Below are 52,165 nucleotides of genomic sequence, written 5' to 3' on the forward strand. Positions count from 1 at the left end.
ATCCTCTTTAAGATCATAAGATAGAAAAATAGGATAGGAGTTATTATCATTAAGTAATTGAGAAATTAATTCTCCCTGTTCATTTAATTCTATGGGGCCTAGATTATTTTCTTGCGTTTTTTGACTGCAACCACTTATGATGAATAATACTGCTGTCATAATGCCTATTATTAGTTTTTTCATAACAATCCCTCCTTGTTATGTTTCTACTTCTATATTAACATAAATATTCTATTATTCGATAAGATCAGGAAAAATAAGTAAAATTATTGTTTGACATTCAAAGTAATAAGCGGTATACTGGAAACCGTTATTACGGAGGTAAAGAAAATGAAAACAAAAGAATTGACACTTTGTGCGTTTTTCACGATATTATTTGTGATTGGAAGTAAAATCGTTATTCCTGCAGGTATTATTCCACTTACATTACAAACGATGGTTGTGATTATCGCAGGTATGTTGTTAAAGCCAAAATATATATGGGTATCTTATGGATTATTCTTCTTAATGGGATTATTAGGATTTCCTGTGTTTGCAAATGGTGGAGGTATTGCTTATGTATTACAGCCATCTTTCGGATTCCTGTTAAGCTTTCCAATTGCCGCAAGTTTTATTTCCATTATGCGCAATAAACTTCATACAACATCATTCCTTGCGAATTTTATCATTTGTATGATTGGTTTATTCATCATATACACCATTGGATGTATCTACATGTATGGCATTTTAAATTTCTACATGGGAGCAGCAAAAAACATGTCCTCAGTTATTGCAATGGGAGCCATTCCATTTATGATATCTGATACATGCAGTATCGCGGTAGGATGTTTCTGTGCACTTCGTTTAGCACATATCCCTGCCATCAAACAAACATTGTGTCCAACAAAGTAAAAATATTATCGTAAAACGCAAAAGGTAGAAGTCTTTCATAATAGGACTTCTACCTTTTTTTTCATCAACTGATATTTGCGTCTAATGCATAATCACAAACTATTTCTGTATCAATTTTTTCTTCCTGGCCTTCTAAATTTGTGGCAGTTCCCGTATACTTCAAAATTGCTTTATGATCTTTCAACTCTACATGTAATTTGATATCCCCAGCTTTATAATTATTCAAAAAATATTCATTCATATGATTATATTGTATCCAAAGCTTACGTTCATTTAATTCCACAAAAGATGGCATCATACGTGTTCTTGGAGCGACCACCACCGAAATCGTCTGGACTTTCAAATCTTTACCTCTTCCTCCATCCACAACCTGAATATCTACAATAGGATGATAGCTGCACCAAATATAATATCCACCGATTCCACAAAGCAACATAAGTAGGATGATACTGATACATAAATACTTTTTCTTGATTTTAAATTCAATATACTGATTTTTCATATCTCCCTCACCTCTTGTAACTTAATAATAACAAATTTGTCATATATATCAAGTACTTCCTTATACAAAAAGAAAACAGTACATCTGTACTGTCATTTATTCTATCCCTCTTGAATATCTTCTTCTCTTTCATATGGAAGAAAATCCACAAGAAATCCATTATTTTTTAAAGATTCTTCGATTTCATCTAAAATCTCCACGGTATCAGCTGCCACATGATGAAAGTGATATCCGGATGTCAGATTTAATAAGGCTGTGGATTTCCCTGTTTTTAAATTATTTAAAAGGGTCTGGATATCCCTTCTGCTTTTGATTTGTAAAGGAGCGCTCATTTTCCCATAGGCACGATGATTTACCATGACATCCTGTACACTGCCGCCTAAATCAATGATGATATTCAATTCATCTTCAATCTGTTCATTGCTGTGGTGTACTTTGAATAAACGAATCGCTTTATAGCTTTCATTGATGATATACCCACGAGCAGTTGCGACAATTGGATAGCCCTGTGTACGAAGTAATGCGATATCCTGTACAACCACCTGACGACTGACACCGGTTTCTTTTCCCAGTGCACCACCAGATAATGGTTCTTTGGCATCACGCATCAGTTCTAGAATCTTTTTACGTCTTTGTGATCCTGTCATGACTGTTTTCATACCTGTGACTTACTCCTTTCCTGTTTGTGAAACAACACGATTAATCCATCACTTTCAGGTGTTTTAAACTGATATCCAAAATCGGCGCAGAGTGTGTTAAAGCACCACTGGATACATACGTCACACCCAGTTCTTTGATCAACGCGATATTTTCTTTCGTGATATTGCCAGAACATTCTGTTTCTGCACGACCATCAATATATGCAATCGCTTCACGCATCTGATCTGGTGTCATATTATCCAGCATGATAATATCAGCACCTGCTTCTACTGCCTCTTTTACCATATCCAGATTTTCTGTTTCTACTTCTATTTTACGTACAAAAGGTGCATAAGCTTTTGCGGCAAGTACTGCTTCTTTAACACCACCAGCAGCATCAATATGATTATCCTTCAACAATACACCATCAGATAAGTTATAACGGTGATTTCCACCTCCACCAACTTTTACGGCATATTTTTCAAAGATACGCATACAAGGTGTTGTTTTTCTAGTATCTACAAGACGTGTATGACTACCTTCTAATAAGGCTGCTACACTTCTTGTGTATGTTGCGATACCGCTCATTCTTTGAAGATAGTTTAATGCAGTACGCTCTCCACTTAACAATACGCGAATATCCCCTTTGACAACTGCCAATAAATCCTGATTTTTTACCTGATCTCCATCCTTTACAAAGAATGTAATTTCAGTGGCAGGATCCAATAATGTAAATACACGTGCAAAAATATCAAGACCGGCAATCACACCATCTTCTTTACAAATCAAATTAACTTCTCCAAGCTTATATTCTGGCATAACTGCATTCGTTGTGACATCTTCACTATGAATATCTTCTTGTAGAGCCATACGGATATATTGATCAGCAACAAGCTGCATTGTTATTGTATTCATTTTCTTATCTCTCTTTCTCGGCACGCATCATATTTTCAGCCGCTTCTTTCGCAAATACTAAGCTTTCCAGCAAACTGTTGCTGGCAAGCCGATTTTTCCCATGTACCCCATTACAGCTGGTTTCTCCAATTGCATATAAACAAGGCATGGTCGTTTCTGAATGATGATCCACATGTACGCCTCCCATGAAATAATGCTGGGCAGGAACAACCGGAATCGGTTGTTTTGTGATATCATAACCTTCTTCTAAACAGGTTTTATATATATTAGGAAAATGTGATAAAATAGTAGCTTTTGGTACCGCCGCAAAATCCAGCCATACATGTTCACTGCCTTCTTTTTCCATTTCTTTTAAAATCGCCTGTGTCACTTTATCTCTTGGTAATAATTCATCCACAAAGCGCTCATGTTTCCCATTTAATAATACTGCCCCATCACCTCTTGCGGATTCACTGATCAAAAAGCTTCTGCCTTTTTTTCGTGTAAATAAAGAGGTTGGATGAATTTGTACATAATCTAAATGATCCAGCTGAATCCCATGTTTTCTACAAATATCCAGCGCATCCCCAGTTAGGGAAGGATAATTGGTAGAATGTTCATACAAGCCACCAATACCACCGGTTGCCATTACGGTATATAATGCATGAATGTGTAAGGTTTCTCCATCTTTGCTCTTAGCAATCATCCCGACACATTTTCCATCTTCTTCTATAATATCGCACATACAGGTATGCTCCATGATGGTTACATTTGGCATTGCTTTTACCTTATGCTGTAACACCGTGGTAATTTCTTTTCCAGTGACATCTTCATGAAAACAGATTCTTGGTTTTCCATGTCCGCCTTCTCTAGTATAGCGAAGTTCCCCATTTTCATCTTTTTCAAATTCTACACCCAAACGCATCAGATGATTGATGATATCACGACTGTTTCGAATCATCAAATCAACGCTTTCCTTATTGTTTTCATAATGTCCGGCACGCATTGTATCTTCAAAGTATTCATCATAATCATCTTCATCTCGCTGTACACAAATACCACCCTGTGCCAGCATGGAATCACAACTTTCTAAATCCTCTTTACATATCATTAAAATCTTTTTTTCATGTCCTAAATTTAATGCCGTATACATACCGGCAACACCACAGCCTGCGATGACAACATCGTAGTATAAATCCCCTTGCATCATTGATTCTCCTTTCAGGCATATGTTTATTTTGCCAGTTCCAGCATTCTTGTTAGAGTTGCTTTCGCTGGTTCTACATGTGCTTTTACGACATCCGCCGCATTTTCTCCTGTTTTTAATACTTCTATAATTTTATCTAATGTAATCTTTTTCATATCTGTACATACAGGTAATGTTTCTGGAAAATAGAACTGTTTATCAGGGTTTTGTACCTGCAGTTCATAACGTACACCCACTTCTGTAGCAATGATAAATGCATTTGCGTCACTTTCTTTTGCCTTATTTAAAATACCAGAGGTAGATCCAATATAATCAGCCATCTCTAATACCTGTGCATTACATTCCGGATGTGCCAATACAAGTGCTTTTGGATATTTCTGTTTTAATACTTTGATTTCCTCTGGTTTGATAAATTCATGAATTGGACAATATCCTTTAACAAGCATTACATTTTTTTCAGGCACCTGTTGTTTAACATAACGGCCTAAGTTTTTATCCGGTATGAATAAAATATTTTTATTTGGCAGATTTCTTACGATTTTCACTGCATTAGCCGATGTTACACATACATCTGCCCATGTTTTAACTTCTGCTGTTGAGTTGATATAACATACAACAGCTAAATCATCATATTTACTTCTTGCCTCATCTATTTCTGCTTTACTAACCATATGTGCCATAGGACAATCTGCACTGGCATCCGGCATCAATACTGTTTTTTCCGGACTCAGCAGTTTTCCGCTTTCTCCCATAAAGGATACACCGCAAAATACCAGTGTACGATTGTTTAAGCTTGAAGCAATCTTACTTAAATAGAAAGAATCTCCTACATAATCTGCGATTTTCTGTACTTCTTCATCCACATAATAATGTGCCAGAAGCACCGCGTCTTTTTCCTGTTTTAATTGTCTAATTTCTTCCTGTTTATTCATATACCTTTGATCTAAGTATCTTTTTACAGACACCTTTCTACTCCTTTTCCCATACTTTTTTGTAAAAGTATCTGCATCAGTATATCACATATCCTAACAGGTGACAAGACACATATCTATACAAACAGTATTTTCTTACAAAATTATTTTACAATCCTTTATTCATTGCTATTTCTTACATCTTCTTTTCTTTTTCCATATTAATAAAATACATTAGGGAACTTTATGGTCTTATTATGATTTCTTATATGGTTAGAAATCAGTTTATTTTCAATTTGTGAGGGTTTACAATAAGATTGGTTGTAAATAGCATAAATTGCACAATTGAACAATACACTTCATTGAGTAACGTTATGTTTTAGAAGGAGGACAAAGGAATGTCATATGAAGTATCTTACCAGGAACTGAATCAGATTTTTGATTCACTCCGACTGCACTACAAGATTTATGCGCCTAAGCGTCTACATAATGTAGGCAGATATTGCAATACGGATATGATTCGTTATGAAGAAATCCGCAGCGCAGAAGAAATTGAATTAAAAGAACGTAGTGTTTATTCCCCTAAGGAAGTATTTTATCCAGTCAACCAGACGCTGTTTCACTATACAGAGTATGGATATCTGGAAAGTCAGATTTTTGATAAAGATTTATTGATCTTCGCCAGAAGCTGCGATATTCACGGTATCAAACGTCTGGACAAAGTCTTTTTAGAAAATGGAACTACGCAGGATCCTTATTATAAGAGAATGCGTGATAAAGTTCATTTTGTATTATTAGAATGCGGTGAAGGATGGGAATCCTGTGCATGCTGCTCTATGCATACAAATAAAACAGATGACTATGATCTGGCTATGCGTTTTCTGCCAGAAGAAAATAAAGTATTGGTAGAATGTAAGACTGACTTATTCAAGGAAAGCTTCTTACAAAAACCAGCAGTTGATTTCAAACCAGAATTCGTAGAAAAGAATAAAAGTGAAATTCGTGTACCTGAGATCACAGAAGATATGCTGCCACAAATCTATCAGCTGGATATGTGGAAAGAATATAACAGCCGCTGTATCGGATGTGGTGCATGTAACTCCGTATGTATTACATGCTCATGCTTCAATACCGTTGATACACCATATACAGAAAATGGCAAGAGTGGAGAACGCAGACGTACCTGGACTGGCTGTATGAATGATGATTTCACAACCGTCAATGGTGGTCATGCTTTCCGTGATGCTTATGCAGATCGTATGCGTTTTAAAACCTTGCATAAAGTATATGATTTCAAAAAACGTTTCAACACAGAAGATCATATGTGTGTAGGTTGTGGTCGTTGTGATGATGTATGTCCAAACAATATTTCTTTCTCACATATCGTCAACCGCTTATATGATGAAGTTGAAAAGATCAAGGAGGAAAAGAAATGATGAACCCATGGCTGCCAGAGAAGCATAAAATTTTAGATATCATAAAAGAAACGGATATGGAATCCACATTCGTTGTAGAATATGATCATCCATCTATCCAGCATGGGCAGTTCTTCCAGCTGTCTTTGCCAAAAATCGGAGAAGCTCCAATTTCTGTATCAAGTTTTGATGATCACTGTGTCTGCTTTACCATCCGTCGTGTTGGAAAACTGACCAATGTGATTTTTGATTTACAGCCAGGTGATGATTTATTTATCCGTGGCCCATATGGAAAAGGTTTCCCATTAGATGAATTTAAAGGAAAACACATTATTGTCATCGCAGGTGGTACGGGTGTATCTCCTGTTAGAAGTACCCTGCATCATTACTTAAGCCATCCTGAAGAATGCAAAGATGTTTATGCGATTGCAGGATTTAGAGATGCAGAACATGTATTATTCACAAAAGATTTAGAAGCATTTGAAAGTGCTGATCATTTCCATACCACATGGACACTTGATCGTGGCGAAAAAGAAGGCTTCAAACAGGGCTTTGCGATGAATTTCGTAAAAGATATTCCAATCAAAGAATGGAATGATAATGACTATGCAGTGATTATCGTTGGACCTCCAATCATGATGAGTACAACTGCTAAAGAATGTATGAATCAGGGTGTGAAAGAAGAAAATATCTATGTATCATTTGAACGTAAAATGTCTTGCGCTTTAGGTAAATGTGGTCATTGTAAAATCAATGAAACCTATGTATGTCTGGAAGGTCCTGTCTTCCCTTACACCAAAGCAAAGACATTGATGGATTAGGAGGGTAACAATATGTCACAAGATATGAATGTCGGTAAATTACGTACCAACTGTTTCCGTCAATCTAAAGTAAAAGGCGAATTCATGCTACAGATGCGTGTACCAGGTGGTCTGATTGAAGCAAAATATTTAAGCTTTGTGCAACATCTGGCACAGGACTATGGCGATGGCACATTCCATTTCGGTTCTCGTCAGTGCTTTGAAATTCCTGGTATCAAATATGAAAATATTGATAAAGTAAATGCTGAATTAAAAGATTATTTAGATGAAGTAGAAGTAGAAATGTGTAATGTTGATATGGATACATCTGCTGGATATCCTACCATTGGTGCTCGTAATATTATGGCATGTATTGGTGGTATTCACTGTATCAAAGCCAATATCAATACTCAGGAAATGGCAAAAAAGATTGAAAAAGAAGTATTCCCTAGCCACTACCACATTAAAGTAGCTGTTGCTGGATGCCCAAATGACTGTGCAAAAGGTCACTTTAATGACTTTGGTATCGTTGGTCTAACAAAACCAGTTTATCATCCTGATCTGTGTATCGGTTGTGGAAGTTGTGTCAAAGCATGTGAATCACACGCAACACGTGTATTAAGCCTTGTCAATGGTCGTATTGATAAAGATGCCTGCTGTTGTGTAGGCTGTGGTGAATGTACATTGGTATGTCCAACAGGTGCTATGCAGCGTAGTGCTAAACCTTTCTATCGTATCCTGATTGGTGGTAGAACTGGTAAACAATACCCTCGTATGGGTAAAACATTTGCGGACTTCCTAACAGAAGAAGTCGTAATCGCAATCATTCACAACTGGCAGGATTTCTCTAAAGAAGTCTTAAAAGGTGAGCCACGTTATCTGCATGGTGGTCATTTAATTGATATGGCTGGTTATGAAAAATTTAAAGAATTAATGCTGAAAGATGTTAAATTAAATCCAGAAGCAAGAATTGCAGAGAACCTATACTTTGCAGAAACTGAATATCGTGGAAGAATCCATGTAAAACCAGTAGAATAAAAAATCTCTTACTTAAACTTTCCTAAAATATAAATAAAAGTCGCAGCTAAGATACATTACAAAGCTGCGACTTTTATATTTCACAAAAAGCTAAATATCAAAAGGAAGTTTTTCCTTTTGGATTTTTTCAATAATACTAGCAATATTAGAAGTTATACATGTTAAGCATTTTTCTAGTTTTTGATTTATTTCTTTTTCTTGCTTGATTGCAATTTCTATATCTGTAGCTAAATTTCCAATAGAAGCATTTGTTTTACTATTCATATTTGTCACCTCACGTAAGTAATACTGACAAGGTCGTTGATTTCCAATCTTTTCATTATTCATGATTTTATCATAATTAGGATATATCAATTCATGAACAGAATTTTCTATATGAAGTAAAAGGAATAATTCGAATGCTGGATAGGTTAATCCAAACCATAGATGATCGTCTTGTTCATCTAATAATGATGTTAAATGACTTACTTTTTTCTTAAATATATCCAAATCAAATGTCACAATCATAACATCTTGTTCACTATCAAATAATCCTTCTTTTATTGAATAGTTTCTTTTCTCTTTAGCAAAATCTACAAGCTTTTTAGGATAGCTTAGATTACGATCTTCACCTGTTTTCTCAATCAAAATTAAATCAATGGAAGAATGTATTCCTACTTGTTTTTTTATATCTATTAATTTTTTAAAATAAAAAGATTCTGTATTTGCTCCTTCACAAATGAAAAAGAATTTTTTTAATGGATTTATTTTATCTTCAAAATCAGATGGTCTTTCATTCCATTTTGTATAAAAGGTGATTGGAGGCATTAGCGTAATTCTCCTATGTTGAAATCTGTAAAAACCGGTATTGCACCATAACGACCTTCGAGATAAGCCTTGTTGATTTTCTTATCATAGCGTTCATTAAAACGATCTAAAGGATAAAGATTAGAATTATTATTCTTATCTCTTGCGACAAACCATATTTGATCCCTTCTAAACAACTCCTGTGACATAATTGTTGCTTCGTGTGTTGTAAAAATTAATTGGATATCATTCTTTTTATGAAACTCATTTAATAAAACGATAAATCTTTTTGTAAGTGCCGGATGAAGACTTCTTTCCATTTCATCAATAACATAAACACTATTCTTGTTTTTTGTTAATAAAACATCCAGTAAATCAAATATTCTTCTCGTACCATCCGATTCTTCATCAAAATCAAAATTACATGTAGAACTTCCGTGTTTGAAAGATAAAGTCGTGATTTCTGGTTCTTCTTCATTATCGTGAATAAAAAAATTAAAAAACTCATCTTTTGAACGCATAGATAATTTAAAATCTTTATGATTTTCTTTAATCATTCGGTATTGAATTGTTTCCATAATATTTTCATAGACATTCTTATTCAATTTACTTTTTAATTCATCAAGTGTTATTTTTTTGATTATAATGTCACTAATTCCTGTATCAAAGGTTCTAATAATTTTTTTAACAATGTTAAGTGATTCTACATCATAATAATATTCAAAATTTGTAACAGGCGTTTCTGGCAAAAATATATTCAAATCATTTAAGAACCACCCATAGATATCTTTGAAAAAAGATAACTTGGAATCAGATGTGATTCTTTTATTTCTATTCATTTCAGATAAAAATAATACAGATGTATTTTCCGCAAGATCATCAGCGTAAACATTGAATTTCGCCATATCCATATCATCAAGTTGTAATGATTTATCTAGTTCAAAATGTTTCTTTTCCCTTTTGAATAAAATTTTGGGTTCTATCGCATCAGTGAATTCCATGATCCACTCATTTTCTATCATCTGATCCTTCAGTAATACATCAAAGCCGTAAGCATAACATCTATCATTTACACTTAATCTTACTTCTACTGTAGTAATCTTGTTTTCGTTATCTTTTCTATTTTTACAATATAAATATCTTGATTTCACAGGTATTCCATCAGTTGAAAGAACACATTCCCTGATAAAGCGAAATGCTTCAACAAGATTAGATTTTCCAGATGCATTTGCACCATAAATAACAGCTGATTTTAAAATGGAAATACCATTTTTGTATCCTATCCGTTCTTTATTATTCCTTAATTTATTGGACGCTATCATATTAAAAGTCGTGAGTTTATGAAAAGATTTAAAATTTTCTAAAGATATCGATATCAGCATGAAATTACCTCCTTGTTTCTTCGTTATAGCTTCATTATATGCTTTTTTTCTTAAAACATCCATAGAAATTTATAATAAATAGAGAATTTTTCTCTTTAATACCTAATTTTAAGTTTATATTTTTCAAAATCTTGAGATAATTTAACAATGATAGAGATTATATCGTTTTAAATAGAAAATAATATTTATTTTATCATATCTGTGATATCATAAATGAGTATGCACATCCTAAGTAGTAAAGGAGAATTTTATGGAAAATGTTGTGATTGTATTTGCAGATAAAGAATTAATGGAAGAAGAACAGCAGGAGTTTGTAGAACTGATCAAAGCTTGTGATATGGATATCCAACAGGAGTTTATACAAACATTAAGAGAAATCAACTTTCGTACATATATTGGAAAAGGCAAATGTGAAGAAATACGTGATTATTTAATCGATAAAGAGATCGCACATGTTGTATTTGATCATGATTTAACACCTCTGCAGATAAGAAATTTAGAGGAATACTTTCAAGTACCTGTGATGGATCGTACAGAACTTATCTTAGCGATATTTGAAAAACGTGCAGTATCTAGAGTCGCCCGCTTACAGGTGGAACAAGCCAGTTTATCGAAGTTGTTACCTCGCTTGATTGGTGCCAATACACAGTTAGGCAGACAAAGCGGTAGTGGTAAAAATAAAGGTGCTGGTGAAAAGCAATTGGAATTAGATCGAAGAAGAATCAAATCCAGAATATCAGAAGTCAATCGTGAATTAAAAAAAGTAGAATTAGAACGTATGACCCAGCGAAAAGCACGCCAAAAATCGGATTTACCACTTGTTTCTCTGGTAGGGTACACCAATGCTGGGAAGTCAACAATCCTCAATCGTATGCTTGATCAATGCGATGGTAAAGAAGAAAAGAAAGTATTAGAAAAAGATATGTTGTTTGCGACATTGGATACATCTATTCGTCAGATAAAAACCAAAGATGGTGATGAATTTTTATTAAGCGATACCGTTGGATTTGTAAGTGAACTGCCACATAGTCTAATCAAAGCCTTTCACTCTACTCTTGAAGAAGTAAAGTACGCTTCCCTGTTACTACAGATTGTGGATGCCAGTTCTTCTCAACACATGAAACAGATGGAAATCACGCAGGAAACACTGCAAGAAATCGGTGCATCCCATATACCTATGATTACTGTTTATAACAAATGTGATCAATGTGACTTTCGTTATCCCCAGGTATCAGGCAATGATATCTATATGAGTGCTAAAGAAGGTATTGGCTTTGATGAATTATATCAAAAGATCCATCAAATGCTTTATCCTAATGAGATGAAGGTACATATGCTGTTGCCATATGATCAATCAAAATGTATGGCTGAATTAATACGCAAGGGACACATTTTATCGAGAGAAGATGACATGCATGGCATTTCCCTGGAAATTTTGTTAAATGAGGATTTATTAAAGAAATATGATATGTATATCAAAAAATAAGACGCACGGTTATATTCGTACGTCTTTTTCTATTCTATTTGTCTTCAGCAAGTGTTTTTTCGATATCTTCCAGATCTGCTTCTAATTCTTTGATGAATTCTTCTTTTTCTGCGATTTCTTCTTCTGTTTCTTTGATTGCACGTTCCCCAATCAAACCAACGATATCATTCTGTAAACGTTTGATCTGACGTCTTTGATTCTGAATCATATCCTGTTTACGATTACGTGCATCAATCATCTTTTGTTTCCACTGCTGGTGTTTTTGTTCATTCCATTCTTTCAGTCCTTCAAAGTATGCATCCATGATTGAACGGAATTCTTTCCAGATTTCATCTTCTTTGTCTTTTCCACAGTTTCCGATTGTTTTCCAGTCAGCACCCAGCTTTTTCATTGCGGCAGTGTTTTCTCTTGTATATTCTTTTTTGTCCGCAATCTCTTTTGCCTGATCACTCAATGCTTTTTTTGCATTGTAGTTTTCATCCTGTTTACCATGCAGTTCTTCATAGTAAGCATTTCTTCTATCATAGAATTTCTGTCTTACTTCGTTGAACTCATCCCATAGTTTGTTTTCATGCTGTTTACCAGCACTTCCAACTGCTTTCCACTTATCCATCAATTCTCTGAATTTAGCACTGGTTTTCGCAAAATCTTCAGAATCAACAAGCGTTTTCGCTTCTTCTATCAATTCTTTTTTCACCTGTTTTGCATTGTCAAACTTACTCTGTAAATTTTCCCAATAGTCATGTTTCTTATCGAAGAATTTCTGGCGTGCAGCATTAAATGCTTCCCACAATGCATCATCTGTTTCTTTACCAGCAGAACCACTGGCTTTCCATTGTGCCATTAACTCATTCATTTCTTCTGTAGCCTGATTTAAGTTATCAGATTTCAGAATTTCATTTGCTCTGTCAATCAATTCCTGTTTGATTGCCTTATTGCTTTCATAGCCTTCTCTACGTTTCTGATAGAACACATCAATATAGCTGTCAAATTCTTCTGCCAGCTGATCTTCATAATCAGATTCCCAATATTGAATCCGTTTCCATTTTTTCTTTAGGTCAGATATTTGACGAAATACATCATTCCATTTCGCATCAGTAGGAATACTTTTTGCTTCCTCAATCAGTTCCTGTCTGCGTTTGATATCTTCATCAAAATCTTCTACTTCATACATTTCATCATTTTCGTTATACATATTATTCCTCCAGTTATCGTGATATCCCTAAATATGATCACTGTTACCAATATAAATTTTATCTCATTATACGCAAAAAGTCATGCTTTTTCGCATAATTTAGTTAAAAGATTTTTGATTTTACATTTCAATTTCATTTCTATACGATTTTATCAAAATATTTTATATATTTTGCTTTATTTTTTCAATTTTTCTAATGTTGATTGATCTTCTTGACCATCATAAAATTTGTCTAAAACTTTTTGAAACACAGGCTCCTTACTAACGATTGAAAATAAAGTCATGGAAGATTGCAATTTCAGATTATCTGGGTACCCCATTACACGCACAGGATCATTACAATCTAGTGATAATAATGCTTGTGAGATTTCTAAAAGGCGTTCACGCAATACTGGATGATTCATATAATCTATAGCTTCTTCTTTATCTTTGATTCCATAATATTGTGACATTGAGCTGAATCCTAAACCTTGCAGTTGTGGAAAAATATACCAGATCCAATGACTTTGTTTATGACCATTTTCAATTTCGTTTAATGCCGTTTCATAATCATTTTCCTGCGCCTTTATAAAACGATCCAAGTTGCTCATAATTTTTCTCCTCTTTGACATGATTTAGAAAAAACTGCTCAGGCAATCCTAAGCAGTTTCATTATTGATTTATTCTTGTTCAAGTGCAAGTGTTTTTGTAGTGATATCACAAACTTCTGCTGGTCCATAGTACTGGATAGCTCCTGGATATACATAACAAGTTTCAACAGCCCATTCTTCTCTGTTTGCTTCAAAGAATTTGAATGGTTTGCCATCAAGTTCAACAAGTGCTTTCTTGATAACTGGTTTGTCTTCTCCATGTCTTCTTTCGATGTTCATCATCTTTGTGATTGGCATACCACCTGCAACCCATTCGTTTGCTGGTTTAGAAAGGTTAGAAACTTTTGATAAGTAACCAGTATATCCGTATTGGATCAACATAAATGCGTTGTATCCTAAAGAATAGCAATAGTCAGAATCAAAGTTAGATGGGAATGCGCATCTTCCTTCATAACCTAAGAAGTGGTGTAATGCATTGAATTTACCGTTATATGTACCAGCTTTTCTTCTTTCTTCTAATTTGTCTTTTACTAAAGCAGAGAATAATTTTTCTGATTCAATCAAAGATACCTGAACGTTACCGTGTGGATCTCTTTCTAAGAATAACTGCTGCTGGATTCCTTCTGGAAGAATAGCAAATACGCTCATAGATTCTTTTGATAATCCTTTTTCAATGAATTCATATTTTTCTTTCCAAGTTGGAAGAGCATTGAAGTCTGCTGCTTTGCTACCTGCTAACAATTCATTGATTTCTGAAATCAATGTAGAGAATTCAGGAACGAATTCAACAACACCTTCAGGAATAATTGCAACACCAAAGTTCATGCCTTTAGCAGCTCTTTTTTCTACTGAATCAGCGATGTAATCAGCAATCTGAGATAAAGACATCTTTTTCTCAGCAACTTCTTCAGATACCAAGCAAATGTTTGGCTGAGTTTCAAGAGCACATTCTAATGCAACGTGTGATGCAGAACGTCCCATAACTTTGATGAAGTGCCAGTATTTTTTAGCAGAGTTAGCATCTCTTTCAATGTTACCGATCATTTCACTATAAGTTTTTGTTGCAGTATCGAATCCAAATGAACATTCGATATCTTCGTTTTTCAAGTCACCATCGATTGTTTTTGGACATCCGATTACCTGAACACCAGTATTGTTAGCTGCAAAATATTCAGCCAATACAGCGGCATTTGTATTTGAATCATCTCCACCGATAATCACGATTGCAGTAATTCCATGTTTTTTACAAACTTCTGCAGCAATTGCAAACTGTTCGTTAGTTTCTAATTTTGTTCTACCTGAACCAATGATGTCAAATCCACCAGTGTTTCTATATTGGTTAATATAGTCATCATCAAATGTCAAGAAATCATCTTCGATTAATCCGCTTGGACCATTTTTGAAACCTAAAAGTTCATTTTCTGCATTTGTTGCTTTTAAAGCATCATACAGACCACAAATAACATTGTGTCCACCAGGTGCCTGTCCACCAGAAAGGATTACGCCGACAACTTGTTTTTTAGCTTCTGAAGTGTTTTGTCCTTTTGCAAAAGTAATTTCCTTTTTACCATAAGTGTTAGGGAAAAGAGCTTTAATCTTTTCTTGATCAGCTACACTCTGAGTTTCTTCACCTTCATTTACACAAATTTCTGAAATACCGTTTCTCAGCATTCCTGGAAGTTTTGGTGTATACTCATATCTAGCTTTTTGTAATGATGAAATTGTCATAATTTTATCTCCTTTTCGTATATAAACATACCTTCTAAATTATAAGACATTCACTGATTTTTTTCAATATATCCTTTCCAATTCATGTAATAAAAAAGATGTAAGTTTAAAAAAATTCATAAAAATGCGTTTTTTCATTACCAGTGAACAAATTACTTTCTCTATATAAAAACATTTACACTTTTGATATTTATAAAAAAAGACTAATTTCATAAGATATCGAAAATATGAAATTAGTCATCATTTAATCCATTTGTAAATTCATTTGTTTTAAACGCATTTGATTTTTCTTATAATATACTCCCATTAATATACTTGAGAAAAATGCAATAATAGCCAATAATATATATCCAGCAGCCATTCCATGTGATGAAACAACACTTCCCGTAAATATTGGAAAGATTGTCATTCCAATTGCATAAACAGCTTGAAAAAATCCCATTGCAGTAGATTTCTTCTCTGGTGGTATATCTTTCATAGCTTCTGAAGTAGCATAAGTCAATAACAATCCGGTTGACATTCCAGGCAATATCTGCAGAAATAGTAAACATGGAATATAGTGCGTGAAAGCGACTGATACACAATATACAGCGATGATGGATAATACTAATGGTATCCAAACTTTTGGTCCTTTTTGTTCAATCCATTTTGTGGATGCTAATCCAGCAAAGCCTACTGCTGAAATCATGTAGATGATAGAGGATAAACCAACAATGGTGTTGCTTGCGCCACAATCTCTCATAATCTGATTGGTAAAAGACATCGTGGTAGTTAATTGAATGCCTTGTTGAATTAATGCAACAAAGGAAAATATAATTAATCGTTTATTCATACAAACACAGCATAGTGACTTTATAGATAAATGCTCTTTTGTCTTTTTTGGTTCTTTTAAAAACAAGGCTAGTATACAAGCAAAAATACCTGCTAATACACTTGATAAACACAGATACTTCATCCCTAGGATTGAATAACATAATGTACTAGTAATAAATCCTAATAACATTCCCAGATTATTAAACATAATCACTTTACTGGTTGCCATTTGTTGTTGGTTATTAGAATATTGTCCTGTATAATAAACCATAAAGGATATCCATGTTGCACTTGCTACTCCGGATAAAAGATTAGCAATCAGAAAACCTGTTCCATCACAACAATACACACGTACAATAGAAGCAAGTCCTGATAATAACGCTCCAACGATAATCAATACTTTATGTTTTCCAATACAATCTGCATAAATTCCAACAGGCAGACGCAATAACATCTGTGTTATCCCATATGCGCCAATAATAATGCCTACCATGCTACTGATAGTACCGATAGATATCAAATAAGTTGACTGAAATGGAATATAAACATATTGTGCAAACCAGAATAAAGTAACAATGATATAAAAAAGTATATGCTGATTCATCCTTATGCGCATGCAACAGCTCCCATTTTACGATCGATATTATCAATCAGACGATGGATATGTAAAACCAGATACATTTCTTCCTGATTGGTGATATCTGTATGGAATTTCTTCTTAATATAAATGTTTATTTTTTTCACACATTCGCTTTCTGCCTGACAAGTCATCATGATATGGCGATACAAAAACTCATTTTTCTCATCCGGCAGCATTTCTTTCTTTATCAAACGCTGTACAAATAGTTGAAGATGTGTGACTGCACGTATATAATCAATACTTTCCTTATCATAAATGATACTAAAATGATATTGTATAATATTTAGTATGTTATTAACTACTTTACTGATTAACTCCCGTTGCTCCTTATAAGGATCATTAGGCTGGGCGTTCACAAAATGCAATGCAATTGTTGCTGCTTCATCATCAGATAATTGTATATGAAATTTTTCATTCACTAGTTTTAATGCGAATTTTCCTATTTCAAATTCATTTGGATTAAATTTTTTGATTTCATTTGGGCAATAACTATCTAGCTGAATTCCCTCTTTTGCCCGTTGTACTGCATAAGAAATATGATCTGTTAAGGCAAGGTAGATATAATCGGAAAGCTGCATATGATACATTTCAATCGCATGGTCTATAATTTGTTTTGTGATATCAAAATAAACCTCATCTGTACTTGCCGCAAGCTGTATGATATTTTTTGCGATATTTTCTTCTTTCAATATAAATACTTTTTCTATATCCTGTTTTTCAATAACACTTCCAGTTGATAAATGATAACCAATCCCTTTTCCCATCAGAATTACTTCTTTACCCTGATCATCTAAAGCGAAAATCAGAGAGTTATTCAATACTTTTTTTACGATCATATCAACCTAATCCTTTCTTTATGTGTTTATTTTATCTGAATAAACACTTTGTTATGCTTTATAAATTATATATTTTCCCCATTTGTTTTTATTACATCTTGATACCAGTAATAACTGTCTTTTTTAATACGTTTTAAATCTTTCATGTCCATATCTTCACGATTGACATATACAAATCCATAACGTTTTCTAAATCCCTGATGAGAACTTAATAAATCCATAAATGACCATGGAGAATATCCCATCAACTCTACACCATCTTCTATTGCCAAATGGCATGCTTTTAAGTGCTTAGCAATGTAATCAATTCGATAATCATCATGCACTTTACCATCTTCGCTTACAACATCTGGTGTACCTAATCCGTTTTCCGTAATAATCAATGGTACATGATATCTTGCATAGTAATCATTTAATACAATACGTAATCCCATAGGATCTATATTGGCTCCATATTCACTAGCTGTCAGATGCTCATTTTTTTCATCTCTGCAATATCCATATTGATCAAAATCCACTTCATTTCCTCTGAACACACGACTTCCAATAGGGTGTGCTTCATCTGCTGGCAGATAACTTGCACACAAGGTACGATAATAATTCAAAGCGATATAATCTGGCTTTCCATATTTTAATATTTCTTCATCACCATCTAACATTACAGGTACGATATCCCGTTCTTTTAGATAACGCATATAGTATCCTGGATATTTCCCATAGAAATGCATATCTAGACAATATACTGTTTTCATGGCATCATTCATTTTCGCTGCCCATACATCTTCAGGTTTATTTGTTAATGGATATGTACAAGTAGATGAAATGGCTGGCCCAATCTTTCCATCTTTAATTATTTCATGACATGCCTTTGTTGCAAGGGCATGTGCCAAAAACATATGGTAATCCATTTGTGCACGTATTTTATCAGCTTTCCAAGGATCTGGTTCATTGATATTCATACGTTCATCTACACGAATCATTAGATTTTGTTCGTTGATAACCTGCCAGTATTTTACTTTATCCCCATATTCTTTAAAACATACTTTTGCATATCTTTCAAAAGCATTGACGCATTCTCTGTTTTCCCATCCATTGTATTTTTCAACCAAAGCATAAGGCAAATCAAAGTGATATAATGTCACAAACGGCTGAATTCCATTTTCTAAAAGGCAATCAATGACATTGTGATAGAAATCTATTCCTGCTTGATTGACTTTTCCATCACCATCAGGGATGATTCTGGCCCATGATAAAGAGAAACGATAAATTTTCATACCAAGTTCCTTCATCAAGGCGATATCTTCTTTGTAGTGATGATAAAAATCACTTGCTACTTTGCTGTCAGCCTGTTTATCAGAACGTTTGAATGAATTGTAATCAGCAACACTCATTCCTTTTCCATCTTCATCCCATCCTCCTTCAATCTGGAAAGCGGATGAAGATGCGCCCCATAAAAAATTTTTAGGAAATTTTGTTTTCATATTATATCATCCTTTCTATATTAAATTGAAATACCGATAACTGATGTATCTGCATTTGCATTTGATATTTTCAATCCTTCTACAGACGCATATTCTGGTGTATTGCTAACAATAACCATAACGGTTGGATCATATCCTTCTGCTTTGATTTTATCAATATCAAAGGATACAATGCAAGTACCTTTTTCCACATGTGTCCCTGCTTCTACATTCTGTGTAAAATAGTTACCATTTAATTCTACTGTATTGATACCGATATGGATTAATAATTCTACACCATTATCAAATGTCAGCCCAATCGCATGTTTTGTTGGATAAACAAAAGTAACTGTACAATCTTCTGGTGCAATAACTTCACCCTTTTCAGGATAAATAGCGATTCCTTTTCCTAATGCTTCTGAAGCAAAAGCTTCATCATTTACTTCACTCATTTGAACAACCTCACCTAATACAGGTGCTTTTACTTCATAACTGTTTGTCACTGCTTTTACAGTTGATTTTTTTTCTTCTACATCTTCAAATCCCATCACATATGTTAAAGCAGCGGCTCCAAAGAATGCAACCAGACATCCAATAATGTAGAATGCAAATTTTGTCATTCCACCTGCTGCATATGTGAAGATAGTTAACACACCATTATTAGCAAAGGCGTCACCATAAACACCGCCTAATCCCATGATGCCACCACCGATAGCACCACAGATGATTGCGGCAATCATAGGTTTTTTCAAACGAAGGTTACATCCATAAATCGCAGGTTCTGTAATACCCACAACTGCGGCAGATATTGTTGCAGCTGCTGCTACACCCTTCATATCCTGGCTCTTTGTTTTTAACATAACACCCAAAGCAGCACCACCTTGTGAGAAGTTAGCTGCTCCTGCAAACGCTAATAGATTTTGTTTTCCGCTCACTGCGATATCATTTAAACCAATCGGTAATAATGCTCGATGTGCTCCGAATATAACGAATACACCCCATAAGCCACCAATAACTGCTCCACCAAGAATTGCGTTAAAGTCCATCAATACTGTATACATTGTCTGAATCACATTACCAACCCATACACCTACAGGACCTAATAAGCTCAAAGTCAGAGGAACCATAACAATCAAAGAAACACCAGGTACCAAGATGATCTGAAGTATCTGAGGAACAAATTTCTTTAATACACGTTCTAAATAAACAAGAACAAATACTGCTAATAAAATAGGTATAACTGAACCTGTATAACTGAATGCTTTTGTAGCTTCTCCAATTGTCCATGCACCTTTAATTACAGGAAGTCCAAAGATACTAGTCGCTGTGGAAGCATCCTGAATGATGGCATCAATTTGTGGATAACATAAGAAACCACCAATTGTCATCGCAATAAACTCGTTGCATTTTAATGCTTTCGCTGCTGTATATCCTAAGAATATAGGCATAAAGTAGAAAATAATCTGACTTGCTGCATAAAGTAATATGTAGGTATCATTTGTAGAAATATCTGTACCATTTTGTGCTGCCAGTAATTTTACTGCTGTCAAAGCTCCAGAAATCAAACCAGAAGCCGCAATTGCAGGAATCAATGGTGTAAACATTTTTGAAACGACCTGTAATACACGATTAAACAGATTTCCTTTTTCCTCTGATTCGCCTCTTGCATTTTCATCCAAATCAACCATTGGCAATAATGCATCATAAACTTTTGTTACTTTAGAGCCTAATACTACCTGAAATTGTCCTCCAGATACTACAACTTGAATAACACCCTCTAAATGATTGATGATATCTTTTTCCGCTTTTGATTCATCTTTTAAAACAAAACGTAATCTTGTAAAACAATGTGTAACGTCTTTAATGTTATTTTTACCACCGACATTTTCTAAAATCTCTTTTGTTAATTTGTTCGTATCCATAAGTTTCTCCTTTTTTGTTATCATTTTTTACGCACATTTACCGGCCAGTAAATATTGTTGACATTAAAACACATCACATACCGACAGACCACAAAAAAAGACCAAAGTTCAACAGTATATAGAAATCCCATTTGCTTCTATTCTGTCAACCTTCGATCTTGCCTGCCTTACCAGTAACACGTCGAGTGTTTCCTTATCAACTTGACTATAGTTTAACATATATCATTTGATTGTCAACACGATTTTTTAATCGTTCATAAAATTTAAAAAACGAACAAATAATACGATTAAAATGATATGTAATCCCTTTCTCGATATATTTTTGTGATATTGTTCATTCTTTATGATTTCTTTTCCAACGCCCTTGTATAACCAAAACACTCCCGAAACAATTTTCTGCCTATATAATCATGAAACAGATAACAGGTAGAACGATAATATTCATTCCAATAACTTGTCATCCTTTGATAGCTATAAACAAAAGTTTTTTGATTCAACAAACAGAATGATTTCCATTTTGTACAATCTTTTGTGTGTAAATTTTGATAAACAAGCTCTAATATTTTCATTACATATTCATTACATACTTTTAAAATATACGGATAAACCCATTCTGGTGGTTCATTTTCAATTAATGCCTTCACATGTCTTTCTCTAATATATCCATTATCATTTCTTGTATAAATACAATGATATATTATAACTTGTATATCATTTAGTGATGTTGGGAAAAGGATATCTGTTTCATACATGCGATAAGGTATTTTTATAATTTCTCCATTGCTTAATTTCCATTCACTGTATTCTTGAAAAACATCATGTTTTGTATGCGCATGCATTTGTATCCATTCACATACATATTCTACATCAGCCGCTAACTCCTTAGGAAAGCCATTTATAAAACAAGACAAACGATTCATTCTATCGTAAAATCCTCAGAATGAAAATTACTATAATATCTTCCCTTGATGGCAGTAAATTTTAAAACACAATAGTCTGGATCATCAACGCCTAATGGATAATACATAGTATCTCCTTCCAGCCAGATCTGTCTTTTTGATTCCTGATCTTCTAATACTTCTACTGTTCCAATTAGGCTGACACCACGAAAGAAACGTTTATCCACAAAATAGATACTTGCTTTAGGATTTTCACGGAAGAATTTCACTTTGTTTGAAGAGGTATTGGTGGTGAACCAAAATTCTTTGATATCTTTTCGATCTCTTGGCTTCAACATTGCTTTTGTGATTGGATAACCTTCTCCATCGATATATGCGATAAAAGCCTGGGTAGATTTTTCAATCAGATTTCCAATCGTCTGTTGTGGATTTCTCATCATATTATTTTCACCTTTTCCTATGTTAAGGACGCAAACCAAAGATTCGCAAAGGCCTGCTGTTTTTCTGTATCTGGAAAATCATGGATATCTGCTTCATCAAACAGATTGACAATATCTTTTTGTAAAGCCTGTTTGCCAGATGTCACAAGATATACTTTATCCACAAAAGACATCATCGCAGATTGTATGGCATTGATATAGGAACCATTGCATTTTAAGCCATAACCATCTTCTAATAGTTGATCCCGAAGGCTTTGATAAGCACTAAAATAACTGCTGCCTGTGGCTTTATATGTCTGATTAAGATAATGCAAATACATAATGATATCATCATTTTCATCATCCACATAAAGTGTTAGATATTCTACTGCTTGATGATCCAATTGCATGATTGGTACCTGATATTCTTCCATGATTGTTCTCCTTTTACATATATCTTTATTTTATCATAGAAGATGTTTATTTTATTGAAAAAAAAGCGACAACATTATGTCATCGCTGAATGCAAAATGCCTTGTATGATTCTATTACTCTATCTTATCGCCATCACATACACCTGACAGGGATTGTGTTTATCCCAAAGGGTAGGAAATACTTCAAATTCTTTAAAGCCTAAACTTAGGTAAAACTTGTTTGTTTGATCATATTCTTCATAATGTCCCATTGCAACTGTCTTTACCTGTAAGAAAGATATACCTTGCTGCTTTGCATATTGTTTTGCGGCCATAAATAATTGTTTTCCTATGCCTGCACGCTGATATTCTTTTTTTACTCCCATGACAGCTATTTCACATGTATCTTTGCCTGTGCCTTTTAGACAAAGAAATCCTATAGGAATATCATTTTCTACTGCCGCAATGAAATATTGATGACGACTTTCTTCGATATATTCTTCACGTGCCGCTTCTATACCAAACCATTCTGGTAATGCTTCTAATATATATCGTGCAATATTGCTTTTTTCTTCTTGGTTTTCTATAATTTTAATCATTTTTTCTCCTTCAACTATTGTTCAATATGCGTGATTACTTAGCATACTCTAAATAATCACACGCTTCTCCATGTACATTTGCTTCCAAAGTTGCTTTCCTTGTGTACCATGTATCCTCATATTCTAAGATAATGATCGGAATCCTTCTTCCAGCCTTTTTCAAGAAGTAATCTTCCTTCTGGATTCTTTTTGCGACTTGTGTCACCTCTTGCAGTAATTCATAACAACCCACTGGCCCTTTGCCAATATAATTCATATGTTCATCATAACAATCATCATCTTCAAATCCTATATTTTCAATTCCCTCCTGTTTATACCATTTTATCAACATTTCATAATTTTCGTCATTTATAATTGGTGTTTCGTCTTGACTCATATATGCATAATTCCATCTAATTTCACTAAAACGCCCATTTTCACGTGTGTCCATATTATCATCTTCGCCTCTATATGTTTTCATATAATCTTCGTACTCTCTTTTGAAATATTGCTCAGTGTTGTTAGAAACAGAAAATTCAGATAGATTTTGATAATTTTCATATTCAAAACATTCATTAGAATAAACGAAAAATATAATCGTGTAAATATCATCATAATCGTATGCATTTAAAACGTTTAATACTTTGTGGTATAAAAAATCTTTTAAGTTAATTTTTTCTTCATCCATATTTTTCTCTCCTTGTGCTTTTTTTATTTAACTTCATCCTGCAATTCATTTAAAACAGCATCTCTTTGTGATTCCAGAATTTTAGAACTCTGGATTTTAAACAAATGATTCTTTTGATATTCTTCTTTTCCTCTATATGATGGCACGAATAAACATTATGATGATCAATAACCAGATACAAAGGACTGGTATTGCATAATACCATTTCTTTGGTTTTCCATCCTTCCACATGTCATGTGCTACTTTTCTACTTCTTTCCCATACATCTTTTGGAATGAAATGGATGGTCAGCGCAATCATTATTGGCAACAAAATCACATCATCCAAATATCCTAATACGGGCACAAAGTCTGGAATAAGATCAATGGGAGATAATGCATATCCAATCGTGATACCCGCCATAAGCTTTGCGAAACCAGGTGTTTCTTTATCTTTTAATACCAGATAGATCGCTGGAATATCCGTTTTCAGCTGCCTGGCTTTTTGTTTAAGATTCATATGGAGCTTCTACGACTTGTACTTTCGGTTAAAAACATTGGAAAATGGTTTATAACTTGTAAGCTCATATACCAATACTTCATGTAAGCCTTGTTTTAAGGATACTACTTCCATAAACTTGTTTTCTAAGTGATCGTTTTCATATAAAGCATCTTCTATAATACAGGGTATCTTGTAGCGCTCTTTAATTTCAAAAATGATTGTTTTTATCATTACTTTACCTCTTTTCTTATGGTAAGCATTTGTTTTTGTTATCTTTACTATATCATAAGATTTCAAAATACAACAGGCTATCAAAGAAAAAGTCCATCAAATTATGATGGACAAATCAAACATCGGCTTTCATGCTTTTATGATATGCCAAGTAAAACCATATGATCAATAACAAAGCAGTAAAGACAAGAATCAGACTAGATAAAAAATTTATTTGATGAAGATTGTTCATCATTATGCTGACTTGTTTAGAGTACAGGATATTTGAAATATTATCCAAATGTTCATTGAAATTCGCAAGCATAGGCACAAACGAAAATAACATAGCAAATGGCATAACGACAGCATTTGAGGAAGATAAAGAAGATGTTGACAAGGCAATACATCCACCTAGTAAAATACTTAGGATGACACCCGTGAATACCGCTGTCAAAAATGGTATTACATCTAGTGAAAAACCAGGAAATACAAGAAATAAACAAGCTGTGAAGCATGTTAGAAAACATACAAGTACACCATGTACCAACAAATATAAACTGGATGGTACACCTGCATATGCCAGATTACGGATAATTTTTTGTTCCTTTTGTTCCGCAAGTATGGTAGACATTGTCATCATAGGTGTAAAAACAACATGCATGGTCGCAAATACTGAAATAAAAAATGAGGATTGATCCTGCATACTACTGCTCATGACAAAGCCAATCACAGGAAAAACAAAGAATAATAAACATACTTGAAGATTTTTCAAGATGTCTTTCAACTGTATTTGAAACAACGCTAGAGCTTTCATTAGGACAACCCCCTTCCAGTTACTTCTCTGAATATTTGTTCAAGATTTGCTTCTGATGAATGGATGGTTTCAATATTGTTCCTACGTAGAACATCAAATAACTGTTGAGCTGAATCAGCTGTATTGGGTAGTTCTATTTTTTGATGATCTTTTGTTTGAATGGTAATGGTTTTTAAATGGTCATATTGACAACATAATGCTTTAGGATTTCCATATAAAACAATATGTCCTTCATTTAATAATGCCACATGATCACAAAGTTTTTCTGCTTCTTCCATGTTGTGAGTAGTCAAAAAAATGGTGGTTCCCTGTTCATTCAAATGTTTGATCATATCATGAAGTTCTTTCATAGTATTGGGATCAAGTCCATTTGTTGGCTCATCAAGAAATATCAAAGATGGCTCATGTAAGATTGCATTTGCGAAGGATAATCGCTGTTTCATACCTTTTGATAAATTACATATTGCGCTGTTTCGCTCATCATATAAAGATAATTGTCGCAAGACATCGATCACACGCTGCTTACTCACACCTCGAAGCTTCGCAAACATACACAGATTATCCCATATGCTCAATCGACGATAAAAGCCAAATTCATCCATAGACATCCCTATCGTTTTTAACCATGCATCTGTATGATTTTTACACTCCTGTTGATCGATCCACACACTTCCCTGATAAGACAATTGCCCACTTAATATTTTTACGATTGTTGTTTTCCCAGCACCACTTGGTCCAAGTAATCCAAAGATTTCTCCCTCTTGAATTTCAAGATTAATGGAAGAAAGAACACATGTCTGTCCAAAAGATTTTGATACATGTTTCATGATGATCTTATTCATATGGTTTCTCCTTCTGCATTTCTTTTAAGCATGCATTATATCGCTGTTCTTCTTTTTTATATTTGTAAAGCATTCCTGCTGTTGCGACAATAAAACAGATGAGAAAGGATAAAATAAAACCGATCCATCCTTTCATTGATGTGATGGGAAACCAGCCAAATACAGCAATAAAGACTGCGGTTGTCAAACCGGATATGAAAAACATCGCAATGACTTTGTGTAGAAAAAGCTGTTCATTTAAAAAATTTGATTCAAATAAGATATGGGTATAGATTGCGATCAAAAAACTCAATATCGCAATCTGCATGATCACCCTATAGGACAAACCTAATTTCCCCAAGGAAAATAATGTAGACATATCTTTTACCATATCGCCTAATAAATATCCCAGAGCTGAAATCACAAGTATACTTGCCGCAAATGTGATTAGATAATTTATGATAAATCCTTGTCTTTTCATTTTAAGACCCCCAAACGTTTTTTTAGAATTGGCGCATATTGCCTGGACACAAATAATTTTTTATCGTTTTTCATTGTTACCTGAATTCTTCCATCCAGATCAGGGCGTAAAGATTGAATCTTTTGAAAATTGATGATGGTGGACTTACTTGCCCTGAGAAAATCATATTCTATGCATCGTTCTTCGATTTCATATAACCGTAAATCCGATGTATAAATCGTTGTCTGGGTATACAGATATACCTGTTTATCAATGGTTTCTATATAAAAAATATCATCAAGTGTTACCATATAATCTTCCCCACGATATCTTCCTATGAGTTTATGGTCCTGCATTTGCAGGATGGATACCAGAGTTTTTATTTTTTCATCTTTTTTCCTGCAGCGTATCGTGATGATTGTTTCTTCGATTGTATCATCTTCCATAATTTTTACTTGCATGTCGTATCTCCCCTTGTTGGTTTTTAGTTTATCAGATATTTTTTCCTATGTCATGAAATATATACTAAGATGCTGATTTTACTTACTCACTTGTAGAAAAACATAAGAAAAGCCTGATAAAATCAGGCAAATATTTTCATTAAATTCTTTCTATCAACGTCACACATTCTACACCATTGGTTTGTGAAAACATATCTACTGGTTGAACCAGCTTGATTTCATAATTGCTTTTTTTGATAATGCCAAGATCACGTGCCATTGTGGCAGGATCACAGGATACATAAACAATGCGTTCTGGCTGCATTTTTATAATACTGTTTAATGTTATCTGATCCAATCCTTTTCTTGGCGGATCCACGACAATGACATCCGGACGCATATTTTCTTCACTTAGTTTATTTGCATAGCTGGCAGCATCACTACAGATAAATTCAATATTATCAATGTTATTCATTTTCGCATTTTCTTTTGCGTCTTGAATGGCCTGTGGAACGATTTCAATTCCGATAACCTTTTTCGCTTTTTGCGCTAAGAACATAGAAATCGTACCGACACCACAATATAAATCAATAACTGTTTCTTTCCCGCTCAGCTGCGCTAATTCTAATGCTTTGCCATATAGCACATTGGTCTGCACAGGATTAACCTGATAAAATGATTTGCTGGAGATATGGAATTTTAGGTTATGAATGGCATCTGTGATATAAGAATCTCCATACAGGGTATATTCTTTTTCTCCAAGAATCACATTATCCGTTCTGGTGTTTACATTGACGATTACACTTTTGATATAAGGAAGCCTTTGAACGATATCTTCTGCCATTTCTTTCATAGATGAGAAAGGATATTCTCGCACGATCCATACCAGCATGACCTCCCCTGTTGTGAATGCATGTTTGATCAAAAGATGGCGAAATACAGAGGCATTGCCATATGTTTGAAGCAATTCTTTCATATGGGATAATACTTCATTAATGGTTTCACTTTGAATCGCACAGGCGTTTGTATCAATGATGGTATTGGAATGGATACGATAAAAGCCTGTGACAACTTTATTTTGATCCACACCTACAGGTATTTGGCATTTATTACGATAGTACCATGGATTTTCCATCCCTAATACATCTTCAACTTTCATATCCAGTTTTGCGATACGATCAATGACATCCTGTACTTTTTGTTTCTTAAAGCGCAGCTGTTCTGTATAAGTCATATGCTGTAGCTGACATCCTCCACATTGTTTTGCGACAGGACATTTTAATTCACATCGCTGATTTGATGGTTCTTTGATAGATAGGACTTTTGCATATCCATATGTTTTTTTCACTAATGTAACGACCATTTCTGCTGTTTCATTCTGTAAGATTCCCTTTACAAATAAAGGAAAGCCATCAATTTTCACAACGCCCAGGCCTTCTTTGGTATAGCCACTACATGTTCCAACAATTTTATCATTCTTTTTCATTTTACACCTCAAAAAAGGGCAATCGCCCTTTTTATTTCTTATTCGCTTCTTCCTGTTGTTTCAATAATTCTTTTGCTTCTTTTTCGTTTTTTGGGGTTGTAATGTTATCTACAACCTTCTTTTTATTGGCAGCATTCTTGACCAGTTCTAAATAGATTTGATCATCTTCCTTATGTGAATCATCTGGAATAAAGTTATATGCATGAATATCTAAATCATACATTTTGGTTTTATCTTTATTCGTGAAATATGTTTTCACTGGAAGGATATCATTTACTTTGTCATATGCTGCATTCAACAGGTTTTCTAATGTATCTTGATCGATGTCATCTGCCGCATCCATCGTAATACGAAGTGTTGCACTTGTCAAATTGACTTCGACCTTTTCTACTCCATCAAAATTTAAAGCTTTTTTCACCTTATCCATTTGTTCTTGTGTAATAGCAGGGTCAAGTGAATTTTCAAAGCGGGACCCCGTGACTGGTTTGCCACTGTTTTCTTTCGCTCCAAAATATATATAGCCTAACAGAAGCAATGGAATTAACAATACAATGATTGCGACAGTAATTAAAACCTTACTGGACTTTCTTGTATTTCTCTTCTGTTTTTGGTTTTTCATGTTTTTCTGTTTACTCATATTATTCACCTCAACACCTCTATTGTACTAGAAAATGTAACAGAATGCTATCTTTTTTTCAGTTCTTCCTGAATCATCTTATTTGTCATTGCAGGATTTGCCTGTCCTTTGCTGGCCTTCATAACCTGGCCAACCAAGAATCCTACAGCACGATCCTTACCATTTTTGAAGTCCTCAATAGATTGTGGATTGTTATCTAAGACCGTTGTGATCATCGCTAATAATTCAGATGTATCACTCATTTGTTTCATGCCTTTTTCTTCTACAACCTTTTTAGGATCTTTTCCTTTCATGATTTCTTCAAATACGACTTTTGCTTGTTTACCACTGATTTCTCCATCGTTTACCATATTGATCATGGTACCTAAATGAGCTGGATTACATGGGTTTTCTGATAGTTTTAACGTTGCTTTGTTTAAAGCCGCAACCATTTCCACAATGACCCAGTTGGCAGCCTTTTTGTAATCTTTGGTGTGTTCACATACCAGTTCAAAGAAATCCGCAAGATCACGATTGTTTACCAATACGCCTGCATCATATTCTTTAAGGCCTAATTCATCCATATAACGCTGTTTTCTTGCATCTGGAAGTTCTTCCATATGTTCTTGGATATCTTTGATCCATGCTTCATCTAAACGAATTGGGAAAATATTTGGTTCTGGGAAATATTTATAATCCACACTTCCCTCTTTCTTACGCATCATTACTGTTGTTTTCTGTGTTTCATCATAACGTCTAGTTGCCTGAACAACCTGACCGCCACTTTCGATGACTTCTTTTTGACGGGCAACTTCCGCATCTATGGCTTTTTGAACATTACTGATAGAGTTCAGGTTTTTGATTTCTGTTCTTGTGCCAAATGTATCACTGCCTTCTTCACGAATAGATACATTGACATCACAACGCATGCTTCCTTCTTCCATCTTTACATCAGATACACCAAGATAGAATAATAAAGTTCTTAGTTTTTCAACATAAGCAGCTGCTTCTTCTCCATTACGGATATCTGGTTCACTTACGATTTCCACAAGTGGTGTTCCTGCACGGTTAAAATCAATTAATGTACCAGCATCAGAGTGGAATTGTTTTGCGGTATCTTCCTCCATATGAATACGGTTGATTCTGATTTCTTTCTTGCCATTTTTGGTATCAATAGAAATGCTGCCGTTACGTCCAATTGGGTGGAATTGCTGTGTAATCTGGAATCCTTTAGGAAGATCAGAATAATAATAGTTTTTACGATCAAATTTTACTAATGGATCAATGGTACAGTTTAATGCAGTTGCAGCTTTGATTGCAAGACGTACTGCTTCTTTATTGACACATGGCAATGTACCAGGATGACCTAAATCTATTTCATTCACACAAGTGTTTGCTGTTTCTCCAAAGGAAACAGGTGCACTGGAGAACATTTTTGTCTTTGTTTTTAATTCGCAGTGGATTTCAATCCCGATTACTGTTTCATAATTCATTTTGACACCTCCACATCGTTTCCTTTTAATCCTGTGATTTCTTCAATTGCTTTTCCAATATTGAATAATGTTTGTTCATCAAATGCTTTCGCAGTCATATTGATTCCGATTGGAAGGCCTTTTACAAAACCTGTAGGCATTGTCATACTTGGATATCCTGAGAAGTTTCCAATCGCCATATAGTTTTCTGCGACAAGCGCATCATTATCTAAATGTTCTTCACGGCTTTCTTCAGATAACGGCGCAACATCACTACTTGCATTCGCAATGACAACATCATAATCTTTTAAACAATTTGCTAATTCTTCAACAATTAAACGACGTACTTTCTGTGCTTTACGGAAAATCTTTTCCTGATTTTCTTCAAACAAAGAGTAGCTTCCTACCACAAAACGTCTGCGCACATAGGAACAAAGGCCTTTTGTACGGGAATTAATCATTACTTCTTCTACACTTTCCCCATCTTCACGCATACCAAAACGGATACCATCTAAATTTGAGTGATTTGCGGTTGCTTCCGCATTTGCGATAATGTAATAAACAGGTAAAATAGCTTTCATCAGTTTATCATCAAAGTGTACACGTTCTACGATCGCACCTTTACTTTCTAAAGCTTTCATTAATGCATCAAAATTTTCTTTTACATCAATATTGCTTACGCCCTGTTGTACATTTTCTAGTACCGCAATACGTTTTCCTTTGATATCAGAATTGATATTTGAAGCATATGCTTCTACTTCTTTGTAAGAAGAAGTCATATCACGATCATCTCTTCCAGCTAAAACTTCCAATGCTTTTGCGGCATCTTCAATAGCTGTAGTAAAGTATCCTACATGATCCAAAGAGGATGCATAAGGAATGATACCATAACGTGAAATTCTTCCATAAGTTGGTTTCATACCAATAATACCGTTATAAGCAGCTGGTTTTCTTACACTGTCACCAGTATCCGTACCAATCGCAAAAGGCACAACACCACTTGCGACAAGCACTGCACTACCCCCAGAGCTTCCTCCAGAAATTCGATTTGTATCCCATGGATTGTTTACTTTTCCGGTATATGCATTTTTGTTAGTACCACCCATACCTAATTCATCCATGCTCGCTTTTGCGATTACAACCGCTCCGGCTGCTTTCAATTTATCAACAATTGCGGCATTATATACTGGAACATAGTTATCCAGAATACGAGAACTTGCAGTCGTACGAACACCCTTTGTATTAACGTTGTCTTTTAATACGATTGGCAAACCATATAATGGCGCATGTTCATCTACATTTTTTAATTCATCCAGCTGTTCTTCCACATCGCAGAATGTCACAACTGCATTTAGTTTTTCCTGTAAATCTCTTGCTTTTTCAAGTGCTTCTACAACACGTGTTTCCACGTCTTTTTCTCTTGTCTTTTCAAAATCCATCTTACTTCACCACCTTTGGAACATGTACATGACCAGCACGTACGCTCGCTGCATTTGCTAATGCATCTTCCTGCGAAATTACATTTTCCACAACATCTTCTCTTAAGAATGCTGTGTCTGCTTCAAATGGGTAGATCATTTCTTCTACACCCTCCGTATTGATTTCATCCAATACTTCGATCTGTTCCAGTAATACTTTGAATTCTTCTTGAAGTTTCTTTACTTCTTCTTCGTTGACATCAAACATGATATCATGTGCAAGCTTTTTAAAATACGCTTCATCAAAAGTTTCCATGTTTTCCTCCTTCTATCTATCAGCTTCTTATTTAAAATAAGATCGTTGTTACTTTACTACTGTTCTTTTCACGTTCAATGGCAGCATAATGATTGTTATCACAACTGACATCTACAGTGATGCGATAGGATGTCGCAAACTCATCTAGATTTTCTACAAGCAGCTGGGCAATAGCATTCATTTCCATACCGGTTTTCGCATGTGCCACAACGGATATTTTCAATTCATTCAAACTATCATTTTCAAAATAGCCTTTTCCTATTATGGAAGTATCATCTCCCAAATCCAGTTCAGCTAATGCTTTTTTATAATTCACAAAAGCTGTATTTGTGGTCGCATCCTTTTTATCACTTTCATCCGTTGGAAATAATACCCAGTTGGCATTGATATCTGAAAAATCAATGGATGTGGCATCGCCTTTTACATATCCTTCCCGTTTAAAGGTTCCAGGTATGCCCTCCTGATCTCCTGCGATATCATATACAGTAACATAAATCGGAAGTTTTTTCATCTGTGGATAGGTATCACGCATATATTGCAGCAAACGCTGACCATATACACTTTCATATTTTTTCATATCACTTTCTTTAATCGTATATTTCTGATTTTTTTCATCAACATCCTGACTGTTGACTACCATGGCTAGTGATAAACCACTTAATTCTTCCCCTTTATACCAGTCAATCTCAAATATATCAACCAGAATAACAGGATCTTTTATGGTTCCTTTATCTGTCTGAAAGGCAGTGCCATTTTCTGGATTTAAACCAATAGGATTTTCTTCGCTTTTTCTACCCAATAATCCATTTTTATCCGCAGATGCATCTAAGGTATTGTAATCTAAGAACTGGCTTTCCCGATACGTATATGTATCTGGTGAAAAGTGCTGTTTACTATATTTCATCAAACCATTGGCGATTTCCAATGTATCATTTAGATTGGTTACCATGGTCATGTGTTTTAAACGGGCATCACTGACATCAAAAGGTAATAATGCGGTATAATCTCCCTCACGTATCGCAACGGTTTCTTTTCCATCATTTTTATCCTTTTTCTTATCATCAGAGTTGTTACAGCCGCTTAATAATAGTACGCCGGATAATGCAATTAACCCCAAATCTTTTAATTTCACATCAGCTCACCTCTTTCATAAAGGTTTCTTCATCCATGGTCGCAACGCCTAAATCATTGGCCTTGGTTAGTTTACTGCCTGCTGCTTCTCCATAAATGACATAATCTGTTTTCTTTGATACAGAACCGCTGACATTTGCCCCCAGTCCTTCTAAGATTGCCTTTGCTTCATTTCTGGTTAGCTGTGTTAAAGTACCTGTTAAAACTACCGTTTTTCCTGTAAAGATACTTTCTTTGATTTCTTCTTTTTCTGTATCCATACGTAAGCCATATGCTTTTAAATGATTGATCAGTTCTATATTTTTGGGTTCATGGAAGAATGCCACAATACTTTGCGCTGTGATATCTCCAATATCTTTGATCATCGTTAATTCATCATGGCTTGCCTGCATTAAGGCATCCATAGTAAGGAAACGTTTCGCAAGTATCTTTGCGGCCTTTTTTCCAACCTGACGAATACCAAGTCCAAAGATTAAATCTTCCAATGGATTTTGTTTACTCACTTCAATCGCATCAATCATATTCTGATAGCTTTTTTCTTTAAATCCTTCAAAAGCTAAGATTTCTTCTTTATGTTCCACCAAACGATAAATATCTTCTATGGTATTTAATAATCCTTTATCATGGAAGAATTCTACTTTCTTTTCTCCCAATGTATCAATATTCATGGCATCTCTGCTGGCGAAGTGAATCATACTTTCCACTACACGTGCTGGACAGTCCTGATTGATACAATAATGGGCAGCCTCATCAGGTAAACGAACAAGTTCACTGCCACATACTGGACACACATTTGGGAACTGATAAACAGCCTGTGTACCATCTCTTCTTTCATCGATTGCTCTTACGACTTCTGGAATGATATCTCCAGCTTTTCGTATGACAACATCATCGTTGATACGTACATCTTTTTCTTTGATCATATCTTCATTATGAAGCGTAGCTGCACTTACAGTTGTTCCAGCGACTCTGACTGGTTCTAATACAGCATTTGGTGTAATTTTTCCTGTTCTTCCTACTGTCAATACGATATCTAAAAGCTTTGTGACAACTTCTTCAGCTGGGAATTTATAAGCAATTGCCCATTTTGGTGCCCTTATGGTATTTCCTAAATGCGCCTGTGCCGCAAAGGAATCTACCTTGATGACCATACCATCAATGGCATATGGCAAATGAGGTCGCTGTTCCCCAATTTCCTGAATAAATGCCCATACTTCATCCATATTCGCACAGATACGGCGAAGCGGATTGACACGCAAATGCATTTCTTCCATCTTTTCAAGTGCTTCTTCCTGACTTTGAATACCAAATTCTGAAGAATTTACGAAATAGTACCAGAAAGCATCTAATTTACGACTTGCGGCAATTTTTGAATCCAGCTGGCGGATAGAACCTGCGGCAGCATTTCTTGGATTCGCAAATAATTCTTCACCTTTTTCTTCTCGTTGTTTATTCAACATTTCAAAGGATGCATTTGGCATATATACTTCACCACGCACCTCCACTTCTTCTGTATATGGAATATGCATAGGAATACTTTGAATCGTACGAACATTATGAGTAACATCTTCTCCAACGATACCATTGCCTCGTGTAACCGCCTGAACAAATGTACCATTACGATAAATCAAAGACATTGCCAGACCATCGATTTTTAATTCTGCGACATAGCGGGCATTGGGCTCCACTTCACGCACCTTTCGATCAAAGTCCTGTAATTCTTCTAAATTGAACACATCATCCAAAGATAACATAGCACGACTATGTTCTACTTTCGTGAATGCATCTAATACCACACCGCCAACTCTTTGTGTGATAGAGTTAGGATCAGCATATTCTGGAAACTGTTGTTCCAAAGATTCCAGCTCCTGATAATATCGATCATATTCCTGATCCGATACACTTGGCTTGTCCAATACATAATATTCATAAGAAAGCCGATCTAAGATACGGCGTAATTCCAATATTCGTTGTTGACTCATAGAAACCTCCTATTTTTTTGTAAGGGATGGGTGTGTTACCATGATTTTTCTGATACCGAATTTCTGGTCAAAAGCAATCACAGCTAAATCACCTTCCATTTTTATGACCACACCATCTCCAAATGAAGCATGGTTCACGAGATCACCTTTTCTTATCTTACCCTTTTTCTTCGGTTTTTCTACTATTTTTGAAGAATTATCCACAAAATCCTGTGGAGCATGCTGAATCATATCATCCTGATGGCGTTCTCCTGTTGAAAAAGAACGTGATCTTTGATTCATGGATAAGAAATCAGCACCACTGAATGTATCCACATCACCAGCAAAACTGTTTCGTGGTTTTGCGCCAACATCCTCTAAATATTCTTCTGGTATCTCACTAATAAATCTTGAGGTTGTTTTAATTTTATCCAGTATGTAACTATAGCCATAGGAATCACTTAAAAACAACTGCTTCTTTGCTCTGGTAAAGGCAACATAGGCAAGACGACGTTCTTCTTCCAATGCCTCCTGTCCACCTTCTCCAACACTTTTTTCATTTGGAAAAATACCTTCACAAAGACTGTATACAAACACATTATCAAACTCAAGGCCTTTAGCTGCATGAATCGTCATCAACTGCACAAAGTCCCCCTGCTGTGTCTGTTCTTTATCTGTATATAAGGAAATCTCCTGTAAATAATCCTGTAGACTGCCATCTGGATTACTTTCCACATAATCTGCGATATCATTGATCAATTCCTTGATATTTTCTTTACGCTCTATTTCTTTTTCTTCATCCAGCATTGCCAGATAGCCACTTTCCTCCATAATACGTTCCATTAATTGATCGATACTGATGGTATCCACCAAAGCACGGCATTCTTCAATAACACGCACAAACTCCTGAATACTTGCTCTGGCTTTGCCTTTTCCAATTTCATAATGCTTTAATACATCATACATATTGGTTTGATCATGTCCAGCCTGCGTTTCAATCAGTTCTAATGTTTTTGCGCCTATTCCACGTTTTGGAGAATTAATGACACGTTTTACCGCTAGATTTTTAAATAATTCTTTTGGGTCATCTTCACTTTTTGGCGCTAATAGTCGTAAATAACTTAATGCATCTTTAATTTCTGCACGATCATAGAATCGTACGCCACCATAAATACGATAGGGAATATGTGCATCCAACAAGGCTTTTTCAAGTCCTCGTGATAAATAGTTACTACGATATAATATTGCGATATCTTTATAATTTATGCCCGCATGATGTAATGTCTTGATCTTACCTGCAACCCAGACAGGTTCATTATCCCCATCCATGGCAGTAAAGTGAACAATTTTACTGTCCCCTTCAATTTCTGTAAATAAATCTTTATCAATACGATTGCGGTTATTCTTGATAAGTGCATTCGCACCATTTAATATTTGCTGGGTACTACGATAATTTTGATTTAAAATAACGGTTTTCGCATTTGGAAAATCTTTATCAAAATTCATAATAATATCTACCTGTGCACCACGCCATGTATAAATTGTCTGATCTGGATCCCCTACTACACATAAATAAGAATCTTCTTTGACCAGCATTTTAATGATGGCATATTGTAGATTATCCACATCCTGAAACTCATCTACATGAATATATTTAAAACGTCGTTGCCATTTTCTTCTGACTTCTTCATAATCTCTCAATATATGATGCGCAAATATCAATAAATCATCAAAATCCAGCGCAAACATTTCCTGTAAACGTTTTTGATAGAATGCATAAACATCCGCTTTGATCTGTTCTCCTGCCCATGGTCCAGCATTCATCTTTGCCACATTGGGATCAATAAAATTGGTTTTATTGCCGCTGATATAGGACAGCATAGAACCATAGCTATAGGATTTCACATCAATTTTCATCTGTTTATAAGCATCTTTTAAGATACTTTTCTGATCATCACTATCTAATATTGTAAAGTTTCTAGGATATCCGATTTCTAAAATATCCTCTCTTAATAATCGCACACAAAAGGAGTGAATTGTAGAAATCTGTACAGCGGATGCTACATCCCCTAATATATTTTCCACTCGCTCCTTCATTTCTTTTGCGGCTTTATTCGTAAACGTAATCGCTAAGATTTTATTGGGATATACGTGTAATTCATCGATCAGATATGCGATTCTGGTCGTCACAACTCTTGTCTTGCCACTACCTGCACCTGCAATGATTCTCAAATGATGATCCACACAACTTGCGGCTTCTGCCTGTTTATCATTTAACTGTTCTAATAACGACACAAAATCACCTCCGTAATAGTATATCATAAACGTTTTAAAATCTCTATGCATATAGCGTATTGTAAGGTAATTTTAAGGTGATTTTTTTCGATTGAATTTTTTATCTAAAGCTTTGTATTCATTCTGCTTTTTTGATAGTATCTTATATCACATATTTCATATTTACGCATCTTTTCTGCAAATGCTGATATCAAATCTTCCTTATATATGACATATGATACATTTCTTACGAAATATTCACAAAATATCCATAGTAATTTTGCTTATTTTATACTATAATTTAAAAATGTTGAGGTGTATAAAATATGTCAAAGAAAGATAGTAATAAAAAGGGAAAACGCAACTACAGCAGGACAATTGACCTAGTATTTCTTCTGATTCTGATGATCATTATGGTCATGGCGTTTTACATAGCATTTACCTTTGGAATTCTACCACAAAAATGGATTATGATCGCTGCGGCTGTCTTTGCCGTGATATTTGCGATTTTGTTCATTCTATCCTTAAAGAAACTGCCAAAATGGGCGGTATACACAAAGCGTGTATTCATCCTATTGTTATGTGCATTGCTAGCAACTGGTGGCTATTTCTTAGATAAGACACGTTCTACATTGCGTAAGGTGTCATCCAGCTCTGTAAGCAGTGAATCCAATGTGGAAAAGCTGATGGTCATCGTACCAAAGGATTCCAACATTTCCAGCATTAAAGATTTAGAAAATGCGACAATTGGATTTCAAAACAGTACAGATAAAGATAATGCAGAATATGTAAAACAGCAATTATCTGGTAAAGTTACAAATTATACTGCAGTTGATGCCTTAGATTATACGCAGTTGATTACGGATTTATTGGATTTAAAGACATTACAGGCGCTTGCAATCTCTGAAACATACTACAATATGTCTGCGGCGAATATTGATGCTTTTAAAGATAATGTCAAAACAATTGAAACCTATGAAACTACAAAGAAAACAAAACCAACGACACGCAATATCGATATCACAAAAGATACATTTACAGTTTATCTAAGTGGTATTGATAATATGGGTTCTCCTGATCAACAGACCAGAACGGATACCAACCTGATTTTGATTGTCAATCCAATCGCAAAACATATTGATATGGTATCTTTGCCACGTGATGGATATATACCAAATCCAGCATTGAATAATATGAATGATAAATTAACACATACAGGAAATGATGGAATCGAAAACAGTGTGGCAGCGATTGAAAACTTCTTCCAGATTCCCATTGATTATTATGCACGTATTGGATTTAATTCTTTGATTCAGATTATAGATGCGATTGGTGGTATCGATGTAGATGTAGAAATTGATTTCAGTGAACAAGATGAAAACCGGAGTTTCAAAGAAGAGGATAAGATTTATCTAAAAAAAGGAAAACAACATTTAAATGGTAAACAGGCACTGGCTTATGCAAGACATAGAAAAACAATAGGCTATGATAATGCAGGTCGTGAACGTGCACAACAAAGAATCATCAAGGCGATGATCAATAAAATGATTTCTCCTTCTGCCATCGGTTATTTAAACAAATTATTAGATATTATACCAAGTTATGTGATTACCAATGTGCCTAGTGATAAAATCACAGATTTTGTGTCAAATGAATTAAACGATCTTTCTCCATGGACCATAAGTTCAATCAAAAGTGATACCGGCTGTTATGATGATCAAGTAGCCGCAAGTACTTCCACTTTAGGAATTAGTGATTGTTACTTATTCAGTCGTGATGAAGTACATGCCTTATTAAATGCATTTGAAGGCGCAAGCAATCAATTAAAGATGAATGAATTCCATTTTGATTTACAGGATTTATATAAGGATACTCCACAGATCAATCAGGATCCAACACTGGTTTGGTCTGATATGGCCGTACGCCCACATTAAGAAAAGAGAAATCTCTTTTCTTTTTTTATAGGCATTGTACGTACAAAAATGGGTAGAATATGTTATAATTAGCCGGTGCGAAAGGAAGGTAAAAGAAAATGGAAATTATGAAAAAGTTCATAAGTTATTATAAGCCGTATAAAAAAGTATTTTTTCTGGATATGCTGTGTGCATTGATTATCAGTATCGTTGACCTGGCATTTCCACAGATTTTAAATTATTTAAACAATACGTTTTATGTTCAGCCAAAAGAAATGATCATGGACAGCCTGTTTATTTTGGCCATTGGCCTGTTGATCATGTATATCGTAAGAGCATTATGTCGTTACTATGTCACTGCCCAGGGGCATATCATGGGCGCAAAGATGGAAAGTGATATGCGTCAGGATCTGTTTGATCAATTTGAACGTTTATCATTCTCTTATTATGATCAAAACAATACAGGCGAAATGATGAGTAAACTGGTATCCGATTTATTTGATATTTCTGAATTATCTCACCATGGACCTGAAAACGTGTTTATCTCATTATTAAAGATTTTTGGTTCTTTCATATTATTGTTATATATCCATGTGCCATTAACACTGATTCTGATTGCTGTTACTATCGTCATGCTGGTGTTCTCTTTATTTCAAAACAAGAAAATGCAGGCTACCTTCATGGATAATCGACGTAAGATTGCAGGCGTCAATGCTAGTTTACAGGATTCCTTAGCTGGCATTCGTGTTGTGAAATCATTTGCGAATGAAGATATTGAACGTGATAAATTCGCCCACAGTAATCAGATGTTCTTACAATCTAAAACAAATAACTATTATCGTATGGGATTGTTTCATGCAGGAAATAATTTCTTTCAGGGTATGTTGTATCTGACAATTCTAGTAGCTGGAGGTTTCTTTATCGCTAAAGGTACCTTAGATCCAATTTCACTGGCTACCTATGCTTTATATATCAATATCTTTGTAGCGCCAATTGAAGTCCTTGTGGAATTCACAGAAATGTTTCAAAAAGGGTTCTCTGGTTTTAAACGTTTCTTAGAAGTCATTGAAACAAAACCAGATATCGTAGATGCAGAAAACGCAAAAGATATCGAAGAAGTATCTGGTGTCATCGATTATGAAGATGTATGCTTCAGTTACAATGAAGAAGAAACTGTATTAGATCATATCAACTTTCATATTGACGCAGGAAAATCCATTGCCTTGGTTGGTCCAAGCGGCGGTGGAAAAACAACCATTTGTTCCTTGCTTCCAAGATTTTATGATGTAAACAGTGGAAGCATTAAAGTAGATGGTAAAGATGTACGTGAGTTGACACTGGAAAGTTTACGTAAAGCCATCGGCATCGTTCAACAGGATGTCTATTTATTTACTGGTAGTATCAAAGAAAATATTGCATATGGCCGCCCAGGTGCTAGTGATGATGAAATCATTGATGCAGCAAAGAAAGCCAACATCCATGAATTCATTATGAGCTTACCTGATGGATATGATACTTTTGTAGGAGAGCGTGGTACACGATTAAGTGGTGGACAGAAACAGCGTATCTCTATCGCCCGTGTATTTCTGAAAAATCCTAAAATTTTAATTCTGGATGAAGCAACCAGTGCTTTAGATAATGAAAGTGAACGTCACATTCAAAAAAGTCTGGAAGAATTATCAAAAAATCGAACATGTATCACCATTGCCCATCGTTTATCTACTATCCGTAATGCGGATGAAATTATCGTTATTAGTGAAAACGGTATGGAAGAACGTGGCAGTCATGAGGAATTAATGGAGAAAAATGGTGTTTATGCGAAATATTATAACCTTCAGTTTGAAGGTCTGGATTACGATGAACAGACCAAAGAAGTGATACATACAAAATAAAGAAAGAAAAACTAATGACGTGCATTAGTTTTTCTTTTTATCTTCTTCATTTACTTTTGTATGTTCTACCATTGTTAACCATTCACGCAAGGTTTCCACATCTTCCTGATCACGAATGATGCATTCCATTAACATGGTTTCCTGTCCCGAAATATATTGCGCAGAAATACGGTAGTATTCCTCTGTTTCTTCAATAAAACCTTTTCCTTTGAAATTCTGATTATCAATATCAAAAGCTTCTTCACATAAAAATGCCTGCGCAAATTCTAAATTTTCTTCAAATATATAGGCATTTGCCTTGATCAGCCATTTCCATCCATCTTCACTTTGTTTGTAAGGTGCCATGAAATGCAAGGTCTGACTTTTTTCATCATAGCCATTTTCACTGCAGCCAGGAACAGGAATACGCCAGTTGCCAAAAGGATAAGACACCATATAGCGACGATATCCTACATCTTCAAGATGCATATCAATGCCATGACGGATGATATCTTCTCTATGGATGGCTTCACATAATTCATGATATTCTTTCATAGGAAGTGGCAATGTATCATCTTTTTCATAAGCAGCTTCAATATAATCTATGATCATATTTGCCATCTTATCGCTGTATTCATTCATACTGCTATATTCAAAGAAGCATTCTTTCCATAGCAAGGATAATGCACAATTACGATAATATCCTGCATGAAAATCCAAATCATTCCAAATAAAGAAACGCTGTGCTAACTCTTCGATATCCAAATTCGTGAAATCTTCTACAGAAATATATCCCATTGGTGTTACCACATAACCATCTTTTCCAATTGGCTGATAGTAATCCATTGTCCAGCTGATCATCAGATTGTTTAATTCCTGATGATTATCCTTTACATATCCTGCGATATCCTTTAACCATTGATAGAAGTATTTATATTTTAAATTTTCAAAGTTTCTTTCTTCATAATATTTTGTTGGATCACTTACTTCAAAAGCAATTGGACTATTCATGATGACTTCATCAAAGAATGAACATACAAATGCATGAAATCCAGGTCCCGCTACATTTGTCTGTGCTACAATACTAACAAAAGTTCCTTCATAGCTGCATTCAATATATCCTTCTGGACAAATATCCATCATTAAGGTTGCATCATAATCTTCGATATGTACTTTCTTTTTTACACATACATCTTTTAAATACTGAGAAAACTGTTCTCTGTCCTTTTCTTTTTCAAGTGCACCTTCTAATACTACTTCAATTGACATTCATCTTACCTCCTCTAAAAAGGGACTGTATGTTCAGTCCCTTTAATCTAGTGCTAATACACGATAACCTTGTTTTGGCTGCGCTGATTCTGCATAATTGCCACTATAATCTGTTTCTGGATTATAGTCATAATCATACATACGAATCAGTGTTACCTTCATGCTGGTTTTAAGTTTATCTACTGGAATCTTTCCTTCCTTATAGGTTACTTTTAAATCAACATAATAACCTTCTACAGGCTGTGCATTATATTGTAAACCTTGTGCTTCTTCAAAACCACTGATCTGCACATCACTTACTTCAGGTAAACTGTCCTTACCATATTCATTTACGATTGTAGGATAATTTCCATAATAATAAGCAGTCGCAAAATCTTTAAACTTATTGATATAGGCTGTAGGAATAAATTCTAAACCACCTAAATCACTTTGATCTTTTTTATTGGACAATGTAAAGAAATCAAAAGCAAAGCTGACAGCTACCTGTTTTGCTTCTTCTTGTGTATCCTGATTCTCCAGTGCTGCGCTCAGCTTGTTGTATGCCGTGATTTGTGCATTCGTAGGATTGACTGGTTCCACATAGACATCATTTGCGACCATGGAAACCACAGGCTCTTTTTTATCTTCTTCTTTTTTGCTTTCCTTGTCTGATCCCCCGCTACAGCCGCTGACTGTAAATACCATCGCAAGAAGCGTTAGTGCAATCAAGCTTTTTCTGATTTTCATAAATACCTCCAACTGCAATTAGAATTTCATTTGTTTGACATATTCTAAAACATTTTCTTTATACAGGCCGCCGCCTTGTTTCAGTTCTTTGTTGCCGCCACCTTTTAAGTGGTATTCATCCGCAATCTTTTCAAAGACCTTTTCCACATCAAAGTCAACCTCAGGATGACTTGCGACAACCACTTGCATATTATCGTATATTTTTGCGATAAATACAACTGCTTTTTTATCTTCTTTTGTTATATATTGAGCTAAATTCGCCAAAGACTTCTGGTCGATATCATCGAAGAACTCCACAATCACATCTTCTTCTTTTGCGGCAAGTTCTTTCGCAAGCATTTTATAGTATTTATGCTTCCATACAACTACATCTCTGTTTAACTGTTTTACTTCATTAATCAAACGATTAACGCCAGTATTGACATAGATATGGGAAACTGCCAATGAGTTGCTGGCTTCATCCAAGACTTTATAACGTTTCTTAACGCTGTCTAACATCTGATCTCCTACAGTATAGCGAATCTTATAGCCTTTACTTGTTTTTTCGTACCCAACAATAAACAGCATTTGCAGATAACGTAAGCTAGGCACATGCATACAACCACACAGGTTATAGTCTAACGCACCGATTTTCACAACACGGATATCATCATCCATATGTGGAATTAATGCTTCTTTCGCAACGAATTTTAATGCTTCGTTATAACTTGGATATGTAACTGTCACATCCAGATCATCACGAATCAATCCATTGCACAGCACCTCTAATTCAAATGCCATTTTATCATTGAAATCTTTCAAATCAAATTCAATATCATTTTCTTCATCACCAACATGGTGAGCATGTGTTTTTACTTTATATACATTTCCTAAAACAGCACTAATCAAATGCTGGGCTGTATGAACCTGACATTTACGAAAACGTTCATGCAGATTCACGCTCATAAATACGTTTCCTTCCAATCTGGTATCCAATAAATGCCATAATTCTCCATCTTCATATTTTAATGCTTCTACATAGTGATTATCAATCATTCCGATATCACTTTGCATACCTCCACTTTCCTTAAAGAAAATGGTTTCTTTGAATGCATGCCAGAACATGCCGTTTTCTTCTTTTACTTTTGTTACGACAGTCCCTAGTTCTGTCTTAAAGCAATTATCATACAATTTATTGAACATACTCACGCTTCCTTTCCTCATAAAATTTTTATTTCTTCTATTTTACCACATTTTTAATTCCTTTTGAATAGTAATCCCTTTTAATTAATATGTGAAATCATGTTATTTCATGCCTTTTCATTGCGGTAAAAATCATGTATAATGATAAAGCAAGTTTATAGCAGGAGGACATATATGAATCAAGTAGCAGATCATTGGAAAGATTATGAATGTATAGATGCCGGAAACGGTGAAAAACTGGAAAGATGGAAAGATATTATTTTACGCCGTCCAGATCCTCAGGTTATCTGGCCTATTGACAAGGAAGATCAGTTATGGAAAAGTCCTCATGCCCATTATCATCGCAGTAAAAGTGGTGGCGGCAGTTGGGAATATAAAAAGAAATTTAAAGAAAGCTGGACCATCTCTTATAAAGAATTACGATTCAAAGTATCTCCTACCGGTTTTAAGCATACGGGACTGTTCCCTGAACAGGCAGCAAACTGGGACTTTATGATGGATAAAATCAGAAATGCAGATAAAGAAATCCGTGTTTTAAATTTATTTGCTTATACAGGTGGAGCGACAATGGCCTGTGCGAGTGCAGGTGCTGCAGAAGTCGTACATGTGGATGCGAGTAAAGGTATGGTCAACTGGGCAAAGGAAAATATGAGCTTATCACATCTGGAAGATCATAAAATCCGTTTTATCGTGGATGATGTTTTAAAATTTGTACAACGTGAAAAACGTCGTGGAAGAACCTATCATGCGATCATTATGGATCCACCAAGTTATGGTCGAGGACCAAATGGCGAAGTTTGGAAGATAGAAGAACAATTATATCCACTGGTAAGTGCGTGTATGGAAATTCTGGATGATGATCCTTTATTCTTTTTGATCAATTCCTATACAACAGGTTTTCCAGCATCTGTTTTATATAATCTGATTCATGCGACAATTTTAAGAAAACATCCAAATGGCTATATAGAAGCCGGAGAAATTGGATTGCCAATCACAAGAAGCAATACCACCCTTCCTTGTGGCATCTATGGAAGATGGGTAAAAAAATAACAAAAGTCTACTATCACAATCATCATACGATAGTAGATTTTTTTCAAATTGAACTGACAGATGTAAAAAATAACGATATAATGAAAGCAGATATATTCCAAAAGAACGATAGGAAGAAGGCATAATCATGAATATCATACAAGCTTATATAGAAAAATTAATCACATTATATGGTGATGAAATCGTATATGAAAATATTCACTATGATGAAGAAACCTTACAGCAGATTCCAGAAGTCTTAAGACCCTTATATCGTGAAGTTTCAAAACTATCGATGCCTTTTGGTGAGATTGATTGCCTTGAAACAGCACTGAAAAATTCCAAAGCAGAACCATTTTTAAGTGAACAATGGTTTTGTTTTGGCAGTGATGATTATTTTTCATTTTGGCTGTGCCGATATACACCAGACGATGATGGTTTTTCTATCACTTATTGGGATCATGATTCAGGAAGTGAAATTGATGATGCCATTTATATGAATATCATTGATTTTTTAGAAGATATGCGCAATGAATATGAGGAAGATAAGAATGAATAACAGCATAACCATAGATTCTAATTTCATAAAAACCTTATTATCTTTTCCCTGGTTTCTGAATTGTGGAAAGGCTACAGAAATTGATAATGTTATGTTAAGCAAAGATGTTAGAAAATCTATCCAATCATCAAAATGGGAAAACATCCTGTTGGAAAAACGTGGAGAGTATACTGCACAACTATCAAAAAATTTTAAAGACGGATATCGAAATTGGAATCAGATCATCAAAACTGTAAAAAGCGATATCCTGCCACAACTTGAAATCATCTGGCAAAAGAATTTAAAGGCTGCCGGCATCTATGAGCCTTATATTTTGGATGATATAAAATTCAATATTTCAACAATTCTTATGCTTCACGCCTATAGTCGATATATTCCAATGCCTGATTTTTTTGAAAAGCTTCTATCCATACATGCAAGTGGTCATATCCCCTGTGGATGGAGAAAAGGAAAAGAAAGTGGATATATACAGGTTTTTTAAAGGAGTTTATGATGAAACAAAACATTGATTTTCATACAATTTCACTTACAGGAAGGCTTTGTTACTTATTCATGTGCTTTGAGCGATACGTAACAGCATGTTACCCTGAAAAAGACTGGACACTTGTTGCACAAAAGTTTTGGCAATGGACTAACCATTATTGGGATGAAGGGTGTGATATCTACGCACAAATTATACCGGAATTCCTTTTTGAATTTGATGATTATGAGCAAACAAATGAGCAATTTGATGGTAACTTATCAAAAAACGATTATGAACAATTCTCATTCTTATATAAGGATGTATGCATCGAGGAAATCAATCAGCTGTTCATGTTAGGCATAGACTTCGATAACGCTTGTGAAGGTAGTGACTTTTCAAATGCAGATGATATCACCATTGATATTTTAGAAAAAGCTCAAATAATATTATCCAAACATCATATATCTTATCCAGATATTCATTTGTTATCTGGTTTTTCAGTGAATCAAAAGAATGGATGGGGCGATTTCTTAGACAGTTCATATTTATCTATAATTATTTAAAGCAAAAGTACAGCAAACTGCTGTACTTTTATAATATTAGTAATCAAGATTTTCACCATTTGAAGCAATCACTTGTTTGTAATAATCAAAACTGTCTTTCTTTATGCGTTTCATTGTTCCATTTCCATAATCATCCATATCCACATAAATAAACCCATAACGTTTTGACATCTGTCGTGTAGATTCACTAACTAAATCGATGCATCCCCACCATGTATATCCAATTAAATCTACACCATCTGCATTGATAGCATCACTCATAGCTTTTACATGATCCTTTAAATACTCCATACGGTATGCATCATGAATCTTTCCATCTTCTGAAACTTTATCTTTTGCGCCTAGTCCATTTTCAACAATGAACAATGGTTTTCTATAACGATCATATAATTCAACAAGTGAAATACGTAATCCTATAGGATCTGTCTGCCAACCCCATTCGCTACTTGGAAGATATGGATTTTTTACACCATTTACTGTATTGCCAGGTGCCATATCTAATCCACTTGTATCTGCGGCCATACAACTAGTCATATAATAGCTAAAAGAAACAAAATCTACAATACCATCCTTTAAAATCTGATCATCTCCTTCCTCTTTATTTATATGGTATCCTTTTCCTGAAATTTCATTTAACAGATATTTTGGATACTCCCCAAACACCTGTATATCTACATAACGATACACACTTCTCATTCTCTGTTGATTTGCAAGATTATCTTCTGGTTTACATGTAAATGGATAGAAGCATAATTTTGTCATCATACAGCCAACCTGTGCATTTGGATATAATTCGTGACAGATTTTTACTGCTTTTGCTGAAGCAATCATTTGATGATGCATCGCCTGATAAATTGCCTGTTCAAATGGAATATCATCAAACATATCTTCAATCAGTCCACCACTTGTGACAGGATGACGTAACATTGCATCTACTTCATTAAAAGTCAACCAATAATTTACATATTTGCCAAAGCGTTCAAAGCATACACGAGCATATTTTACAAAAAGATCAATCACTTCTCGTGAATACCATCCACGATAATCTTGTACTAAAGCTAATGGTGGGTCATAATGAGATAATGTAACAAGCGGTTCAATACCATATTTTTTACATTCTTTAAACATTTCTTCATAAAACGCTATTCCTTTTTCATTCGGCTTTTCATCACGAGGATCGCTAAATATTCTTGACCAGCATATGGACATGCGAAATACTTTAAAACCCATTTCTGCAAATAGTTTTATATCTTCTTTATAATGATGATAAAAATCAATTGCCCTTCGTTTTGGATAATTTGCCTCTTCACCAGCTTTTAATGCTTCTTGCAAATCTTTAGAATTATATGCAAATTGTTTTGTAAAATCTGAAAATCCAACTTCACGGTATGGTAGACAATCTTGAATTGTCCAGCCCTTTCCATCTTCTTTCCATGCGCCTTCTACTTGATTAGCAGCTGTTGCTCCTCCCCAAAGAAAATTCTTTGGGAATTTTAAAGATACTTGATTTTCATACATATACATTTCCTCCTACTTCAATACTGTTAATAATGGTTCTGATGATACAATAATACCTTGTGTTTCAAATGGTAAAACATCTAAGTATTGATCTGCATTGGTGACAATCACTGGGGTAATAAGTGAATAACCCTCTTTCAATATAGAAGCCAAATCAACTTCAGCAATTAATTCTCCCTGTTTTACCTGTTGTCCTTCTTTTACAATCACATTAAAATATTTTCCCTGTAAATTCACAGTGTCCATTCCAATATGAATTAAACATTCTATACCATCCTCTGATTCAATACCAATCGCATGCTTTGTAGGAAAAATTGTTTTAATTGTACCATCTACAGGTGCTACAACTTTTCCATTATTTGGATTAATTGCAATCCCTTTTCCTATACTGCCACTTGAAAAAGCAGGATCATCTATACTATCTAATTTTACTAAATCTCCACTCATTGGGCTAATAAATACCGTTTTCGCATGTTCTTCTTCAATTTTCGTTTCAACAGTTTTATCCTTTAAATTTTTTTCTTCAGATAATCCAAAGATTTGTACAAAGATAAAGCCTAGTACAGTTGATATTCCCATACCAGTGCAAACTGCCCAGAAACCATCTCCCATAAATACTGGCAATGATAAGATGCATGAATTTACATATGCAGTAGCATGTCCTCCAAAGAATGCTACAAATGCTCCTCCGACAGCTCCTGCAAGCATAACAGATAATAATGCATTTTTAAACTTCAATAAAACACCATAAATACCTGGTTCTGTAATACCAATAAAAGCAGAAATAAAGCTAGACATTGCTACAGATTTTGTATCATTACGTTTAGATTTAAACCAAACACCTAATGTCACACCAACAAGTGCCATTGTTCCCATAGTATTAATAGGCAATAAGACATCATAGCCAAATTGAGATAAGTTTTCCATACAGATGGCACCTAATGATAAATGCATACCAGTTAAGACAACTAATAATCTTGTGCCACCAACAACAGCCCCTGCAATAATTGGAGATAAATCGAATAAGAATTTCACAATTTGCGCAAGGCCTTTTGCTAGATAGCTGGCTAATGGTCCTGTGGCAATCAAAGTTATTGGTACCATTATCAATAATACGATCATTGGTGTAAATACCAATCTTAAAAATTTAGGTACAAATTTATCAACATATTTATAGACGTAACTCATTACCCAAACAGATAATATAATTGGAATAGAACTTGCTGCGTATTTTACAAAAGGTATTGGCATACCTAAAAAATGTAATGGATCTAATCCTTGTGCCAGTCCAGCTGTCATTGTTGGATACAGCAATGCTCCTGCAAGTGCCATTGCACAAGCTGTATCTGTTTTAAATCTTTTTGATGCTGACCATGCTACTAAGAATGGGAAGAAATAGAAAACACAATCTCCCACAATCGTTAATACAGTAATCATTTCAGAAGCTGGATCTACACCACAAAATGAAGTTAAAATTGTGATTAGACCTTTTACCATTCCAGTTCCTGCTAATACTGGAACAACTGGCAGGAAAATGGCTGCCATAGTTTCAAAAATACCTTTTAACTGAAATTTCTGTTTTGTCTGCAATGTTTCTTCATTATGAATAAAACCAATTTGTTTGATGATTTCATCATAAACGATTTCAACATCATTTCCAATAATGATTTGTAATTGCTCTGTCTGATATTGTGCGCCTAATACCCCATCAATTTTTTTAATTTCTTCAAGATTAACCACGCTTTCATCTTTTAAATAAAATCGAAGTCTTGTTACACAATGAAACATTTCTTTTATATTACTTTTTCCTCCAACTGCTTTTACAATCATTCCTGCTGTCTGCTTAATATTCATATTCATTCACCTTCCTGTTAATAAATAAAAACACCTGAAAAGACCTTTTCTTAAGGTTCAATTCAGGTGTTGCCTACTTAAAGTTACAATCCTAAACAAAATTTAATTGTTAGAAACTCTTTCAATATGTATTGTAAGATACAATTTATCATCATCTGATATAGGATATCCATATGTTATGTCAACATATTGTGCAATTCTTTCTACACATGTAAAGGACTCCTTATATTTTTCTTTTACAACTTGAAACAGCTGATTTTCACTATTTCCTGTATTTCGATCTCTTTGGAGAATACGTTGAGCAAAAAACTTCAAATGCGTCACCAATCGATAATATGTTAATGAATCTTCATCAAAATCAATATGCTTAAAGTTTTTGATAATTGTCAAAATATCTTGAACAACTTTTGTCATTTGCATGGTTCCCTGCATATCTCCATTTAATTCTGCATTCACAAAGTGTAATGCAATAAATGCTGCTTCGTCCTCTGGTAATTCCACCTCATATCGCTGATTAATCATTTGCAAGGATTGCATTGCAACCTTAAATTCTTCTTTATATAATCGTTTAGTTTCAATTAATAAGCGATTTTGTATTAACATACCCTCTCGATATCGTTGAATCGTGAAGTAGATATGGTCACTAAGAGAAAAATATAAATCATCATTAAACTCTTTACCAAGTTTTAGTTTGGCTTGCTTTATTATTTCCTCTGCCAGATTGATATAATCCTCTGGAATATCTTTCACAAGTTTCTTAAAATGATCTGTTAGTTTTGGTACATCCTGAGAAAAAATCTTATCAATTTTCGTATCATCTATCATTTCTCCTGCTTTTTTACCAAATGCGACACCACATCCCATAACGATTACCTGTTCTCCCTCATCGTTTTTTGCAAGCACTACATTGGTATTTAGCACTTTGTCAATGACCATTCATCCACCTCCCGACAAATAAAAAAAGGCAGCAACAGTAAAACCAAATATTTTACTCTTCACATGCCTTTATTGGTATTGCCTTATTAAAAGTCACAATCCGTTTGACTATTCTTTTTTCTTTGTAACCGGTTACTGCCTATATAATACTCAGCGTTTCTATATTTGTCAATCATTTTTTTAATATTTTTTCACTTTAATATGATTCGAATATGATAATGTCTTAATGAAACCAAATTGATTTTGTCTTT

Annotated in this window: 51 protein-coding genes (1 of these 51 running past the window's edge); 11 read left to right on the forward strand and 40 right to left on the reverse strand. The window is 34.6% G+C overall.

What is annotated here, in order from left to right:
* A protein-coding gene (locus DW761_RS16640) for a hypothetical protein (protein WP_117518812.1) crosses the window boundary here: on the reverse strand, positions 1-183 show its beginning. 432 nt of this gene lie to the left of the window's left edge; only the first 183 of its 615 coding nucleotides appear in the window; it begins with the start codon at positions 181-183; the stop codon falls past the left edge of the window.
* 147 nt (positions 184-330) lie between these two features.
* Between DW761_RS16640 and DW761_RS16645 the strand changes: the two genes are divergently transcribed.
* Positions 331-891: a biotin transporter BioY gene (locus DW761_RS16645; RefSeq protein ID WP_117518813.1), complete on the forward strand. Its 561-nt coding sequence runs from the start codon at positions 331-333 to the stop codon at positions 889-891.
* Between the two features lie 64 nt (positions 892-955).
* Here DW761_RS16645 and DW761_RS16650 read toward each other — a convergent pair whose 3' ends face one another.
* The 5 genes from DW761_RS16650 to nadA form a co-directional block, all read right to left on the reverse strand.
* Positions 956-1,393, reverse strand: coding sequence for a hypothetical protein (locus DW761_RS16650; protein WP_117518814.1), 438 nt, complete (start codon positions 1,391-1,393; stop codon positions 956-958).
* A 101-nt stretch (positions 1,394-1,494) separates the two neighbouring features.
* Complete coding sequence (locus tag DW761_RS16655) at positions 1,495-2,052, reverse strand: transcription repressor NadR (RefSeq protein WP_117518815.1); 558 nt, start codon at positions 2,050-2,052, stop codon at positions 1,495-1,497.
* Positions 2,053-2,092: 40 nt separating this feature from the next.
* Positions 2,093-2,947 (reverse strand): carboxylating nicotinate-nucleotide diphosphorylase, encoded by an 855-nt coding sequence (gene nadC, locus DW761_RS16660; protein ID WP_117451616.1) that lies wholly within the window; start codon positions 2,945-2,947, stop codon positions 2,093-2,095.
* A 4-nt stretch (positions 2,948-2,951) separates the two neighbouring features.
* The gene (locus tag DW761_RS16665) at positions 2,952-4,136 is read right to left on the reverse strand and encodes an L-aspartate oxidase (RefSeq protein ID WP_233513119.1); all 1,185 of its coding nucleotides are present in this window, start codon (positions 4,134-4,136) and stop codon (positions 2,952-2,954) included.
* 23 nt (positions 4,137-4,159) lie between these two features.
* Positions 4,160-5,065, reverse strand: a complete 906-nt coding sequence (nadA, locus tag DW761_RS16670) for a quinolinate synthase NadA (RefSeq protein WP_117518848.1) — start codon at positions 5,063-5,065, stop codon at positions 4,160-4,162.
* A 377-nt stretch (positions 5,066-5,442) separates the two neighbouring features.
* Here nadA and asrA point away from each other — a divergent pair, with 377 nt between their 5' ends.
* Genes asrA through asrC form a run of 3 tightly spaced genes read left to right on the forward strand, consistent with a single transcriptional unit; the run spans position 5,443 to position 8,297 of the window.
* On the forward strand, positions 5,443-6,480 hold the full coding sequence (gene asrA, locus DW761_RS16675; RefSeq protein WP_117451612.1) for an anaerobic sulfite reductase subunit AsrA: 1,038 nt from the start codon (positions 5,443-5,445) through the stop codon (positions 6,478-6,480).
* A complete protein-coding gene (gene asrB, locus DW761_RS16680; RefSeq protein WP_117451610.1) occupies positions 6,477-7,280 on the forward strand; it encodes an anaerobic sulfite reductase subunit AsrB in 804 nt (267 codons plus the stop codon). The genes asrA and asrB overlap by 4 nt, the downstream gene beginning before the upstream one ends.
* Positions 7,281-7,292: 12 nt before the next feature.
* Positions 7,293-8,297, forward strand: a complete 1,005-nt coding sequence (gene asrC / locus DW761_RS16685) for a sulfite reductase subunit C (RefSeq protein ID WP_117451608.1) — start codon at positions 7,293-7,295, stop codon at positions 8,295-8,297.
* A 90-nt stretch (positions 8,298-8,387) separates the two neighbouring features.
* On the opposite strand, the gene DW761_RS16690 is transcribed toward asrC, so the two are convergent.
* Complete coding sequence (locus tag DW761_RS16690; RefSeq protein WP_117518817.1) at positions 8,388-9,104, reverse strand: RloB family protein; 717 nt, start codon at positions 9,102-9,104, stop codon at positions 8,388-8,390.
* Positions 9,104-10,465 carry an AAA family ATPase gene (locus tag DW761_RS16695; protein ID WP_158553838.1) on the reverse strand — a complete coding sequence of 454 codons (1,362 nt, stop codon included), beginning with the start codon at positions 10,463-10,465 and terminating at the stop codon, positions 9,104-9,106. Before DW761_RS16695 ends, DW761_RS16690 begins: the two co-directional genes overlap by 1 nt.
* A 250-nt stretch (positions 10,466-10,715) precedes the next feature.
* Here DW761_RS16695 and hflX point away from each other — a divergent pair, with 250 nt between their 5' ends.
* Positions 10,716-11,951: a GTPase HflX gene (gene hflX / locus DW761_RS16700; RefSeq protein ID WP_117518819.1), complete on the forward strand. Its 1,236-nt coding sequence runs from the start codon at positions 10,716-10,718 to the stop codon at positions 11,949-11,951.
* Positions 11,952-11,985: 34 nt separating this feature from the next.
* Here the strand turns inward: hflX and DW761_RS16705 are convergent, their stop codons facing one another.
* The 26 genes from DW761_RS16705 to DW761_RS16830 all read right to left on the reverse strand — a co-directional run bounded on the left by DW761_RS16705 (position 11,986) and on the right by DW761_RS16830 (position 38,052).
* Positions 11,986-13,146, reverse strand: coding sequence for a DUF349 domain-containing protein (locus DW761_RS16705; protein WP_117518820.1), 1,161 nt, complete (start codon positions 13,144-13,146; stop codon positions 11,986-11,988).
* A gap of 176 nt (positions 13,147-13,322) precedes the next feature.
* Positions 13,323-13,736, reverse strand: coding sequence for a DUF1810 domain-containing protein (locus tag DW761_RS16710; protein WP_199485650.1), 414 nt, complete (start codon positions 13,734-13,736; stop codon positions 13,323-13,325).
* A gap of 69 nt (positions 13,737-13,805) precedes the next feature.
* The gene (locus DW761_RS16715) at positions 13,806-15,464 is read right to left on the reverse strand and encodes a diphosphate--fructose-6-phosphate 1-phosphotransferase (protein WP_117451598.1); all 1,659 of its coding nucleotides are present in this window, start codon (positions 15,462-15,464) and stop codon (positions 13,806-13,808) included.
* Positions 15,465-15,708: 244 nt separating this feature from the next.
* On the reverse strand, positions 15,709-16,881 hold the full coding sequence (locus DW761_RS16720) for an MFS transporter (RefSeq protein WP_233513120.1): 1,173 nt from the start codon (positions 16,879-16,881) through the stop codon (positions 15,709-15,711).
* 2 nt (positions 16,882-16,883) lie between these two features.
* Positions 16,884-17,753 carry a PRD domain-containing protein gene (locus DW761_RS16725; RefSeq protein WP_117451594.1) on the reverse strand — a complete coding sequence of 290 codons (870 nt, stop codon included), beginning with the start codon at positions 17,751-17,753 and terminating at the stop codon, positions 16,884-16,886.
* A gap of 65 nt (positions 17,754-17,818) precedes the next feature.
* Positions 17,819-19,234 carry a glycoside hydrolase family 1 protein gene (locus DW761_RS16730; protein WP_117518823.1) on the reverse strand — a complete coding sequence of 472 codons (1,416 nt, stop codon included), beginning with the start codon at positions 19,232-19,234 and terminating at the stop codon, positions 17,819-17,821.
* Positions 19,235-19,254: 20 nt separating this feature from the next.
* Complete coding sequence (locus DW761_RS16735; protein ID WP_117518824.1) at positions 19,255-21,135, reverse strand: beta-glucoside-specific PTS transporter subunit IIABC; 1,881 nt, start codon at positions 21,133-21,135, stop codon at positions 19,255-19,257.
* A 341-nt stretch (positions 21,136-21,476) separates the two neighbouring features.
* Positions 21,477-22,055, reverse strand: coding sequence for a hypothetical protein (locus tag DW761_RS16740; protein WP_117518825.1), 579 nt, complete (start codon positions 22,053-22,055; stop codon positions 21,477-21,479).
* Positions 22,052-22,471 carry a pyridoxamine 5'-phosphate oxidase family protein gene (locus DW761_RS16745; RefSeq protein WP_117452006.1) on the reverse strand — a complete coding sequence of 140 codons (420 nt, stop codon included), beginning with the start codon at positions 22,469-22,471 and terminating at the stop codon, positions 22,052-22,054. Before DW761_RS16745 ends, DW761_RS16740 begins: the two co-directional genes overlap by 4 nt.
* A gap of 20 nt (positions 22,472-22,491) precedes the next feature.
* Complete coding sequence (locus tag DW761_RS16750) at positions 22,492-22,887, reverse strand: hypothetical protein (protein ID WP_117518826.1); 396 nt, start codon at positions 22,885-22,887, stop codon at positions 22,492-22,494.
* 119 nt (positions 22,888-23,006) lie between these two features.
* The gene (locus DW761_RS16755) at positions 23,007-23,465 is read right to left on the reverse strand and encodes a GNAT family N-acetyltransferase (protein ID WP_117518827.1); all 459 of its coding nucleotides are present in this window, start codon (positions 23,463-23,465) and stop codon (positions 23,007-23,009) included.
* Between the two features lie 34 nt (positions 23,466-23,499).
* Positions 23,500-24,132: a hypothetical protein gene (locus tag DW761_RS16760; protein ID WP_117518828.1), complete on the reverse strand. Its 633-nt coding sequence runs from the start codon at positions 24,130-24,132 to the stop codon at positions 23,500-23,502.
* Between the two features lie 132 nt (positions 24,133-24,264).
* The gene (locus tag DW761_RS16765; protein WP_117518829.1) at positions 24,265-24,630 is read right to left on the reverse strand and encodes a YkvA family protein; all 366 of its coding nucleotides are present in this window, start codon (positions 24,628-24,630) and stop codon (positions 24,265-24,267) included.
* Between the two features lie 9 nt (positions 24,631-24,639).
* Entirely contained in the window at positions 24,640-24,843 is a 204-nt protein-coding gene (locus DW761_RS16770; protein WP_117518830.1) for a hypothetical protein, read from the reverse strand.
* A gap of 115 nt (positions 24,844-24,958) precedes the next feature.
* Positions 24,959-25,636 (reverse strand): hypothetical protein, encoded by a 678-nt coding sequence (locus tag DW761_RS16775; RefSeq protein WP_117518831.1) that lies wholly within the window; start codon positions 25,634-25,636, stop codon positions 24,959-24,961.
* Positions 25,636-26,478: an ABC transporter ATP-binding protein gene (locus tag DW761_RS16780; RefSeq protein ID WP_117518832.1), complete on the reverse strand. Its 843-nt coding sequence runs from the start codon at positions 26,476-26,478 to the stop codon at positions 25,636-25,638. The genes DW761_RS16775 and DW761_RS16780 overlap by 1 nt, the downstream gene beginning before the upstream one ends.
* Entirely contained in the window at positions 26,471-26,938 is a 468-nt protein-coding gene (locus DW761_RS16785; protein ID WP_117518833.1) for a hypothetical protein, read from the reverse strand. The genes DW761_RS16780 and DW761_RS16785 overlap by 8 nt, the downstream gene beginning before the upstream one ends.
* Complete coding sequence (locus DW761_RS16790) at positions 26,935-27,378, reverse strand: LytTR family DNA-binding domain-containing protein (protein WP_117518834.1); 444 nt, start codon at positions 27,376-27,378, stop codon at positions 26,935-26,937. Before DW761_RS16790 ends, DW761_RS16785 begins: the two co-directional genes overlap by 4 nt.
* Positions 27,379-27,517: 139 nt before the next feature.
* A complete protein-coding gene (gene rlmD / locus DW761_RS16795; protein WP_117518835.1) occupies positions 27,518-28,843 on the reverse strand; it encodes a 23S rRNA (uracil(1939)-C(5))-methyltransferase RlmD in 1,326 nt (441 codons plus the stop codon).
* Between the two features lie 31 nt (positions 28,844-28,874).
* Positions 28,875-29,480, reverse strand: coding sequence for a hypothetical protein (locus DW761_RS16800; protein WP_117451551.1), 606 nt, complete (start codon positions 29,478-29,480; stop codon positions 28,875-28,877).
* A 47-nt stretch (positions 29,481-29,527) separates the two neighbouring features.
* A complete protein-coding gene (gene gatB, locus DW761_RS16805; protein WP_117451549.1) occupies positions 29,528-30,952 on the reverse strand; it encodes an Asp-tRNA(Asn)/Glu-tRNA(Gln) amidotransferase subunit GatB in 1,425 nt (474 codons plus the stop codon).
* Positions 30,949-32,370, reverse strand: coding sequence for an amidase family protein (locus tag DW761_RS16810; protein WP_117518836.1), 1,422 nt, complete (start codon positions 32,368-32,370; stop codon positions 30,949-30,951). The genes gatB and DW761_RS16810 overlap by 4 nt, the downstream gene beginning before the upstream one ends.
* 1 nt (position 32,371) lies before the next feature.
* Entirely contained in the window at positions 32,372-32,665 is a 294-nt protein-coding gene (gatC, locus tag DW761_RS16815) for an Asp-tRNA(Asn)/Glu-tRNA(Gln) amidotransferase subunit GatC (RefSeq protein ID WP_117518837.1), read from the reverse strand.
* A 31-nt stretch (positions 32,666-32,696) separates the two neighbouring features.
* Positions 32,697-33,797, reverse strand: a complete 1,101-nt coding sequence (locus tag DW761_RS16820; RefSeq protein WP_117451543.1) for a CamS family sex pheromone protein — start codon at positions 33,795-33,797, stop codon at positions 32,697-32,699.
* 1 nt (position 33,798) lies between these two features.
* Entirely contained in the window at positions 33,799-35,778 is a 1,980-nt protein-coding gene (gene ligA, locus DW761_RS16825; protein ID WP_117518838.1) for an NAD-dependent DNA ligase LigA, read from the reverse strand.
* A gap of 9 nt (positions 35,779-35,787) precedes the next feature.
* A complete protein-coding gene (locus DW761_RS16830) occupies positions 35,788-38,052 on the reverse strand; it encodes an ATP-dependent helicase (RefSeq protein ID WP_117518839.1) in 2,265 nt (754 codons plus the stop codon).
* A 305-nt stretch (positions 38,053-38,357) separates the two neighbouring features.
* On the opposite strand from DW761_RS16830, the gene DW761_RS16835 reads away from it, so the two are divergent.
* Positions 38,358-39,965, forward strand: a complete 1,608-nt coding sequence (locus DW761_RS16835; RefSeq protein ID WP_117518840.1) for an LCP family protein — start codon at positions 38,358-38,360, stop codon at positions 39,963-39,965.
* A gap of 98 nt (positions 39,966-40,063) precedes the next feature.
* Complete coding sequence (locus DW761_RS16840; RefSeq protein ID WP_117518841.1) at positions 40,064-41,836, forward strand: ABC transporter ATP-binding protein; 1,773 nt, start codon at positions 40,064-40,066, stop codon at positions 41,834-41,836.
* Positions 41,837-41,860: 24 nt separating this feature from the next.
* On the opposite strand, the gene DW761_RS16845 is transcribed toward DW761_RS16840, so the two are convergent.
* From DW761_RS16845 to DW761_RS16855, 3 genes are read right to left on the reverse strand one after another with little or no spacing between them, the layout of a single operon-like run.
* Complete coding sequence (locus DW761_RS16845) at positions 41,861-43,084, reverse strand: hypothetical protein (protein WP_117518842.1); 1,224 nt, start codon at positions 43,082-43,084, stop codon at positions 41,861-41,863.
* A 42-nt stretch (positions 43,085-43,126) separates the two neighbouring features.
* Positions 43,127-43,810, reverse strand: a complete 684-nt coding sequence (locus tag DW761_RS16850; RefSeq protein WP_117451531.1) for a ferrichrome ABC transporter substrate-binding protein — start codon at positions 43,808-43,810, stop codon at positions 43,127-43,129.
* Between the two features lie 18 nt (positions 43,811-43,828).
* The gene (locus DW761_RS16855; RefSeq protein ID WP_117518843.1) at positions 43,829-44,992 is read right to left on the reverse strand and encodes an alanyl-tRNA editing protein; all 1,164 of its coding nucleotides are present in this window, start codon (positions 44,990-44,992) and stop codon (positions 43,829-43,831) included.
* A 174-nt stretch (positions 44,993-45,166) separates the two neighbouring features.
* Between DW761_RS16855 and DW761_RS16860 the strand changes: the two genes are divergently transcribed.
* From DW761_RS16860 to DW761_RS16875, 4 genes are all read left to right on the forward strand, one after another.
* Positions 45,167-46,042, forward strand: a complete 876-nt coding sequence (locus tag DW761_RS16860) for a class I SAM-dependent methyltransferase (RefSeq protein ID WP_117451527.1) — start codon at positions 45,167-45,169, stop codon at positions 46,040-46,042.
* 127 nt (positions 46,043-46,169) lie between these two features.
* Positions 46,170-46,580, forward strand: a complete 411-nt coding sequence (locus DW761_RS16865; RefSeq protein ID WP_117518844.1) for a hypothetical protein — start codon at positions 46,170-46,172, stop codon at positions 46,578-46,580.
* Positions 46,573-47,061 (forward strand): hypothetical protein, encoded by a 489-nt coding sequence (locus DW761_RS16870; protein ID WP_117518845.1) that lies wholly within the window; start codon positions 46,573-46,575, stop codon positions 47,059-47,061. The genes DW761_RS16865 and DW761_RS16870 overlap by 8 nt, the downstream gene beginning before the upstream one ends.
* Positions 47,062-47,072: 11 nt before the next feature.
* A complete protein-coding gene (locus DW761_RS16875) occupies positions 47,073-47,606 on the forward strand; it encodes a hypothetical protein (RefSeq protein ID WP_117518846.1) in 534 nt (177 codons plus the stop codon).
* A 36-nt stretch (positions 47,607-47,642) separates the two neighbouring features.
* On the opposite strand, the gene DW761_RS16880 is transcribed toward DW761_RS16875, so the two are convergent.
* From DW761_RS16880 to licT, 3 genes are all read right to left on the reverse strand, one after another.
* Entirely contained in the window at positions 47,643-49,124 is a 1,482-nt protein-coding gene (locus tag DW761_RS16880) for a glycoside hydrolase family 1 protein (protein WP_117451520.1), read from the reverse strand.
* A 12-nt stretch (positions 49,125-49,136) separates the two neighbouring features.
* A complete protein-coding gene (locus DW761_RS16885; RefSeq protein ID WP_117452001.1) occupies positions 49,137-50,978 on the reverse strand; it encodes a beta-glucoside-specific PTS transporter subunit IIABC in 1,842 nt (613 codons plus the stop codon).
* Positions 50,979-51,080: 102 nt separating this feature from the next.
* Positions 51,081-51,914: a BglG family transcription antiterminator LicT gene (gene licT / locus DW761_RS16890; protein WP_117451519.1), complete on the reverse strand. Its 834-nt coding sequence runs from the start codon at positions 51,912-51,914 to the stop codon at positions 51,081-51,083.
* Between the last annotated feature and the right edge of the window lie 251 nt (positions 51,915-52,165).

This window comes from Absiella sp. AM29-15 (assembly GCF_003434225.1).
GTDB lineage: Bacteria > Bacillota_I > Bacilli_A > Erysipelotrichales > Erysipelotrichaceae > Hoskinsella > Hoskinsella hominis.

Coding starts and splice junctions, on each gene's coding strand:
- DW761_RS16645 (WP_117518813.1), top strand. CDS start 331: ATGAAAACAAAAGAATTGACACTTTGTGCGTTTTTCACGATATTATTT.
- DW761_RS16650 (WP_117518814.1), bottom strand. CDS start 1,393: ATGAAAAATCAGTATATTGAATTTAAAATCAAGAAAAAGTATTTATGT.
- DW761_RS16655 (WP_117518815.1), bottom strand. CDS start 2,052: ATGAAAACAGTCATGACAGGATCACAAAGACGTAAAAAGATTCTAGAA.
- nadC (WP_117451616.1), bottom strand. CDS start 2,947: ATGAATACAATAACAATGCAGCTTGTTGCTGATCAATATATCCGTATG.
- DW761_RS16665 (WP_233513119.1), bottom strand. CDS start 4,136: ATGATGCAAGGGGATTTATACTACGATGTTGTCATCGCAGGCTGTGGT.
- nadA (WP_117518848.1), bottom strand. CDS start 5,065: ATGAATAAACAGGAAGAAATTAGACAATTAAAACAGGAAAAAGACGCG.
- asrA (WP_117451612.1), top strand. CDS start 5,443: ATGTCATATGAAGTATCTTACCAGGAACTGAATCAGATTTTTGATTCA.
- asrB (WP_117451610.1), top strand. CDS start 6,477: ATGATGAACCCATGGCTGCCAGAGAAGCATAAAATTTTAGATATCATA.
- asrC (WP_117451608.1), top strand. CDS start 7,293: ATGTCACAAGATATGAATGTCGGTAAATTACGTACCAACTGTTTCCGT.
- DW761_RS16690 (WP_117518817.1), bottom strand. CDS start 9,104: ATGCCTCCAATCACCTTTTATACAAAATGGAATGAAAGACCATCTGAT.
- DW761_RS16695 (WP_158553838.1), bottom strand. CDS start 10,465: ATGCTGATATCGATATCTTTAGAAAATTTTAAATCTTTTCATAAACTC.
- hflX (WP_117518819.1), top strand. CDS start 10,716: ATGGAAAATGTTGTGATTGTATTTGCAGATAAAGAATTAATGGAAGAA.
- DW761_RS16705 (WP_117518820.1), bottom strand. CDS start 13,146: ATGTATAACGAAAATGATGAAATGTATGAAGTAGAAGATTTTGATGAA.
- DW761_RS16710 (WP_199485650.1), bottom strand. CDS start 13,736: ATGAGCAACTTGGATCGTTTTATAAAGGCGCAGGAAAATGATTATGAA.
- DW761_RS16715 (WP_117451598.1), bottom strand. CDS start 15,464: ATGACAATTTCATCATTACAAAAAGCTAGATATGAGTATACACCAAAA.
- DW761_RS16720 (WP_233513120.1), bottom strand. CDS start 16,881: ATGAATCAGCATATACTTTTTTATATCATTGTTACTTTATTCTGGTTT.
- DW761_RS16725 (WP_117451594.1), bottom strand. CDS start 17,753: ATGATCGTAAAAAAAGTATTGAATAACTCTCTGATTTTCGCTTTAGAT.
- DW761_RS16730 (WP_117518823.1), bottom strand. CDS start 19,234: ATGAAAACAAAATTTCCTAAAAATTTTTTATGGGGCGCATCTTCATCC.
- DW761_RS16735 (WP_117518824.1), bottom strand. CDS start 21,135: ATGGATACGAACAAATTAACAAAAGAGATTTTAGAAAATGTCGGTGGT.
- DW761_RS16740 (WP_117518825.1), bottom strand. CDS start 22,055: ATGAATCGTTTGTCTTGTTTTATAAATGGCTTTCCTAAGGAGTTAGCG.
- DW761_RS16745 (WP_117452006.1), bottom strand. CDS start 22,471: ATGAGAAATCCACAACAGACGATTGGAAATCTGATTGAAAAATCTACC.
- DW761_RS16750 (WP_117518826.1), bottom strand. CDS start 22,887: ATGGAAGAATATCAGGTACCAATCATGCAATTGGATCATCAAGCAGTA.
- DW761_RS16755 (WP_117518827.1), bottom strand. CDS start 23,465: ATGATTAAAATTATAGAAAACCAAGAAGAAAAAAGCAATATTGCACGA.
- DW761_RS16760 (WP_117518828.1), bottom strand. CDS start 24,132: ATGGATGAAGAAAAAATTAACTTAAAAGATTTTTTATACCACAAAGTA.
- DW761_RS16765 (WP_117518829.1), bottom strand. CDS start 24,630: ATGAATCTTAAACAAAAAGCCAGGCAGCTGAAAACGGATATTCCAGCG.
- DW761_RS16770 (WP_117518830.1), bottom strand. CDS start 24,843: ATGATAAAAACAATCATTTTTGAAATTAAAGAGCGCTACAAGATACCC.
- DW761_RS16775 (WP_117518831.1), bottom strand. CDS start 25,636: ATGAAAGCTCTAGCGTTGTTTCAAATACAGTTGAAAGACATCTTGAAA.
- DW761_RS16780 (WP_117518832.1), bottom strand. CDS start 26,478: ATGAATAAGATCATCATGAAACATGTATCAAAATCTTTTGGACAGACA.
- DW761_RS16785 (WP_117518833.1), bottom strand. CDS start 26,938: ATGAAAAGACAAGGATTTATCATAAATTATCTAATCACATTTGCGGCA.
- DW761_RS16790 (WP_117518834.1), bottom strand. CDS start 27,378: ATGCAAGTAAAAATTATGGAAGATGATACAATCGAAGAAACAATCATC.
- rlmD (WP_117518835.1), bottom strand. CDS start 28,843: ATGAAAAAGAATGATAAAATTGTTGGAACATGTAGTGGCTATACCAAA.
- DW761_RS16800 (WP_117451551.1), bottom strand. CDS start 29,480: ATGAGTAAACAGAAAAACATGAAAAACCAAAAACAGAAGAGAAATACA.
- gatB (WP_117451549.1), bottom strand. CDS start 30,952: ATGAATTATGAAACAGTAATCGGGATTGAAATCCACTGCGAATTAAAA.
- DW761_RS16810 (WP_117518836.1), bottom strand. CDS start 32,370: ATGGATTTTGAAAAGACAAGAGAAAAAGACGTGGAAACACGTGTTGTA.
- gatC (WP_117518837.1), bottom strand. CDS start 32,665: ATGGAAACTTTTGATGAAGCGTATTTTAAAAAGCTTGCACATGATATC.
- ligA (WP_117518838.1), bottom strand. CDS start 35,778: ATGAGTCAACAACGAATATTGGAATTACGCCGTATCTTAGATCGGCTT.
- DW761_RS16835 (WP_117518840.1), top strand. CDS start 38,358: ATGTCAAAGAAAGATAGTAATAAAAAGGGAAAACGCAACTACAGCAGG.
- DW761_RS16840 (WP_117518841.1), top strand. CDS start 40,064: ATGGAAATTATGAAAAAGTTCATAAGTTATTATAAGCCGTATAAAAAA.
- DW761_RS16845 (WP_117518842.1), bottom strand. CDS start 43,084: ATGTCAATTGAAGTAGTATTAGAAGGTGCACTTGAAAAAGAAAAGGAC.
- DW761_RS16850 (WP_117451531.1), bottom strand. CDS start 43,810: ATGAAAATCAGAAAAAGCTTGATTGCACTAACGCTTCTTGCGATGGTA.
- DW761_RS16855 (WP_117518843.1), bottom strand. CDS start 44,992: ATGTTCAATAAATTGTATGATAATTGCTTTAAGACAGAACTAGGGACT.
- DW761_RS16860 (WP_117451527.1), top strand. CDS start 45,167: ATGAATCAAGTAGCAGATCATTGGAAAGATTATGAATGTATAGATGCC.
- DW761_RS16865 (WP_117518844.1), top strand. CDS start 46,170: ATGAATATCATACAAGCTTATATAGAAAAATTAATCACATTATATGGT.
- DW761_RS16870 (WP_117518845.1), top strand. CDS start 46,573: ATGAATAACAGCATAACCATAGATTCTAATTTCATAAAAACCTTATTA.
- DW761_RS16875 (WP_117518846.1), top strand. CDS start 47,073: ATGAAACAAAACATTGATTTTCATACAATTTCACTTACAGGAAGGCTT.
- DW761_RS16880 (WP_117451520.1), bottom strand. CDS start 49,124: ATGTATGAAAATCAAGTATCTTTAAAATTCCCAAAGAATTTTCTTTGG.
- DW761_RS16885 (WP_117452001.1), bottom strand. CDS start 50,978: ATGAATATTAAGCAGACAGCAGGAATGATTGTAAAAGCAGTTGGAGGA.
- licT (WP_117451519.1), bottom strand. CDS start 51,914: ATGGTCATTGACAAAGTGCTAAATACCAATGTAGTGCTTGCAAAAAAC.